This is a genomic window from Azotosporobacter soli (genome assembly GCF_030542965.1).
Classification (GTDB): domain Bacteria; phylum Bacillota; class Negativicutes; order SG130; family SG130; genus Azotosporobacter; species Azotosporobacter soli.
Genome location: NZ_JAUAOA010000004.1, coordinates 115,343 through 173,013, shown reverse-complemented (window position 1 = coordinate 173,013; position 57,671 = coordinate 115,343). Strand labels below are relative to the sequence as shown.

54 protein-coding genes and 2 pseudogenes (2 of these 56 running past the window's edge) are annotated in these 57,671 nt (G+C 51.4%); 7 read left to right on the top strand and 49 right to left on the bottom strand.

What is annotated here, in order from left to right; translation table 11 throughout:
- The 3 genes in view from QTL79_RS06340 to QTL79_RS06330 are tightly spaced (at most 31 nt apart) and all read right to left on the bottom strand, a layout consistent with a single transcriptional unit that may run on beyond the window.
- Positions 1-954, bottom strand: the 5' portion of a protein-coding gene (locus QTL79_RS06340) for a threonine aldolase family protein (protein WP_346354124.1). Its footprint begins 69 nt before the window's first position; the window shows 954 of its 1,023 coding nt (coding positions 1-954); the start codon lies at positions 952-954; the stop codon falls past the left edge of the window.
- Between the two features lie 29 nt (positions 955-983).
- Entirely contained in the window at positions 984-1,550 is a 567-nt protein-coding gene (gene gmhB / locus QTL79_RS06335) for a D-glycero-beta-D-manno-heptose 1,7-bisphosphate 7-phosphatase (protein WP_346354123.1), read from the bottom strand.
- Between the two features lie 31 nt (positions 1,551-1,581).
- On the bottom strand, positions 1,582-2,478 hold the full coding sequence (locus QTL79_RS06330) for a LysR family transcriptional regulator (RefSeq protein ID WP_346354122.1): 897 nt from the start codon (positions 2,476-2,478) through the stop codon (positions 1,582-1,584).
- A gap of 160 nt (positions 2,479-2,638) precedes the next feature.
- On the opposite strand from QTL79_RS06330, the gene QTL79_RS06325 reads away from it, so the two are divergent.
- Positions 2,639-3,403, top strand: coding sequence for a TSUP family transporter (locus tag QTL79_RS06325; protein ID WP_346354121.1), 765 nt, complete (start codon positions 2,639-2,641; stop codon positions 3,401-3,403).
- 83 nt (positions 3,404-3,486) lie between these two features.
- On the opposite strand, the gene QTL79_RS06320 is transcribed toward QTL79_RS06325, so the two are convergent.
- From QTL79_RS06320 to QTL79_RS06310, 3 genes and pseudogenes are all read right to left on the bottom strand, one after another.
- Positions 3,487-4,602, bottom strand: a complete 1,116-nt coding sequence (locus tag QTL79_RS06320; RefSeq protein ID WP_346354120.1) for a DUF362 domain-containing protein — start codon at positions 4,600-4,602, stop codon at positions 3,487-3,489.
- 190 nt (positions 4,603-4,792) lie between these two features.
- Positions 4,793-5,650 (bottom strand): methyl-accepting chemotaxis protein, encoded by an 858-nt coding sequence (locus QTL79_RS17955; RefSeq protein WP_346354119.1) that lies wholly within the window; start codon positions 5,648-5,650, stop codon positions 4,793-4,795.
- Between the two features lie 155 nt (positions 5,651-5,805).
- Positions 5,806-7,767 (bottom strand): annotated as a pseudogene (locus QTL79_RS06310) (methyl-accepting chemotaxis protein); the annotation flags it as partial.
- A gap of 182 nt (positions 7,768-7,949) precedes the next feature.
- Here QTL79_RS06310 and QTL79_RS06305 point away from each other — a divergent pair.
- Complete coding sequence (locus tag QTL79_RS06305; protein WP_346354117.1) at positions 7,950-9,662, top strand: methyl-accepting chemotaxis protein; 1,713 nt, start codon at positions 7,950-7,952, stop codon at positions 9,660-9,662.
- A gap of 54 nt (positions 9,663-9,716) precedes the next feature.
- Here QTL79_RS06305 and QTL79_RS06300 read toward each other — a convergent pair whose 3' ends face one another.
- The 14 genes from QTL79_RS06300 to QTL79_RS06235 form a co-directional block, all read right to left on the bottom strand.
- The gene (locus QTL79_RS06300) at positions 9,717-11,153 is read right to left on the bottom strand and encodes a sensor domain-containing protein (protein ID WP_346354116.1); all 1,437 of its coding nucleotides are present in this window, start codon (positions 11,151-11,153) and stop codon (positions 9,717-9,719) included.
- Positions 11,154-11,297: 144 nt separating this feature from the next.
- Positions 11,298-12,110 (bottom strand): beta/alpha barrel domain-containing protein, encoded by an 813-nt coding sequence (locus tag QTL79_RS06295; RefSeq protein WP_346354115.1) that lies wholly within the window; start codon positions 12,108-12,110, stop codon positions 11,298-11,300.
- A 1-nt stretch (position 12,111) separates the two neighbouring features.
- The gene (locus QTL79_RS06290) at positions 12,112-13,182 is read right to left on the bottom strand and encodes a homocitrate synthase/isopropylmalate synthase family protein (RefSeq protein ID WP_346354114.1); all 1,071 of its coding nucleotides are present in this window, start codon (positions 13,180-13,182) and stop codon (positions 12,112-12,114) included.
- A 34-nt stretch (positions 13,183-13,216) separates the two neighbouring features.
- Positions 13,217-13,840 (bottom strand): Fe-only nitrogenase accessory AnfO family protein, encoded by a 624-nt coding sequence (locus tag QTL79_RS06285; RefSeq protein ID WP_346354113.1) that lies wholly within the window; start codon positions 13,838-13,840, stop codon positions 13,217-13,219.
- Between the two features lie 20 nt (positions 13,841-13,860).
- Positions 13,861-14,169 carry a 2Fe-2S ferredoxin gene (locus QTL79_RS06280; protein WP_346354112.1) on the bottom strand — a complete coding sequence of 103 codons (309 nt, stop codon included), beginning with the start codon at positions 14,167-14,169 and terminating at the stop codon, positions 13,861-13,863.
- A gap of 10 nt (positions 14,170-14,179) precedes the next feature.
- Entirely contained in the window at positions 14,180-15,445 is a 1,266-nt protein-coding gene (nifB, locus tag QTL79_RS06275; RefSeq protein ID WP_346354111.1) for a nitrogenase cofactor biosynthesis protein NifB, read from the bottom strand.
- Entirely contained in the window at positions 15,438-16,841 is a 1,404-nt protein-coding gene (locus QTL79_RS06270; RefSeq protein WP_346354110.1) for a nitrogenase component 1, read from the bottom strand. The genes nifB and QTL79_RS06270 overlap by 8 nt, the downstream gene beginning before the upstream one ends.
- Complete coding sequence (nifE, locus tag QTL79_RS06265) at positions 16,834-18,201, bottom strand: nitrogenase iron-molybdenum cofactor biosynthesis protein NifE (protein WP_346354109.1); 1,368 nt, start codon at positions 18,199-18,201, stop codon at positions 16,834-16,836. The genes QTL79_RS06270 and nifE overlap by 8 nt, the downstream gene beginning before the upstream one ends.
- A gap of 42 nt (positions 18,202-18,243) precedes the next feature.
- The gene (gene nifK / locus QTL79_RS06260) at positions 18,244-19,632 is read right to left on the bottom strand and encodes a nitrogenase molybdenum-iron protein subunit beta (RefSeq protein ID WP_346354108.1); all 1,389 of its coding nucleotides are present in this window, start codon (positions 19,630-19,632) and stop codon (positions 18,244-18,246) included.
- A 1-nt stretch (position 19,633) separates the two neighbouring features.
- Positions 19,634-21,253 (bottom strand): nitrogenase molybdenum-iron protein alpha chain, encoded by a 1,620-nt coding sequence (nifD, locus tag QTL79_RS06255; RefSeq protein ID WP_346354107.1) that lies wholly within the window; start codon positions 21,251-21,253, stop codon positions 19,634-19,636.
- 34 nt (positions 21,254-21,287) lie between these two features.
- The gene (locus QTL79_RS06250; protein ID WP_346354106.1) at positions 21,288-21,698 is read right to left on the bottom strand and encodes a P-II family nitrogen regulator; all 411 of its coding nucleotides are present in this window, start codon (positions 21,696-21,698) and stop codon (positions 21,288-21,290) included.
- 11 nt (positions 21,699-21,709) lie between these two features.
- A complete protein-coding gene (locus tag QTL79_RS06245) occupies positions 21,710-22,036 on the bottom strand; it encodes a P-II family nitrogen regulator (RefSeq protein ID WP_346354105.1) in 327 nt (108 codons plus the stop codon).
- 34 nt (positions 22,037-22,070) lie between these two features.
- The gene (gene nifH, locus QTL79_RS06240; RefSeq protein ID WP_346354104.1) at positions 22,071-22,892 is read right to left on the bottom strand and encodes a nitrogenase iron protein; all 822 of its coding nucleotides are present in this window, start codon (positions 22,890-22,892) and stop codon (positions 22,071-22,073) included.
- Between the two features lie 462 nt (positions 22,893-23,354).
- Positions 23,355-25,811: an ATP-binding protein gene (locus tag QTL79_RS06235; protein ID WP_346354103.1), complete on the bottom strand. Its 2,457-nt coding sequence runs from the start codon at positions 25,809-25,811 to the stop codon at positions 23,355-23,357.
- 248 nt (positions 25,812-26,059) lie between these two features.
- Here QTL79_RS06235 and QTL79_RS06230 point away from each other — a divergent pair, with 248 nt between their 5' ends.
- Positions 26,060-27,340 carry an ArsB/NhaD family transporter gene (locus tag QTL79_RS06230; protein WP_346354102.1) on the top strand — a complete coding sequence of 427 codons (1,281 nt, stop codon included), beginning with the start codon at positions 26,060-26,062 and terminating at the stop codon, positions 27,338-27,340.
- 63 nt (positions 27,341-27,403) lie between these two features.
- On the opposite strand, the gene QTL79_RS06225 is transcribed toward QTL79_RS06230, so the two are convergent.
- The 20 genes from QTL79_RS06225 to QTL79_RS06130 form a co-directional block, all read right to left on the bottom strand.
- Complete coding sequence (locus tag QTL79_RS06225; protein ID WP_346354101.1) at positions 27,404-28,705, bottom strand: phosphatidylserine decarboxylase; 1,302 nt, start codon at positions 28,703-28,705, stop codon at positions 27,404-27,406.
- A 103-nt stretch (positions 28,706-28,808) separates the two neighbouring features.
- The gene (locus tag QTL79_RS06220; protein ID WP_346354100.1) at positions 28,809-29,315 is read right to left on the bottom strand and encodes a nitroreductase family protein; all 507 of its coding nucleotides are present in this window, start codon (positions 29,313-29,315) and stop codon (positions 28,809-28,811) included.
- A gap of 20 nt (positions 29,316-29,335) precedes the next feature.
- Positions 29,336-33,304 carry a Pls/PosA family non-ribosomal peptide synthetase gene (locus QTL79_RS06215; protein ID WP_346354099.1) on the bottom strand — a complete coding sequence of 1,323 codons (3,969 nt, stop codon included), beginning with the start codon at positions 33,302-33,304 and terminating at the stop codon, positions 29,336-29,338.
- A gap of 283 nt (positions 33,305-33,587) precedes the next feature.
- Positions 33,588-33,938 (bottom strand): hypothetical protein, encoded by a 351-nt coding sequence (locus QTL79_RS06210; protein WP_346354098.1) that lies wholly within the window; start codon positions 33,936-33,938, stop codon positions 33,588-33,590.
- A 35-nt stretch (positions 33,939-33,973) separates the two neighbouring features.
- The gene (locus QTL79_RS06205; RefSeq protein WP_346354097.1) at positions 33,974-34,327 is read right to left on the bottom strand and encodes a hypothetical protein; all 354 of its coding nucleotides are present in this window, start codon (positions 34,325-34,327) and stop codon (positions 33,974-33,976) included.
- Positions 34,328-34,414: 87 nt separating this feature from the next.
- Positions 34,415-34,765, bottom strand: coding sequence for a hypothetical protein (locus tag QTL79_RS06200; protein ID WP_346354096.1), 351 nt, complete (start codon positions 34,763-34,765; stop codon positions 34,415-34,417).
- A 168-nt stretch (positions 34,766-34,933) separates the two neighbouring features.
- Positions 34,934-35,152: a hypothetical protein gene (locus tag QTL79_RS06195; protein WP_346354095.1), complete on the bottom strand. Its 219-nt coding sequence runs from the start codon at positions 35,150-35,152 to the stop codon at positions 34,934-34,936.
- 109 nt (positions 35,153-35,261) lie between these two features.
- Entirely contained in the window at positions 35,262-35,615 is a 354-nt protein-coding gene (locus QTL79_RS06190; protein ID WP_346354094.1) for a hypothetical protein, read from the bottom strand.
- Positions 35,616-35,711: 96 nt separating this feature from the next.
- Positions 35,712-36,062, bottom strand: a complete 351-nt coding sequence (locus QTL79_RS06185; protein WP_346354093.1) for a hypothetical protein — start codon at positions 36,060-36,062, stop codon at positions 35,712-35,714.
- Between the two features lie 87 nt (positions 36,063-36,149).
- A complete protein-coding gene (locus QTL79_RS06180; RefSeq protein ID WP_346354092.1) occupies positions 36,150-36,500 on the bottom strand; it encodes a hypothetical protein in 351 nt (116 codons plus the stop codon).
- A 6-nt stretch (positions 36,501-36,506) separates the two neighbouring features.
- Positions 36,507-37,904: a hypothetical protein gene (locus tag QTL79_RS06175; RefSeq protein ID WP_346354091.1), complete on the bottom strand. Its 1,398-nt coding sequence runs from the start codon at positions 37,902-37,904 to the stop codon at positions 36,507-36,509.
- A gap of 385 nt (positions 37,905-38,289) precedes the next feature.
- The gene (locus tag QTL79_RS06170; RefSeq protein ID WP_346354090.1) at positions 38,290-38,730 is read right to left on the bottom strand and encodes a nuclear transport factor 2 family protein; all 441 of its coding nucleotides are present in this window, start codon (positions 38,728-38,730) and stop codon (positions 38,290-38,292) included.
- A gap of 213 nt (positions 38,731-38,943) precedes the next feature.
- Positions 38,944-39,657, bottom strand: coding sequence for a flagellar filament capping protein FliD (locus QTL79_RS06165; RefSeq protein ID WP_346354089.1), 714 nt, complete (start codon positions 39,655-39,657; stop codon positions 38,944-38,946).
- 160 nt (positions 39,658-39,817) lie between these two features.
- Positions 39,818-39,970 carry a hypothetical protein gene (locus tag QTL79_RS06160; RefSeq protein WP_346354088.1) on the bottom strand — a complete coding sequence of 51 codons (153 nt, stop codon included), beginning with the start codon at positions 39,968-39,970 and terminating at the stop codon, positions 39,818-39,820.
- 3 nt (positions 39,971-39,973) lie between these two features.
- Complete coding sequence (locus QTL79_RS06155; protein WP_346354087.1) at positions 39,974-40,597, bottom strand: hypothetical protein; 624 nt, start codon at positions 40,595-40,597, stop codon at positions 39,974-39,976.
- Complete coding sequence (locus QTL79_RS06150; RefSeq protein ID WP_346354086.1) at positions 40,594-41,010, bottom strand: hypothetical protein; 417 nt, start codon at positions 41,008-41,010, stop codon at positions 40,594-40,596. Before QTL79_RS06150 ends, QTL79_RS06155 begins: the two co-directional genes overlap by 4 nt.
- Complete coding sequence (locus tag QTL79_RS06145) at positions 41,011-42,093, bottom strand: tetratricopeptide repeat protein (protein WP_346354085.1); 1,083 nt, start codon at positions 42,091-42,093, stop codon at positions 41,011-41,013.
- 220 nt (positions 42,094-42,313) lie between these two features.
- On the bottom strand, positions 42,314-43,540 hold the full coding sequence (locus QTL79_RS06140) for a (Fe-S)-binding protein (protein WP_346354084.1): 1,227 nt from the start codon (positions 43,538-43,540) through the stop codon (positions 42,314-42,316).
- A gap of 13 nt (positions 43,541-43,553) precedes the next feature.
- The gene (locus tag QTL79_RS06135; protein WP_346354083.1) at positions 43,554-44,942 is read right to left on the bottom strand and encodes an FAD-binding oxidoreductase; all 1,389 of its coding nucleotides are present in this window, start codon (positions 44,940-44,942) and stop codon (positions 43,554-43,556) included.
- Between the two features lie 565 nt (positions 44,943-45,507).
- Positions 45,508-46,404 carry a LysR family transcriptional regulator gene (locus tag QTL79_RS06130; protein WP_346354082.1) on the bottom strand — a complete coding sequence of 299 codons (897 nt, stop codon included), beginning with the start codon at positions 46,402-46,404 and terminating at the stop codon, positions 45,508-45,510.
- 158 nt (positions 46,405-46,562) lie between these two features.
- Between QTL79_RS06130 and QTL79_RS06125 the strand changes: the two genes are divergently transcribed.
- The 4 genes from QTL79_RS06125 (at position 46,563) to QTL79_RS06110 (ending at position 49,617) form a co-directional block, all read left to right on the top strand.
- Complete coding sequence (locus tag QTL79_RS06125; RefSeq protein WP_346354081.1) at positions 46,563-47,006, top strand: MarR family winged helix-turn-helix transcriptional regulator; 444 nt, start codon at positions 46,563-46,565, stop codon at positions 47,004-47,006.
- Positions 47,003-48,433: a DHA2 family efflux MFS transporter permease subunit gene (locus tag QTL79_RS06120; protein ID WP_346354080.1), complete on the top strand. Its 1,431-nt coding sequence runs from the start codon at positions 47,003-47,005 to the stop codon at positions 48,431-48,433. The genes QTL79_RS06125 and QTL79_RS06120 overlap by 4 nt, the downstream gene beginning before the upstream one ends.
- Before the next feature lie 129 nt (positions 48,434-48,562).
- Positions 48,563-49,327: a DUF2310 family Zn-ribbon-containing protein gene (locus tag QTL79_RS06115; RefSeq protein WP_346354079.1), complete on the top strand. Its 765-nt coding sequence runs from the start codon at positions 48,563-48,565 to the stop codon at positions 49,325-49,327.
- A gap of 119 nt (positions 49,328-49,446) precedes the next feature.
- Positions 49,447-49,617 (top strand): hypothetical protein, encoded by a 171-nt coding sequence (locus QTL79_RS06110; RefSeq protein WP_346354078.1) that lies wholly within the window; start codon positions 49,447-49,449, stop codon positions 49,615-49,617.
- 29 nt (positions 49,618-49,646) lie between these two features.
- On the opposite strand, the gene QTL79_RS06105 is transcribed toward QTL79_RS06110, so the two are convergent.
- The 9 genes and pseudogenes from QTL79_RS06105 to QTL79_RS06065 all read right to left on the bottom strand — a co-directional run.
- Positions 49,647-50,006 carry a DUF805 domain-containing protein gene (locus QTL79_RS06105; protein WP_346354077.1) on the bottom strand — a complete coding sequence of 120 codons (360 nt, stop codon included), beginning with the start codon at positions 50,004-50,006 and terminating at the stop codon, positions 49,647-49,649.
- Between the two features lie 157 nt (positions 50,007-50,163).
- Positions 50,164-50,487: pseudogene (locus tag QTL79_RS17910) on the bottom strand (methyl-accepting chemotaxis protein); the annotation flags it as partial.
- Between the two features lie 764 nt (positions 50,488-51,251).
- A complete protein-coding gene (locus tag QTL79_RS06095; protein WP_346354139.1) occupies positions 51,252-52,115 on the bottom strand; it encodes a ketose-bisphosphate aldolase in 864 nt (287 codons plus the stop codon).
- Between the two features lie 14 nt (positions 52,116-52,129).
- Positions 52,130-52,981 (bottom strand): class II fructose-bisphosphate aldolase, encoded by an 852-nt coding sequence (locus tag QTL79_RS06090; protein WP_346354075.1) that lies wholly within the window; start codon positions 52,979-52,981, stop codon positions 52,130-52,132.
- A 17-nt stretch (positions 52,982-52,998) separates the two neighbouring features.
- The gene (locus QTL79_RS06085; protein WP_346354074.1) at positions 52,999-54,078 is read right to left on the bottom strand and encodes a PTS fructose transporter subunit IIC; all 1,080 of its coding nucleotides are present in this window, start codon (positions 54,076-54,078) and stop codon (positions 52,999-53,001) included.
- A gap of 27 nt (positions 54,079-54,105) precedes the next feature.
- Positions 54,106-54,417: a PTS fructose transporter subunit IIB gene (locus QTL79_RS06080; RefSeq protein ID WP_346354073.1), complete on the bottom strand. Its 312-nt coding sequence runs from the start codon at positions 54,415-54,417 to the stop codon at positions 54,106-54,108.
- A 15-nt stretch (positions 54,418-54,432) separates the two neighbouring features.
- Positions 54,433-54,888: a PTS sugar transporter subunit IIA gene (locus QTL79_RS06075; protein ID WP_346354072.1), complete on the bottom strand. Its 456-nt coding sequence runs from the start codon at positions 54,886-54,888 to the stop codon at positions 54,433-54,435.
- Positions 54,889-54,913: 25 nt separating this feature from the next.
- Positions 54,914-56,701: a BglG family transcription antiterminator gene (locus tag QTL79_RS06070; RefSeq protein WP_346354071.1), complete on the bottom strand. Its 1,788-nt coding sequence runs from the start codon at positions 56,699-56,701 to the stop codon at positions 54,914-54,916.
- Positions 56,702-56,894: 193 nt separating this feature from the next.
- Positions 56,895-57,671, bottom strand: the 3' portion of a protein-coding gene (locus QTL79_RS06065; RefSeq protein ID WP_346354070.1) for an autotransporter outer membrane beta-barrel domain-containing protein. 1,221 nt of this gene lie beyond the right edge of the window; only the last 777 of its 1,998 coding nucleotides appear in the window; its start codon lies beyond the right edge, outside the window — the gene reads right to left on this strand; the stop codon is at positions 56,895-56,897.

Below are 57,671 nucleotides of genomic sequence, written 5' to 3'. Positions count from 1 at the left end.
GCGAATCGCCGAATGGCGCTCATCGATTTTTTCCCAGCGATAAAACGCATAGTTCTTCTCTAGTTTTTCGATCAAGGCATCGGGCAGAATCGGAAAGAGCTGGTTGGACGGCGAATCCACGAGAAAACGATGGCCCGCACTGCTGAGCGCATCTTGCAAAAGTTGCGCCATGCGGTTCGCATGCCTTGCCAAATCAAAATAGAGTTCATCGCGAAACAATTCGCGAAACTGGATGCCAAGCAAACGGCCTTTGGCAAGTAGTGCGCCGCGCTGTTTGAGATGAAAGCGAAAATCGCGTTTCAGTTCATTGTTGACAATGACAAGCGCTTCACCAAGCAGCGCGCCCCCTTTGGTGCCGCCAATGTAAAACGAATCGGTCAGCTGCGCCAGATCCGGCAGCGTCAGGTCGTTTCCGTCCGCGCAGAGTGCAGAGCCCAACCGTGCGCCGTCGAGATATAAAAACAGTTGCTTGGCCCGGCAATAGCGACTTAGTTCTGCCAATTCGCTTTTCGTATAAATGGTGCCGATTTCCGTCGGATTCGAAATGTAGACAAGACGCGGTTTTACCATATGCTCATCGCTGTGCAAGGCGACAACCTTTGCAATATCTGCGGCGCGGAGCTTGCCGTCCGCGCTGTCAACTGCAATGATTTTGTGCCCGGTCGCTTCAATCGCGCCGGTTTCATGCACTAAAATGTGTCCTGTATGAGCGGCAATAGCCGCTTCGTGCGGCCGTAAAAAAGCAGCCAGCGCCGTAAGGTTGGTTTGCGTGCCGCCCGACAAGAGATGGATATCGGCCGCTTGGCAATGGAGCCGTTCTTTCAGCAGCGCTATCGCTTCCAGCGTATACGGATCATTGCCGTACCCTTCGCCCTGTTCCAGATTTGTCGCCAGGAGCGCCTGCAGAATGCGCGGATGCGCACCCTCGCTATAGTCATTTTTAAAACTGTACATTTTCCAGACCCCATTTCTTTTTTTATTTTCTACGCCAATATATATTTCGTCACCGCTTCATACAAATTCGCAGCTTTAGGAATATCCTGCGCGACAAGCGCTTCTTCCTGCGCGCCATGCCCGGTTCGGACGAAAATCGGTTTTACTCCGGCAGCCCGCCCCGCTTCTACGTCGCTGTTATGATCGCCTACCATATAGGATGCGCCAAGGTCGATTTGCCGTTCCTGCGCCGCTTTCAGCAAGAGACCCGGCGCAGGCTTACGGCAGTCGCACTCTTTTTTGTATTCGCCCTGTCCCAGTTTGGCATGATGCGGACAATAATAGAAACCGTCAATCCGAACGCCCTGCTCGTTCAATTTAGCCGCTAGCCACTGATGCAGCGCATCCACTTGCGCTTCACTGAAATGCCCCAGCGCAATTCCCGCCTGATTGGATATGACATATACTTTATATCCGGCCTGATTCAAGAGCCGAATCGCCTCGATCGAACCGGGTTCAAATTCAAATTCTTCCGGCCGGTAAAAATATCCTTTGTCAAGATTGATCGTGCCGTCCCGGTCGAGAAACACGGCTGGATTTTTCTTGTTATGAATCATCTTCAACCTCCTGTGACCTGCTTGATAGAGCCTATTTTCTCAGATAAGTGAACTGTTTTACCAGTTCGGCCAGCAACTCATCCAGGAGAGCCAGCACTTCCTTCGTCCTGGACTTGGCAAATTTATGCGTCAGCTTATAACAAATCCGCTCCGGCGGCGGTTCACTCAAATATTGAATGACATATTCCTGCGTCGCGGCCTTCGACTGCGCGATCGACAGCGGCACGATCGCCCATTGCTGCGGCGTCTGCAAAAGCGGCAGCACCATCGGCCCGTTACTGACCTGGATGTGCGACGCCTGAAACGGATCCCACCATTTGTCATGCCAGATTGAATAGGCGGGAAACCATTCGTGATACAGTTCGTCCCGTGCCTTTAACTGACGCGGATCAATCAGCGGCTCCGCCGCATGCTCCGCCGCAGCAAGCCGGATCACAACCATCGGCTCGGCAAAAAGAGGCGTCACTTCAATATTCTTCATGATCCGCTCCTGCAGCACGAAGGCAACGTCGATCGTCCGCTCTTCCAGCAACGGATATAACGCCGCGGAATTTTGCGTATGAATGTGCAGGCGCAAATCCGGTTGACGACAGATAATCTGTTGATACAATCCGGGCAGCAAATAGGTGTTTACGCTGTCGACCGCGCCGATCGCCAGAGAGAGGCGATTTTTTGCTTTTAGCGACTGCGTCTCCAGCGCCAATTGCATCCAGCGTTCGGCGACAAGCGTGAATTCTTCCCCGGCCGGCGTGAGCACGATCGATTTGACGCCTTTGCCCCGTTCAACCAACAGCAATTCCAGTTCCTGTTCCAGATTTTTCAAGCGATGGCTGACCGAAGACTGTGAGACATGCAGACTTTCCGCCGCCTTAGTCAGGCTCCTGTGCGCAGCAATAGCCAAAAACGCTTTCATGTCGTCCAGATTCACACCGCTGTCCTCCTTTTAAATATCGAAAAAGCGCATATTATTTATTAATTTAACATATTTTACTTCATATATAAAGTCTGCCTATAATGATAACGGCATCGGTCTTTGCTGACAAACGCGGCACGGCTCTTGCGACTTTTCCATCAGGAGGTCTTTGGATATGGATTCTCTCAGCGGCGAAATGCTTGGTTTTCTCCTCGGCGCGGGTTTTCTCGCGGCCTTTATCGACTCGGTCGTTGGCGGCGGCGGTTTGATCTCTGTGCCCGCTCTTTTGATGACCGGCCTGCCGCCCGGCATCGTGCTGGGTACGAACAAACTCGCCTCGATCTGCTGTTCAAGCACCAGCAGCCTCTCCTTCCTGCGCTCAAAAAAAATCGATCTCGGCCTGATCAAATATCTCTTCCCGCTCTCCTTACTCGGCTCGATCCTTGGCACACACACGGTTCAGTTGATTCCGCCGGAATTTTTAAAGCCGCTGGTCATCGTCATGCTGGTTCTCGTCGCCATTTACACGCTGCTGAAAAAAGACTGGGGCGATCGCTCCACCTACCGGGGCATCGACAAACGCGTCCGCTTCCTGGGCGGACTTGCCGCGTTCACGCTTGGTTTCTATGACGGTTTTTTCGGTCCGGGCGCTGGTTCGTTCCTGCTCTTCGTCTTTCTCCTGCTGGGCTTTGATTTCGTCGTCGCCGCCGGTAACGCGAAGGCGCTGAACTTTGCCAGTAATATCGGTTCTCTGGCGACTTTCATGTTCTTTTCCTCCGTCAACTACACCTATGGACTCATGATGGGCTTGGCGATGATCGCCGGTGCGCTGGTCGGTTCGCGTTTTGCGATTGCCAAAGGAGCCGCCTACGTCAAGCCGCTCTTCGTCTCGATCACCGCATTGCTGATCGGCAAACAGCTTTGGGACGTACTGCATTGACGCCCTCGCTGTTAAAGAAAACCAGCCCTCTTCGCCTATCCCGGCATAAGAGGGCTGGTTTTTAGCCGTCCTGCGGCATTCGTTTACACTTCGATCAGTTCGTATTTCTTTGTCCCGATGCCGAGTTTTTCCGCATGCTCGAGACAGCTGATCCAATTCGTTTCCGGATGCGTGTTGTGGAAATGATCCTTTGCGCCGTCTTTAGCGACTGCCAGTTGCTCGGTCAAATAGCTTCCGGCATTGACCGGAGCCTTGTTCGCCATGTCGGCGCAGGCCATGTCGAGCGCGACCGGATCGAACGAGGCGAACATGCCGACGTCGGGAATGATTGCCACGTCATTTTCCGCATGGCAGTCGCAGTTCGGCGATACGTCGATGACCAGGCTAATATGAAAATGCGGCCGGTCGTGCAATACCGCATGCGTATATTCGGCAATCTTCTTATTCAGGACATCGTTCGATTCATCCCAGGCCGGCAAAATCGCATTAAAACGGCAGATGCCGATGCAGCGACCGCAGCCGACGCATTTTTCTTTATCAATCGCAGCCGACGCTTCGCCGAGCGCGATCGCATCCTGCGCACAGATTTTGATGCACTCACCGCATTTTACGCAAACCTTGCTGATGACGCGAGGCTTGCCGTCGCAGTGCATTTCCATCTTTCCGGCGCGCGAGCCGCAACCCATGCCGATGTTCTTCAACGCGCCGCCGAAGCCGGTCAGTTCATGTCCTTTGAAATGATTAAGACTGATGACGATGTCCGCGTCCATCACCGCGCGGCCGATTTTGGCTTCCTTGACATATTCGCCGTTCGGTACCGGCACATAGGCTTCATCAGTCCCTTTCAAGCCGTCGCCGATAATGACCTGACAACCGGTCGTCAAAGGATTGTAGCCATTTTCATACGCCGCGTCGAGATGCTCGATCGCATCTTTGCGTCGTCCGACGTAGAGCGTGTTGCAGTCGGTGAGAAACACCTTGCCGCCCAGACCTTTCACCAGATCCGCGACCACCTTCGCATAGTTCGGGCGCAGATACGCAAGATTGCCTGGTTCGCCGAAATGCAGCTTGATCGCGACAAATTTGTTTTTAAAATCGATTTCCTTGATGCCTGCTTTTTTGATCAAGCGCTCCAATTTTTGCAGCAGGTTCAAATTGGCCTTAGCCCGCATATTGGTAAAATAGACGAGTGATTTCATCCCTTACTCCTCCTCATGCTGATGGCAGCATTGCATTTTTAAAAGATTGCGCGCGCTGCGCATCCGACTTCTTTATTAATTCACGCGCAGCAGCGATACTCCTGCCTGCCGGAGAGAAAAAAGCAGGGCCAGCGTGTCCGACCGACACATCCGCCCTGCACGCCGCGCAAACAATCAACTGACAGACTTGCTATTTATAGCGGGCCACATAGTCTTGCAGCAGTTTTGCATTTTCATTGATCCGTTCGATGTTACTCGATATCTCCTGCGTCGTCGCAGCCTGCTCCTGGCTGATCGCGCCGTTGGTCTCAATCGACTTGCTGATCTCAGCGACCGCCTTGCTCATCTCCTGCGACGTGTCCTGGATCTTTTTCACGGCTTCCTGCGACTGATCGGCCAGTTTTCTCACCTCTTCGGCAACCACCGCGAAACCTCTGCCGTGCTCACCCGCTCGAGCCGCTTCGATGGCAGCGTTCAAACCCAGAAGATTCGTCTGCGCCGCGATGTTCTTTATGAATTCGAGGACTTGCGCGGTATGGCGGTTCTTCTCGGTCAGTTCCTGCGCGATCTTGATGGCCTGCTGTCCTGCGGCCGCGAGCGCGCTCGCGCTTTGCGCAATCTGCTCGACGTTTTCGGAAACCTGCAGCGTAGAAGCCGCCAAAGTTTCGACATTATCGACCAGTTCCAGGCTGTGCTTCAGATCGATTCCAGAGCTCAGCGTGCCGATGATTTCCCGGTTCACGCCGTATATCGGCGTAAAGATCGTCTTTATCGTCCGTCCATAGACTTCAGGCGGAATATCGGCATACGTGTCCTTGCCGGTGCGGATGCATTCCTCGATCGTGTCAATTTCCTTGATCGGCTTTCCTGCCGGCAAATCCAGTTCAAACTCTCGGGCACGGTAATAGCTCAAATAGAATTCCAAGTCGGTCAAGCCGACCGCCATATCCTCACGTACGATTCTGTTCAAATAGGGTAGGACCAGCTTAAATGCCTCAAGAATAGCTTCATTCGTTTCGATCTTATCTCCACCCGCCAATTTCGACACCCCCTTCGCTTGCTCGTATCGAGAATATTTCGACAACTATATTGAAATCCCTTTGCCATAATTTACTATTTTTCTTCCCGTTCCATGAATTTCACGAGTTGCGAGACTTTCGTCAATTCATTCTGCGTGGCTTGATGCGAGGCATCCAGTTCGTCAATGCGTCCGACCAGCGAGGAAATGACGTCCACCGCGCCAACAATGCCGGTGACGACGCTCGTCAGTCCGGTATTGAACGTTTCCATATCCTTTTGAAATTTTTGCGTGAAATCACCGCTGACGCTGAGCTTCGTCGCGATTTCATTCACACTCGCGAACAGGTTGTTGATCGAATCATTCGTCTTGTTCAAGCTGTCCTGCGTGTTTTGCGCCAGTTTGCGCACCTCTTCGGCAACGACCGCAAAGCCGCGCCCCTGCTCGCCCGCACGCGCCGCTTCGATCGCAGCGTTGAGCGCCAGCAGATTCGTCTGCGCCGCGATGTTCATGATCAGCGCCAGGACATTTTTGATCTCTTTTGTGCTCTCGGTCAGCGCCGCAATGCTCGGTGCGATTTGGCTGTTGCTCGCAATCAGCTCATTTACGCCGCTCATGTTTTGGCTCAGCGCCTGCAGCAGGTTATTCGTATCGCCGCCAACATTGCGCACCTGATCGCCGATCTTATTGACATTTTCCAGTATCGTTGAAAGGTTGCTGCTGTTGGCATCTAACAGTTCAATCGCTTTGCCGCGCAATTTGTTCAAAATCTTAATCTGCGTCAGCTCACGCGCCAGAAAATATTTTTCGAAATTCCCATAGTGAATCGGCAGATTATCAAGGTATTCATCGCAAAACTCCGCGTCGCCCTCGACACGAAAAAAGAAAATCGCCGTCAATGTTTCATTGATATTGGAACCAAGCAATTCGCCAAAACTCGAATAACCGGCCACCGCGCCATCCGGAAACCCTTTGACGCTCTCGAGCGTTTCCGCATTGTAAAGACGCCGTAGAATGCAGTCATTCAAGATGCCGCCGAGTGGTTTCGGCTTGCCGCGGCTGAACGCCTGCCAGTCGCGGTCGATCGTGTCGGCCAGTGGAGCGCGCCGCACGAGATGCAGACGTTCTCCCATCGCCAAGTCGCAAAAGAAATAGACGCGGTCACTGGCCTCATCGATCTTCGCGATCGAGCGCACCAACATTTCACCGCCGATTTCGATCGCGAAACTGTAAGCTTCCAGCGTTTTCGTCAACTGCGCAATCGTTTGCGCTTGGAAGCGCTTTTTTAGTACGGAGAGAAAACTGATGCTGTTGTAATTTTCATCAAAGACTTTGCTCACGTAGCGCAGCGCCGAATTTGAATCCGATACGACAAACTCACCGCTATCTCTTGTGAATGATTGCGTCTTGAAAATGCCGTACCGATAGCCGGGCTGCAGCTTCAGCAGACAAAGCACCGCGCAGTTCTGCCTGACCGCGTCGCCGTCAAAAATATACGTGTTCGAAAAATCGAGGCTGCCGCCGGCCGAACCGCCGACGAACATACAGGGGAACTTCTTGCTCGCATAGACCGCCTGCATAAAGAACGTTTCCGAATTGGACAGTCCGTCAATATACGCAAGCGCAACCGTATTGTAGCTGTTGATGCTGAAACGAAGCGAAACCTTCTCCAACTCGCGCTTTATCTGCGCGACCCGGTCATCGACGCTCTTTTCAACGACGCCTCTTTTTAGATCCTCATTCGCCAACGGCACCGCGACGATCTGGCACGCTTTCAGCATTCGGTTGGAATACGATTGCAGCAGCACTTTCCGGCGTGCCTCGGGCGCGGGTTTGTAAAGGCAGGCATGCTCAGCGCCGTTGCATAATTCACCGGCTGTCGAGAGCATCAAAAATGCGGTTTCTTTTGGCAGACACTGTTTGATCGTCGTCGCCAGCTGGGAAAAATCGTTGTCCGGCGAGGCAAAAGCGATCAGCAGCGCCGCTCCATCCGCCACCGCACAAACACTGGCGATGCTGGCTGCACTGAGCTCCGCAAACGACAAATATGCCGTCTGCATATCCTTTTCCGTCTCGCTCGCCGCAAAGCACGGCGCCTCTCCCGCTTCCCGTTTTGCGTCCGTTTGCGTCTTGTCGAACCATTTCATTACGAACAACAGCTCCCTTCCATTCCGCCTCTTTTTTATCATTTTATCATTTATCGCGTTTATTTCAATTAAATACGCTTATACAATTCAGAAAATTCATTTGCCAACGCGATTTTAGGCGGCGTATAATGAACTTACAAAGTCATCCTATCTCACTCTTTTTGCTAAAGGAGGGGCTATTCATGGCTATCTTGCATAACCAAAGAGTCTCGACAAAAATCACAGTGATCTTGAGCGTCATGCTGCTTTTCACCCTGTTGGTCGGAACGGTCGGCTTTTTCGCCTCCGCGACGATCGCCCGCAAATCGGCCCAGATGTATGAAGAACGCTTGCTGCCGATTCAAATGATGGATGAGGTTCGTTTGCTCAGCAAAGACACGGAAACAACGCTACTGCAGCTGATCCAAACGACCGATGCGGCACGCCGCCAGACCTTGCTCGCGAACATCGACAGCAACACTAAGGCGATCAACGTGCTGCAGGAAAAATACCAGGCTACTGAACTGGATGCCGTGGAAAAACAGAACTGGGATGAACTGCAAAAAAATCTGGGCGAATACCGTCAGGTCCGCAGCGCGATCATCAAGCTAGCTAATGAAAACAAAGCTGCCGAAGCATTTGACCTCTACGTAAAAAGCAAACCGATCTTTGAAAAATCATTGACGCCGCGTAAAAACATTTCCGATTACAATGTACAGCAGGCTAATGCGTTGTATCTGGAAAGCAACGCAGTCTCCGATAAAGCGCGCCTTTTGATTGCTATAGCTACAGCCGCCGCCTTACTCCTTTCCGCTTTGCTCGGTTTTCTCCTCAACAAAGCGATCTGCTTCCCGCTTTCGCGCATGCTGGCTGCCGTGCGGACGATCGCCAGCGGCAATCTGACCGAAGTGCCGCGCACCTTTGTCTCCAGGGACGAACTAGGGCAACTGGCCGATGAGATTGTCAAGATGCGGCAGGACTTGCGCCAGCTTGTCATGCGCCTCTTCGCTTCGAGCCAGCAGATCACCACTGCGGCCACCAGCTTAAAAGCCACCGCGGAACAGTCTTCCAGCGCCGCGAGCCAGGTCGCTGACGCGGTGACTGATGTCGCCGCCGGAAGCGCACAGCAGGTAAAAGGCGTCACCAATACCGCCGCAACAATTGAGACGATGTCTGCCGGAATCGAGGAGGCGGCCGCCACCACCGGCAATGTCGCTTCTTCTATCGAAAAAACTTCCGACTCCACGCAGACCGGCTTGAGCGCAATCAACAAATCGGTCGAACAGATGTCGCATATTGAAAAAACGGTTTCCTCCTCCGCCGAAGTCGTCAGCCAGCTGGGCGAACGCTCGAAAGACATCGGGCAGATCGTGGAAACGATCTCCAACATCGCCGGTCAGACCAATCTGCTGGCTCTGAACGCCGCAATCGAGGCAGCGCGCGCCGGTGAACAAGGGCGCGGCTTCGCGGTCGTCGCTGACGAGGTGCGCAAGCTCGCGGAACAGTCGAACGACGCGGCGAAAAAAATCGCCGAAATGATCGATGAGATTCAAAAAGACACCGACAACGCGGTCCGCGCGATGCACAGCGGACGCAACGAAGTCAAAGTCGGCACCGAAGTCGTTGCCGAAGCCGGGCAATCGTTCCGAGACATTACAGCGTCGATTAATCTGGTTTCACAGCAAGTAAAGGAAATTTCGCTGACCATGCATCATTTAGCCGAAAACAGCCAGCGGATCGTGGCCGATTCGCAGTCGATCGACGGCGTCACGCGCAATATCGCACTGCAGACCGAGACGATCTCGGCCGCCGCCGAAGAGCAGGCCGCCTCGATGGAAGAAATCTCCGCAGCCAGCCGCGATTTGGCGAACCTCGCGCAGGAACTCGAGGGCATGGCGAGTCAGTTTAAAGTCTAGCAAACAAAAGAAAAACTCCGTGTCTTTCTCTATGAAAGACGCGGAGTTTTTTGCTTATTGCGAAACCAGGCAATAACCGCCTCTGGCCGTTTTCTTGCACCGATACATCGCCTTGTCAGCCCTGCGGATCAATTCGGCGGCAGAGCGTCCGTCAGCAGGAAAGAGACTGACGCCCATGCTGGCCGTGACCGTGACCGTACGGCCCTTCACTTCGACCACGCAGCGGCAGGCTTTCTTCAGTTGCTGCAGCAGCGTCGTAAGGATGCTTCGGTCACCGGCCTCGTTCAATACGACGACGAATTCATCACCGCCCATACGGGCGGCCAGATCCGATTCTCCGATATAATTGCCCATCTTCAAGGCAACCTGTTTCAGCACGTTGTCGCCGGCGTCATGGCCAAACCAGTCGTTGACCTGCTTGAAACCGTCGAGATCGATAAAGACGACAGCCAATACGTTCGGCAATGCCCGTTTCTCCGTTTGAGCGATCAGTTCAGTCAAATGCCGCTCGAGCATGCGGCGGTTCGGCAGCCCGGTCAGCACATCATGATAGGCCTGGTATTCGAGCTGATCTTCAAATTTCTTGCGATCGCTCACATCTCTCGCCACCGCTAAGATCCTCTCGCGTGAAGCGATCACAGCCTGGCGGATGCTGAATTCCAGCCAGACCGTCTTGCCTGGCAGCTTCCATTCCAGCATATAACGTTTCAACTTCGGATCGGCGCGCAGTTGCTGCACCACATGAAGCAACGTGTTCGTCAGTTCGGCGGCGATATCAGGCAGACAGTCTTTTTTTTCACACTGATAATCAAATAGTTCTAGCACATTCTGATTAATGTCGACTAGGTCGCCGGTTTGCGCGTCCATAACAAAGATCAAATCACTGACCGAGTCAAAAATGCCGCGGTAATTCATTTCCGAGTCGCGCAGCGCCGCTGCGACGCGCTTCTTCTCTTCCAACTCATTTTGCAATGCCTGATAGAGCTTGGCATTGTCGAGCGCAAGCGACGCCAAAGCGGCAAAGCGCTCCATGACATCTTCTTCGGCTTGGCTGAAACTTTCCTTTTGCACTTCAAAACCCACGCCAATCAGACCGATGACCTTCTCGTCCGACGTCAACGGCAGACAGATGATCGACTTTATCGAATAGCGATTTATCATACGGTCATGCGCACGGCCGGCCCAATGCTGATAGTCGACCACGCTCAGCGGCTTGCCGCTGCGCCAAACGGCACTCGAAGCCGAAGGCTCGTCTTTCTTGCGCCGTACGCCCTGATAGCTTTGGTAGATGCCAAGCCCAACCTTCACCACCATTGCGTCCTCTTCCGGCTCCAAGATATAGATGAAACCATGCGGCGTCTTAAGGATTTCGCAGGCTCGCGTGATGATCGTCTCCAAAAGTTCCTTTGTATCGAGCCGATTCATCAAGGCCAATGCGGTTTCATGCAATGCCTCCCCATACCTCTGTTGTTGGCTCTGTTCCGTTGCCATGCGCCTTCGCCCTCCGTTAACACCTATACATATAACAGTCTTGTTTCGCTAAAGTCCAATCATTTCCTGCTTTATGCTTCACCTCTTACGCGCAAAATAGCCTTGGCAAATGTACGCCAGGGCTATTTTCTCCGCATTTTTTCTTCAGAGACAACGTTTTGCCGCATCGCCAACCGTGCCAATCAAAGCTTTCAACGTAGCCGTTTTTAGTGAAAGCTCGCAGTCCGCCAAGCTCGACGCCATGACCAGTTCTTCCAGCGCAGCATTCCCCGCCCGCTCCCCCAAGCCCGAGACTGTCGTGCTGGCAAAGGCCACGCCGGCTTGCGCCGCCGCCAAGGTGTTGGCCGTCGCCAAGCCAAAATCATTATGTGCGTGAAACTCGATCGGCAACGGACAATTCGGTACGATTTCGCATAAACGCAGGTAGGTTGTTAACGGATCCAACCTGCCAATCGTATCGGCATAGCGGATTCGTTTCGCGCCGAGTTTCGCCGCCAATTCGGCCACCTGCAAAAAGTCCTGCGCTTCGGCGCGCGAAGCATCTTCCGCTCCGACCGATACGTCGCAGCCAAAACTCCTCGCCAACATGATCGAACGCTGCAATTGCTCAAGAACCCAGTTTCTCTCTTTGCCGAACTTATGCCGGATATGAAGCTCCGATATCGGCACGGAAATATGCAAGAACGAGCAGCCACAGGATATGGAATCTAAGATATCCTGTTTTACCGCACGATTCCAGGCAATAATCGTAGCCCGCAACGATGCGGCGAGAAGCAGTCGCATCGCATCCTGCTCCTCTTCGCCCATCGCCGGAGTTCCTGCTTCGATCCAGGCAATACCGGCTTGGTCGAGCGCCTTGGCAATCGCCAGTTTTTCCGTCGCGTTAAAGACAATACCCGCGGCTTGCTCGCCGTCGCGCAATGTCGTATCGACAATTTCCAGCCGCCGTCTACTCACTTTACACCACCTGCCGATTGCTCTCACAGTATAACTGCAAAAGCTGTTCCTCCGTCAGAGCTCTTTTTTGCAGTACCGCTAAGCGCCTTACTTTTTGCAATAAATTTTTTCCGGCCTCCGAAGCCAGGCTGATGCCAAAGCCGGCCAAACAATTTTTCAGCGAAGCGGTTCCCGAATGCTTGCCGATTACCAGTCTCCGCACTGCACCGACGTCCTTTGGAGAAAAGGCTTCATACAACGATGGATTTTTTATCACGCCATCCACATGCAGCCCCGATTCATGCGCAAAAACATGTTTGCCGACAATCGCCTTATTCACCGGCAATGCCGCATCAAAACAAGCTGCGATTCCTTCACACGCGTCGACAAATTTTTCCGTGCCTGTGGTTTCTTCGCCCAACAATATCTTGCTGCCCATAACCACTTCTTCCAATGGCGCATAGCCATTTCTCGTCAAATTTCCGGCCGTTGCGGCAATATGCCTAATGCCGACGCGAATCGCGCTCAAGGCATTGGCCGTTGCCAAGCCATAAGCGTTATGTCCATGAAATTCCATTTCCATCGGCAACTTCGTCTGCAAAAACGCAAGTTGTTCCAATGCAGCAAGAGGCTCTAAGCGACTTTCTTCGTCGCCGTATGCAAAGCCACGAATCGAAAAACAGTGTAATTCTTTTGCCAGTGCAACAACTTCCCTTGTAGAAATTGCCGACGCATTCTCTAGAAGCAGATCCGCTTCTAGGCTAAGGCCCTCAGCCGCTCGCAAGGCTTCTTTAAGGCCCTCCATGTCTGCCATTTCGTCATGACGGTACGACAAGAGAATTTTCTTAAACCCCAGCTGCTGCGCAGCAAAAACTTGAGCAGGATCGGCCGTCACTTTTCCCCGCAGCTGCGGATACGAAGTTAGCTCCGGCCATTTGAGGCCACAGTGCTTCCAATCTTCGATCCACACATCCATAACGCCGATCGGCAGCTTTAATAAATTATCTAGCAGCAGTTCCAGTTTAAGCCCTTTCAAGCCCTGCTGCAGGCCCAAACCAAGGGTTTGATCGATCCATTGTATTGCTGTTGCCATCCCTATCCTCCCCCTCCTCATTGCAGATTATCTTCTAGCCTTGCGCCTTGCGGATCTGAAGCGTCATTTCACTGTTGCCGCTTTTTTTCAGCTCGCCGGACAATTTACCGCTAAGCATTTCCTCTTCCAGCCACGGCGGCACATGGCTGCAAACAACCTCCAACTGCTGAAAACTTCCTTTGCGTAAAAACGGTTGCAAAATTTGCTTGGAGGTAATGCCGCTGTTCAGCGCTTGAATTTCTTTAATCGAAACAGAAAAACATCCGTCCGCGATTTCTTTCGGGGCTGGTATTTCCACAGCAGACTTTATCGTCTCCTGCCGCCTGGCCTGTTCTTCTTCGGCCGCAACATAAGGAAGAAACTCCATGGGACTGCCGCTAAATTCCCAGATATTGCAACCGGCTTTTTCCAGTTCAAAGTACGGCATACCGTTGATTTTTTCTCCGACGACCACTTTGCAGTCCGCCAAAAAGCCGACGGCCTCGGCCATTGCCCAACGCATCTGTTTTATCCCCTGCAATGTATCGAGCCCAAAGGGAATCTGTCGCACAATGCGCCAATTTCCGTTCTGCTTAGCATAGACGGCCAGTCGTCCCGGTTCGTACAATGTCGCGCTCAGACCTGCTTTATTAATAAACACTCCCACTTCCGACGCCATTGCCCCTCCTCCTTTCTTTTTTACAGCATCAATTCCTTTACCGGCTCTCCGCCTTCGATGTGTTGCTCAATAATTCTTTCCACATCGTCTGGCGTAACCGAACCGTACCAGATATTGTCCGGATATATCACGACAATCGGCCCTTTTTCGCAGATGCCGAAGCATCCGGTATTGGAGACGAAAACTTCGCCGCCTAGCTCACATTCTTCAATTTCCTCCATAAAACGGCTCACAATTTCCACGCCTGCTTTAGCATGACAATAGCCCTTTTGCTGTCCATTGATTCGCGAACTGGTGCAAACAAAAATATGACGTTTCGGTTTTTCCATCTTCTTCCCCCTATGCCGATTCTGTTTTTCCCTGCCGCAACCGTTCCACCGCAAGGCGCAGTCCGTCCTCCACCGTATAACACGCCTCCACGCTGAGCAGTCCCTTGCCGCGCAACTTTTGTTGCGCCTGTTCGCCGATGCGCATCGTGAGTACGGCATCGCAATCGCCGATTGCATCAATTACAGCCTGTCGCTTCGCTTCTTCCGCATCGCATTCGGCCATGCCGCGGCAATATTTTTCAACCGGACGGCTTTTCAGCAAGCGGATAAAATCCCCATCCGTCTGATAGATCAAAAATTCTCCGGCATGACCGAAATGCAGATCCACCAGCTTACCGTGCTTTGACGTTACCGCAATCTGATATAGCTCTCTTTTGCCCGCCGTTGTTGCAACCGGCATCGCTTTAGTCAGACTGTGTTTGGAGAACTCCTGCGCGCGATCTTCTTCCAGCAAACCGATTGCATCTGCACGGCACTGTTTGCAGTGTCTCATTTGCTGCAGATCGAGCTGGCATTTATCACGCATCTTTTCGAGATCTTTCATGCTCGTTTGCAGAAATGCTTCATAGACGCTGCCGGGAGCCGGAATCAGCGGCATGATGTTGCTGATAAACGCGCCAAGCTCTTTCACTTTCTTCACGACTGCCGGGATATGCCAGTCATTAATGTCTTTGATCATTACGATATTCACTTTGACCATCACCTGATGCCGGGCCAAATATTCAATTCCGGCCAATTGGTTGCGGATCAGTATCTTTGAGCCTTCCAGCCCGCTGTAGTTTTGCCCCTGATAATGGACGAAGCGGTAAATGCGTGCGCCAATTTCCGCTTCGAGGCAGTTTACGGTGACCGTTACATGCCGAACGCCCAATTTCACGATTTCCGCCGCCAATTCCGGCAAACGCAGACCATTCGTCGACAAACAGATCATCACATCCGGATCAAGTTCCTTAATCGCAGCAATGCTTTCTTTCGTCTCTTCCCAATTGGCCAGCGCATCGCCCGGCCCGGCAATGCCGACAACGCTGAGATTTGCTATTTTTTCCTTCACCCGTGCAAATTTTTCCTTGGCCTCTTGCGGCGTCAGCACTTCGCTGGTCACGCCCGGACGGCTTTCGTTTACGCAATCATATTTGCGGTTGCAGTAATTGCAGCCGATATTGCAGCGCGGCGCAACCGGCAAATGCATGCGGGCATATTTGTGATGCGCGTCTTTTGAATAGCAAGGATGTTCGCAGGTTCTATTTCTCTTCACCGTTTCCTCTGCATCAGTCACACTGATCACCTCGCCTTTCCTCAGTCGCTTCTTGATAAAAGGTTTCATACAACGAACGGCGGTAGTTTTTCTGCCTTTTTTCCAGCAAGGTATTGGTTATCCTGTCGAGAAAAACGGCGGTTCCCCGATAGCCTACAGACAGCAAGCGTTGACCACCCACCCGGTCGTGAATGGGAAAGCCAAGTCGGATTAACGGAATGCCCTGTCTCTCTTCGAGATAGCGTCCGTCGGAATGACCAATTGCAATTACGGCTTCGGCCTCTTTTGCCGTCTGACGGATCGCGGCAAAATCCGTTTCATTCAAAATCGTGCATTCGTCCGGACTTGCTGCCAATTCGCTGCGTAACAAAGCATCGAGTCGCGTTGTTTTGCTGCCGGTAGCTATAACAACCGGGAAAAGACCGTTTTCCAGACAGGTTTTTGCTACGGCATAAACGATTTCCGGTTCGCCGAAAATCACACTGCGTTTTTGAAAATTGTATTTATGCGAATCAATCATGCCGTCAAGCAAACGCCCCCGCTCCTGTTGCAATTCCAGCGGCACGCGCTGCGCGGCCGCCTGTTGCTGCAGACACTCCAAAAACAAATCGGTGTTTTTAAGCCCGATCGGCAGTGGTATGTTGTAGAGAGGTACGCCAAACGCATCCGCCAGATACTGGCCCGGCGAATACTTATCTTCGACCGTCATTCCCATTTGAATCGTGGCGACGCTGCCGCTCATCGCTTTGATATCGGCGAGCGGCGTTCCGCCTTGCGCAAGTTTCGTATAGCGCGGCAGAAACGGCCTGTCCAACGTGTCGGAGATGTCCGGATACAAAATATAATCGACCTGCAACAATTGCAAGATACGTTTGATTTCCCGGATGTCGGCCGGACTGAGATTGGGCAGGATGATATTGACTTTACTGTGCCGCTCAACCGGTTCAGCCAGTTGCTCAACGATCCGGCGCAGCGTGAAAAAATAGCCTTCCGCATGGCTGCCGCCGTAACCCGGCGTTGCCGCACTGACAAGCAGCGGACTGGCCGCGTCCTGTTGCGCTGAATAACTATCGGCAATCCGCTCCACATCTTCGCCAATCGTTTCCGCCAAACAAGTGTTTAATATGCCGATCAGTTTCGGCTCGTAGACTTTCCGGACATTATCAATTGCCTGTTTCAAGTTGCTTTCGCCGCCGTAGATCGTACCTTTTTCATTTAACGAGGAAGAGGCAACATCCACCGGTTCGTTAAAATGTTCGGCAATGTGGCGACGCATATAGGTGCTGCAGCCTTGTGAGCCGTGCAGGATGACCATGCTGCTTTCAATGCCTTTCAGCGCTAAAATCCCGCCCATCGGCATGCACATGTTGCAGGGATTTTCATTTACATTGCGGCAATGTTTTAATTCATCATTCACTGCAGCCACCTCCCTGCTCTTTTACATAGCTCCAGACCGGCGAACAGACCGTTGCATAGACCTCGGCGGCAAAGTTCACCGCACCGGCAAAACCGCTCAGCGGATGTTTGCGATCATGGTTGTGGTCAATAAAGGCCACGCCCAGTTTGTAGGCCAAAGGCCGTTCCTTCACGCCGCCGACCAAGAGATGTGCGCCCTGCTCAACCATGAATCGTTCCAGCTCGGCCGGATTGGCATCATCGAGAATGACCGTGCCGTCAGCCACCAGACGATTGATCGCATCATATTCCTCCTGCCGCCCGGTCTGCGTGCCAATCATCACCACTTCGATGCCGATTTCACGAAACTGCTTGATCAGAGAAATGGCTTTGAAACCGCCGCCAACGTAAACCGCCGCTTTTTTCCCCAACAACTTTTGCCGGTAATAATCGATGGCCGCCTTAGCTTTTCCTTCTTCACGTTGAATCAGCGCTTCGGCTTTTTGCGCTGCTGTTTCATCCTGCAGCGCTTTGGCAATGCTGCGCAGCGAAGCCGCCGTGTCTTCGAGACCGAGAAACGAAACCTGGAGATAGGGTATGCCGTACTTTTCCTGCATTTTCCCCGCCAAATAATGCATTGATCCGGCGCATTGCATAATGTTTAGCGTCGCCTGGCGGGCCGTCTTCAGACGCCGGTAGGTGGCATCGCCGGTAAAAGCCACGTTAATCGACACGCCCATTTCCCGCAGATAATTGGCAATGATCCACGCCTCGCCAGCCAGGTTGAATTCGCCCAGATAATTGATGCAGTTTTTTTCTTTTAGCGCAGCGCCTTTTCCCTCCGCCGCTGCAATCAACTGCAAAAGCGCATCGCAAGCTGCACGGTAACCGGCTGATTTGTTGCCCGCAAAACCGCTCGACTGCACCGGAATCACCTTGATGCCGTGCCGTTTTTCCGCTGCTTTGCAAACCGCCGTCAAGTCATCGCCGATCACGCCGACAATGCAGGTGGCATAGACGAAGACCAGCTCCGGCTTGTACTTTTCCACCAATTCATCGAGCGACGCAGCCAATTTTTTTTCGCCGCCGAAAATGACATCCTGTTCCTTCAAATCCGTGGAAAAGCTGTTGCGGTACATTTCGGATTCGCTGCTCAGACTGCCGCGAATATCCCAGGTATAGCTGGCGCAGCCAACCGGTCCATGCACCAGATGAATCGCATCGGTGATCGGATTCAGCACCACCCGTGCGCCGCAATATACGCAGGCGCGTTGGCTGACGCAGCCGGCAATGCTGTCGGCGTCGCATTTCAAACTTTGTTTTTGTTTCCCCTTTGTCGCAATGAATTCGCTTCGTTCGCCGATCATGCGTTCATCCAACATATACAAGCCTCTCCCTTCCGGCCTTCCTCTTCACCACTTTTTTTACATGACCAATTCAAAATCTTCGTCGGCCGCATCACGATCAGCCCGGTCCAGCAGCGCATTGGCTATCATTTCTATCAAACGCATCGCGCCCTTGTAACCGACGATTGGCAGATAGGAGTGCACGCTGCGATCCAGAATTGGAAAGCCAACCCGGACAAACGGAAGATCTTCCGCCCGCGCGATGTATTTGCCGTAGGTATTGCCGATCAACAAATCCACCGGTTCGTTCTTGATCCATTGATGCAAGGTAAAGAGATCGCCGCCGGCTTTTACATTGGCCTCTATCGCCCCCGGCGCCAACAGTTCCCTGATATCGTCTTCAAAGCTTCCCACTGCGGAACCGATCGCCCCGCCCGGCGTTCCGGTCAGCACATGTACCGGCAGCATGCCGAGGCCAAGCACGAATTCCGTCAAGCCGGTAACAACGTCGGAATCGCCGAAGATCGCCACTTTTTTTCCATGAAAGTGAAAGTGCGTGTCGGTCATGATGTCCACCAGTTGCCCGCGTTCTTCCTCCAGACTACGCGGCACTTCCTGCGCAAAATTACTGCGCAGCGCCATCAAAAGCGCATCGGTTGCCTTGATGCCGATCGGCGTCTTAAGAGCCATGGCCGGCACCTTGCATTTTTTCTTCAGCGCTTCGGCCGCATCGCTGGAAGCAAAACGCCCCAAGGCTAACGTAAGTTTTGAATTTCCGGTATCGGCCAATTGCCAAAGCCGCGTGCCGCCATCCGGATACATATTGAATTCTCCTGTCATCGGCGAATCAACCACGCCGGACGTGTCAGGAAAGAGAATCGAATCGATGCCCATTTCTTTTACCAGCCGTTTGATCTCACGCATGTCGCCGGGATTGACGAAGCCCGGAATGATGTTGACCTGCTCTTTCTTAACGCCGCCTGCCGCTTCGGAGAAATAGTTGACCATCGCTTTGACCATGTTGGAAAAGCCGGTGACGTGCGAGCCTTGGTAACTGGGCGTGTTGGCGTGAAATACGACTTTTCCTTCCGGCACTTCGGCGTCTTTGATGATCGTCGGGATATCATCGCCGATTGTTTCCGACAAACAGGTGGTATGTACGGCCATGACGTCCGGATTGTATATGGAAAATACGTTTTTGATCGCGGTTTTCAAATTGGCCGCGCCGCCGAATACGGAAGCGCCTTCGGTGAAACTACTGGTCGAAGCCATAACCGGATCGCGAAAATGACGGGTCAGGTGCATCCGATGGTAGGAACAGCAGCCTTGGGAACCATGGCTGTGCGGCAGGCACTTGTGAATACCGAGCGCCGCATACATCGCACCGATCGGTTGGCAGGTTTTTGCCGGGTTAATCACGCCTCCGCTGAGGCGTTCTTTGATTTCTTTCGGTGTGCAATCCAACATTTTAGGCCACTCCTTCCTCTGTCAATTCACCGTTCAGCAACGGTTGGCTCCGCCAAGGCGGCGTAATGAAATTCCAGGTCGGCGAAGCAAAGCCCATGCTGATATCGCGGGCAAAATTCACTGCGCCGTTAAATCCGGCATACGGGCCGCTGTAATCATACGAATGCAGTTGTTTCGCCTGAATGCCCATTTTTTGCACGACATATTTGTCCTTGATGCCAGATGCGAAGATATCCGGCTTCAACAGTTTGATGAAATGTTCGGTTTCATAATGGTTCAGATCGTCAACCATCACCGTGCCCTCGCTCATTTCGAGTTGCATGCCGCAGTAGTGGTTCAGCGGAATTCGCTCTTTTAGTTCGGCCATTTTTTCCGGCGACAATTTAAGCTTAAAGCGCCTTTCGTCCGGTTTGACCTGCAAATCGGGAATATTCTTGCTGTCGGCATCTGGCTTGATCGTCGGAATGACCTGACGGCCCTCATAATCATCGCGATGCGCGAATTCATAACCGGCCAGCACGGTATCAATGCCCAGTTCCTTGAACAGGTTTTGATAATGATGCCCGCGCGAACCGCCGACAAAGCAGAATGCAGTCTTTCCTTCGCAGATTTTGCGGTATTGCTCCATGACCGGTTCGACTTTGGCCAATTCACGCGCAATCACTTCTTCCGTCTTGCGCGTTAGTTCCGCATCACCGAAATACACGGCCATATCGCGCAACGAATCGACAGTGCCCTGCACACCGATAAAGTTAACCTTGAGCCAAGGCGTGCCGTATTTCGTTTCCAGCATCTCAGCGATGTAGTTGATGGAGCGATGGCACTGCACCAGATTCAGTTCGGCGACATGCGCTTTCTTTAATTCTTCATACGATCCGTCGCCGGTCATTACCGAGACAATATGATAACCGATGTCTTTCAAGATGCGTTCAATTTCCCAACTGTCGCCGCCAATGTTGTACTCGCCCAGGATGTTTATCGCATAAGGCGCTGGCGCACTCTCTTCCTCCGATACGCCGATGACCTTGTCCATCAAAATATTGTTGGCGATATGATGACCGGCGGACTGGCTTACCCCTTTATAGCCTTCGCAGCTGAAGGCCAGTACCTGAATGCCGTGTCGCTCTTCGGCGGCACGCGCGACCGCGTTAATGTCGTCGCCAATCAGCCCGACCGGACAGGTGGCCGATATCGTCACCGCGTTCGGTTTAAAATTTTCCACCACTTCATCGATCATCGCCGCCAGCTTTTTTTCACCGCCAAAGACGATATCGCTTTCCTGCATATCGGTGGAAAAACAGTAATTCAGAAAGTTTTTCGCCGGATCTTCTGATCTTGCTTTATTGCGCCTTGTGCCCCATGCGTAGTAGCTGCAGCCGATCGGTCCGTGGACGATATGCGCCATATCTTTCAGCGGGCCCAGCACCACGCCTTTACAGCCGGCATAGGCGCAGCCCCGGTTGCTGATAATGCCGGGAATCGTCCGCGTGTTCGCTTCGATCGTCTGCGCATCCAGTGCCGTATTTTTTACGACGATATGTTTTTTCCGGTTCTTTACCACTTTAGAAGGCAATTGATCCAGCATCGCCTCAATCTGTTGCTCTGTCACCGTTTTCTTCATGCTTTACGCCCCCTTTGCATTTACCTGCGCCTTGTCAAAGCGCCTCTTTGCCGATTTCTCCGGTGCGAACTCTGGCGACGTCGCAAATCGGCATGATAAATATTTTTCCGTCGCCCACCTTATTTTCGGTTCGGTTCGCCTGCATCAGCGCTTCCACGATGCGCGGCACATCTTCATCATTGGCCACCACATTGAAGAGCCGTCTCGAATAAAGGCGCGCGCCGTCCAAAAAGCCGTCGATCAGTTTTTCCGCTTCTTTGACGTCTTCCGCATCCACCATCGACATGAGTTCAATCTTCCGGTCGGCAATCAGCGATTTGTCTTTGACCAATTTACCCCGGCCCAGTACCTTTGTCGCTGTAAAGCCGGTCGCCCCGGCTTCGACCAGCGCTTTTTTCGTCGCGTTCGTCTTGTTCATCCGTACAATGGCCATGATTTCTTTCATGCCAATCCCTCCTATATCCCGGTCGCGCCGGTCGAGATCGTGTACGCCTCTTCAATCGGACTGACAAAAATCTTGCCGTCGCCATAGACGCCCTTTTCGCCGGTCTTAGCCGTCCGCAAAATGATATCGACAATATCCTGACGGTATTCGTCGCGAATGGCCATCACAATCATGACTTTGGGGATTTCGTCATAAATGATGCTGCCGATCTTAATCCCTTTTTGCTTGCCACGCCCGACCACATCAATCACCGTAGCCGCATTAAAACCGCCTTTGGTCAATTCCGCCAGCACCTCATCCTTTTTTTCCGGTCTGACGATTGCTCTGACTAATAACATGGCTTCATCACCTTTCTCTTTTTATTTTTCTTTCTTACAGTTCCATCATTCCATAGTCCATCATCAGTTGCTCCAGACGGTCTTGCACCATTGGTTTTGGAATGACGAACATGTCGTTATTGTCGATATTCGAAGCGAGTTTGCGATACTCATCGGCTTGTCCGGCGGTCGGATCGTAGTTGATCACGGTCTTCTTGTTGATTTCCGCGCGCTGCACCAGATTGTCGCGCGGCACGAAATGAATTAATTGTGAACCGAGTTCCTCGGCAAACGCTTTTAGCAGCTCATATTCGCCATCCACCTTGCGGCTGTTGCAAATGATTCCGCCTAAACGAACCTTGCCGGATTGAGCATATTTTTGAATTCCTTTAGAAATATTGTTTGCGGCATATAACGCCATCAGTTCGCCGGAAGCAACAATGTAAATCTCCTCGGCCTTGCCTTCGCGGATCGGCATCGCAAAGCCGCCGCAGACAACGTCGCCCAAGACGTCGTAAAAAACATAATCCAGTTCCTCGGTGTATGCCCCCAACGACTCCAACATGTTGATCGAGGTAATAATGCCGCGCCCGGCGCAGCCCACGCCCGGTTCCGGCCCGCCCGATTCGACGCACATCGTGCCTTTGAAGCCTGGCTTCAGAATGTCATCGAGATCAATGTCATCGCCTTCATCACGCAATGTATCGAGCACTGTTTTTTGACACAGTCCGTTAAGCAACAAACGTGTTGAGTCTGCCTTCGGATCGCAGCCGACCACCATAATTTGCTTGCCTGCTTCCGCTAACGCCGCCACCGTATTTTGCGTGGTTGTGGATTTTCCAATTCCGCCTTTACCGTAAATCGCAACTTGTCTCATATAAAAAACCTCACTCTCATTTGCTTTTTATTTATCGCTTGAAAACAGTTTGCTTTGTGCCTTATAATGAACAATGGGTATGCTGAATAAACCCTGGCGACCACTGGGGAACATGACGCAGCCTGCGCTCCATGAGTATTTGCGGTACTCATGGAGCATTTTTCTTTTTAGCAGCACTTGTTTTTTTCGCTGCAACCACCTCCTTTAGGCAAAAAGCTTATAAACGCGCATTACGTTTATAAGCTTCATTGCTCATAAGCGGCTTCGGAGATTCTTCTCTCAAAAGACAAAAAGCTTACAGGCGCATCATGCATCTGTAAGCTTCATCGCTTTTTGCCGACTTATTTATTTTGTTGTTACTCTATCATAGTTTTTCCAGCTTGACAATAGTGTGCATCATATTCGCAATTTTCATTCTTTCTCTACTGGAGCATTTTAAAAAAACTCTCATGCGACACCGTTTCAGAGCGGCATCCGGATATGAAATTTCGTCCCTCTGCCCGGTTCACTCTCGCATCGAATGCTGCCTCCGAGTTGCTGGGTAATAATATTGTAGACAACATACAATCCCAAGCCGGTTCCGCCTACCCCACGCTTCGTCGTGAAGAAAGGGTCAAAAATCCGTTCCTGCACATGTTTCGCCATGCCTTTGCCGTCATCGGCATAATCGAGCACCAGACACTCGTCTTCTTTATAGACCCTGATCGTCATCTTTCCCTCATCCGACTCATCATAGGCGTGTAGAATCGAATTCATCAGCAGATTCGTGATGATCTGCGAAAAAGCGCCGGGAAAGGTATCGACTTCGAGCTCCTCGTCACATTCGGTCACGATGCGATGTTTCGTCCGTTTATAATGCGGCTGAATGCTGAGCAACACTTCCTCGAGATATTCCTTTACCTTAAAGACGCGTTTTGTCTCACTCACCTGATCAGCCGACACCTGTTTGAAACTTTTCACCAATCGGGCGGCGCGTTCCAAATTGACCTGAATGATTCTCGCGCCTTCCAGGCAGTCTTCCATGTATTCGACAAATTGCCGCGTGCCCAGTTTTTGCAGCTGATAGGCCTCGCGCAGCTCCTTCGAAATCACGGTCAGATGCGACGCCGCCGTCACGCTACTGCCGATCGGCGTGTTGATCTCATGCGCCACTCCAGCCACCAGACCGCCAAGCGCCGCCATTTTTTCCGAACGCACCAGCTGATCCTGCGTTCGGCGCAGCTCCGCCAGCGCATTCGACAGCTCTTCATTGCTGGCGACCAGTTCTTCATTCAGCGCGGTCAGTTCCTGCGTCCGCAGCTCCACCTTCACTTCCAGTTCATTGTGCGCCTCCTGCAACTCTTGCTGCGCCTTTTTCAGCTCGCTGATATCTTTCCAGGCGAAGATCGAACAGCGTTCGCCGTTGATTTCAATCGCTTCGGCCGACCATAGTCCAAGACGGTTCATGCCGTCTTTCGTCCGCCACTCGACTTCGCGGTTGCGCACCGCCTTCCCTTCGTTCAGGTCACGATACACCGCCGCAATTTTCGCCTTATTTTCCTCCGTATCCGGCATCATTCCGATTTCCATCGTCGTATGTTCGAGAACTTCTTGCGCTTGATAGCCGAAAATTTCATAAAACGCCTCGTTCACTTCGACGATCTTCCGGTCGGTCAGGCGCGTGATGCCGATGACATCCGCATAATAACGAAAGGCCTTGGAAAACTTGGTCTCCGATGCGGCGAGCGCCACACGGTCGCGCTCGCGTTCCAGATTCCGCAGCTCCAGCGTTTCCGCCATCTCATTGTATGCCTTGGCCAATTGCCCCAGTTCCTTCAAGCGGCTTATCTTCAAGCGCTTCGATAAGTCGCCCCGGGCAATTTCATCCGTTCCTTCAATCAAATCGTTGATCGGCTGCACAACGCGCCGGGAAACAAAGAGGTAGACGCCACTAAACGCCAACAGCAAAATGACCGTGGCAATTACGGCATTGCGCCGCGTCACGTCATAAACCAGCGCCAGTGCAACGCCTCTGTCCTGTACGGTGATGACCGCCCAACGGCTCGGCACCTCCGGAATCTCGACCGGATAGTACGCGCCGATCATTTGCCGGCCTTCAAGATCGCGAAATTCGAGCGTTCCTGCTTCGCCCGACAAGGCCTTCCATGCCATTTCATGCAGCGCATCGGGAATCGCGATGGCAACCACTTCCGTTTTTTGCTCGCCGCCTTCGGCGAGTGACACGACATTGCCGCGCTCGTCTTTGACAACTACACTCTTGCTGCGCGTTTGATAATTGTAGCGTTCTTGAAACTGCACACGCTCGGGGTGAGCGAGCACTACGCCATTACCGTCCAAAACGCAGGCATAACTGCCCGGTCGTTCGTTGAAACGTTCCACTAAATCCTGCACATAATCCAGTTTCAGGTCGCCGCCCATAATCGCAGCATAATTTCCCCGTTTGTCAAAAATCGGCGAAAAAATCGCTGCGACAGCCACATCACCAGAGAGTGTATAACCCGAATACGTCCAAGGCGCCGCCCGCTCCCGCATTTCGCTAAACCATTCCCGGTTGCGTCGACTGGCATTCGGCCCGTACGCACGCGCCAGCTGCATGCCATCGCTAACCGCGGTCGAATACAAATTGTTGAAAAACGGAAAGCGCGCCGCCGTCGAAACAAAGAGCTGCCGTTGTTTTTCCGGCGCCATTTCGCGGACTTCGCCGTTTTTCGCCAAGCCATCAATGATATTGTATGCGTTATGGAAAAAACCGTATACGTTCTTCGCCAGCGCTTCGGCGAACATCAGGTTGTCTTCTTTGCTGTGGCGCTCGAACGAAGAGGACACCATATACATGTTCACCGCACCGGAGACAAGAAACGATATGGAAACGAGCAAAAAAACGATCATCAAGAGCTGACTTTTTATTGAGCGCAGCATCCCGTTTCCCCCTCGTCGCATTATTCCAACTATTTCAACTCTAATTTTAACCTACCCGCCCCAAAAATACCATCCGTTTCAAGCGAAACTCCCGCTTCGAAGAATAAACTCCTGCTTCTTTGGCATTTGACGTCCATAGTCCCAATCCGCTATACTGGAAAAAGAAACATAGCACACGTATTTTTTTCGGAGGAGCCTGTCACCAAGGGCTTCTTCTCTTTATTTTCAGCTGAAAAGGAGTGTTTCATGTGCACGATATCGCTTTCTACGCCTCGATTCTGATTTTCACGCTTACCTACGTTCTGATCATCTGGGAAAAGTTCCATCGCATGGTGGTCGCGATGACGGGCGGCATCGTGATGATGCTGCTCGGTTTTTTAAGCCAGGAGACCGCGCTAAAAGACGACATCGATTTCAACACGCTGGGCTTACTGATCGGCATGATGATTCTCGTCACCATCACCCGCCGCAGCGGCGTATTCGAGGCAGTCGCGATCTGGTCGGCGCATGTAACCAAAGGGCATCCGTTCCGTCTGCTCGCCTTGCTCTCCGGCATCACAGCCTCCGCCTCCGCTTTACTCGACAATGTGACCACGGTCTTATTGATTGTACCGGTAACACTTACGTTGACCGATAAACTGCAAATCAACCCGCTGCCGTTTTTGATTTCCGAAATACTCGCTTCCAACATCGGCGGCACGGCCACTTTGATCGGCGACCCGCCCAATATCATGATTGGCAGCGCCGCCGGTTTAAGTTTTAATGCATTCGCCTATCATCTTGCGCCGATATGCATTTTGATTTTGCTTGTCACCATCGCGCTCTTGCTTTTCTTTTACAGAAAGGATCTCCAGGTCGAAGAAGAAGATCGACTTAGCGTCTTACAATTAAATTATCAAGATGCGATTCACGATCAGGCGCTACTGAAGAAATCGCTCTTCGTTCTTGCCCTTACCATTCTCGGTTTCACACTGCACGGCTTTTTTCATTTAGAATCCGCGACCGTCGCCTTGGCGGGCGCAATGCTTTTGTTGCTCATCAGTAAGGCAGAGCCGGAAGAGATTCTGCTGCATATCGAATGGCCGACGATCTTCTTCTTCACCGGACTCTTCGTCTTGGTCGGCGGCCTGAAAGCGACCGGCGTGATCAAGGCGATCGCGTACTGGGCTCTTGCCCTGACGCAGGGACAGGTGATGGAGACTTCGCTTTTGGTGCTCTGGCTCTCCGCCATCGCCTCGGCTTTCATCGACAACATCCCTTTTGTCGCAACGATGATCCCAATGCTGCAGGAAATGGGACAGCTGTCCGGCATGAATCTCGAACCGGTCTGGTGGTCACTCGCGCTGGGCGCCTGCCTGGGCGGAAACGGCACATTGATCGGCGCGTCCGCCAACGTCGTCGTCGCCGGAATCGCCGAAAAGAACGGCATCGCAATTACTTTCCGCGGTTTTTTCAAACTCGCGTTTCCGCTGATGCTCGTATCGATCGTACTCAGCCACATCTACGTCTACTTTCGCTATTTTTTCTAAACACAAAACAAAGACCGCCCGGCAGTTCATTTTCGCCGGGCGGTCTTTCGTTTTATTTCTTACCTATCGGACACCTTTCTGCAGCAGTCCATACGCCTCGCCCATGTAAATATGCTTATAGGAATTCGCGTCAAGCGCAGGCGCCGTCAGCGTAAAGTTGGCCTGCGGCTGGAACAGCATCACGATGTCGGAACCGCCGAAGAGGAAATAACCAAGTGGATCGCCTTTTTTGACCTTCGCGCCGACTTTCACGCTTGTTTCAAAATTAACCGAAGAGACTTGCGACATGCCGATCGGCAGCACCGCGACCAAGCCGTATTTCTCCGTCTCGATGATCACGCAGGCACGCGTCTCGATCGCCTGCCAGCCGGGGATTTGATCCTCCAGCACGTACTTGCGCAATTGTTTATCCCAGACGATGATGCCGCCCACCGCATCGTCGGCGAGGATCGCGCGCACTTCTTTGATCGTGCCGCTCACCGGGAAATGGTAACGATGATAATCATTCACGTCCAGGAATGTATGCGTCAGCACGCCATTGGCAAATTTTCCGGCATAGGCGCTGTCCTTGCCGATAAGATCGATTACGGAATTAAAGTTGGCCGATTTTAACTGTACGCCCGGCTGTTGTACAAAGCGGGAGTCCTTGTCAATTTTCCAGACGCCCTGCGGCGCGGAATCCGCCGGAGAAACGACGACCGCTTCATTCGCTGCGGCGGCAATCGGCCGCGCAGCCGGCGAACTCAGATAACGGGCGAAAAATTCATTGAAGGTTGTCCATTTTTCCGGACTTTCATACCAGCCATTGTTCATGCCGAACCGCTCATCGGCGCAGGATTTTCGGTAAAACTCTTCGTTCCAAGAATTCTTGGTGCTCAGATAGTCTCCCCAATGCTTCGTGAAAACAACCAGCCACGAACGATACGGTTCGACATATTGCAGCGAATTGTGGTAGTAGCCTTTGCCGCTGAGTTCGGCCAGCGGTTGGTCATTGATAAAATAAAAGTAATCCAGGCTTTGATCGATGCTCTCGTACAATTTGGGATACCGCTCCGCCGCAGGCAGAATGTTGAACGGCATAGCCGTTGTCGCCCAATCGATATAGGCGTAATACTCTTCCAGCGATTGGGCCGGATTCGTTTCCCGATCAGGATTGATCTGCTTCGCCTGATCGATCGATTGCAGCAGCATGCGCTTAACGTCCGCATTGTGCTCAACAATCGTCATCAGCATCTCGGTATCCGGCGCATGTTGCCTGCTAAGTTCCGCCGCAGCGACGGTACTGCTGCCGGAGAAAAAAGCGCCATTGAGTACGGCCAGTGCAATCAGCAAGCGGGCAAGGATAATCCAGCGTTTTTCGAACATATAGCGTCCCCCTTTTCATTTTCCATATTTTAGGTTTTTTCGACGCTATCTGCCGCATTCCCTGTCAGCGGCGCTAATAATATCGGATACTCTGCTTGCCCCTTTAATACTGTTCGTAATGAATCCTCGTCGCGTCAAAGCGATCGACAAATTGATTATCCGGTGAATAACCGACAGCCAGCATGGCAAAGGGCGTCACGCCTTGCGGCAACTGAAACAGGTCTTTAATAAACTGCATCCGCTCTTCTTCCGGCGCAACGCCCATCCAGACCGCCCCCAGGCCGAGTTCCACCGCTTCAAGCAGCAGATTTTGCGTCGCGGCAGCCAAATCCTGCTGCCAATACGCCGGATATTTTAGCGCCGCTTCTTTTGACAACACAAGTATGCCTAGTGCGGCCTTCGCCATCGGCAACGCATAGGGATGCGCCTTCGCCAGTTTTTGCAGCATCTCCTTATTTTCAACAACGAGAAATTCCCAAGCTTGCTGATTGCCCGCCGACGGCGCCTGCATCGCGGCCCGCAGCAACTGCTCAATCTTTTCCCGCTCCACCGGACGTTCCTCATACTTTCTCACGCTTCGTCTGCTTCGTATCGCTTCCGATATTTTCATGCGTCCACGTCCTTTTTTATTTAAATCCGTTGTCCCGGCACGCCCTGCCAGGTCGTGTTTGCAGGCAGCATCTCGCCTTTCATGATCAGACTCAGATCCGATACTTCGCAGCCGTCGCCCAGTTCGGTATCGTAGAGTACCGTCGCCGAAGCGCCGACCGTGCAGCGATCGCCGAGCGTGATCTTGCCGATCTTCATGATCCGGTCTTCGAAAAGATGCGTCTGCAGATTCGCATCCTCATTGAGCGCCACATCGTCGCCGATTTCCACCATGTCGAATTCCGTGATCCAGCTGGTCTGGATATAGCTGCGCCGTCCCACCTTCACGCCGAGACAGCGCAGCACCCACGCCGCATAGGGCGTGCCGCATAAGACCCGGTAGAAGAACTGCACGACCAGGTCTTCATACAAACCTGTGAGCAGTTCCGCCAGCCAGACATGAAGGCTCCAGAGCGGATGCACGCCGGGTTTGTAGCGGCCCACCAACAGCTGCTTCAGCAGCGCAAACAGCAGGATGCAGGCGATGCCCGCGCTGATATAAATGAGAGGCATCAGCGCGAGCAGGACTTCGATGCGGCTCGCGCCAAAATCGCTGAACACCAGTTGGATCACAATGCAGGCCAGGCTGATAAAGATCGTCATCGGCAAGAGGATCTTGCAAAAATCGATCAGCCGCCGTTGCCAGATCAGTTTGGCCGACGGCGTAAAGGTCTGCGCGTCGCCGAATTCTTCGACCTTCTGCCGTTTCGGCAAAAAGATCGGCGGCGAACCAAGCCATGACGTGCCATCCGAAACCGGCGTCTGCACGCTCACCGTCGACAGCACGCCGATCAGGCAATGGCTGCCGATCTGCGCTCCGGCCGGTATGACCGCGCTGTTGCCGATAAAGCTATGATCGCCGATTCGCGTCTTTTTCAGATACAGTTTCCCGCCGTCAATCACCGCGCCGCTGACGCTGGCATCGTCGGCAAAGAAGCAGCCGTCGCCCGCTTCCAGCATATCCGGCATGATGTCGCGCACATAAGACACCTCACTGCCTTTACCGAGCCGCAAACCGAGCGTTTTCAGCCAAGCGGCGGTATAGATCGTCCCGAAGAGGCCGCTGAGCATCGATTCGACATGCCGGAACAATTGGCTGAACAGCCAGTAACGAAAATAGAAGGAACTGTTGAGCGGATAGCAGCCTTCCTTCATATCAAAGCACAGGATCTTTTTGCTGAGTGAAGTCAACAGCAGCAAAATCAGAATATAGCTCAGCGCCAAAAACGGCGCACACAAGAGCCAGGCTCCGATGCTGTCGGGCACTTCGATCATCGTCTCAATAAAGAGCAGGCCGGGGAAAAAGAGACTTTCCATCAGCGTCGGCAAAAGCAGCGCACTCAGTGCAAAGAGCGCGACCAGTCCGCCCGACCATTCGACCGTTTCGTTTTTGATCAAATGGCAGGGGGAGGAAAATGCAGCCGGCGAACCGTTCCAAAGTTCATGCGATGGGATGTTGACGCCTTCCGGCAGCAGCGAGATATCGCCGAGCGCCGCACCGTCGCCCATCACATTATTGCCCGCCAGCACCGCGCGGTTACCGACCAGACATTTCTCGCCGATTGCAATCGGCGCAAGATACAGCCGTCCGCCCGTCACCCAGGCGCCGCTCACGCTGCTGCCCGCGCAAAGCGTCGCGCCGCTGCCGACACGCAGCAGATCAAACGTCATCAAACTGGCTGAGCCCATGTATACGCCGCTGCCGATCTCAGCACCCAAGAGGCGGTAGAACCACGGCAAAACCGGACTGCCTTCGAAAAAATTCAGCGGCAGGATCTCGACCAGTTTGCAGACCAGCCAGTAACGGAAATAATACGAACCCCAGAGCGGGTAGCTGCCCGCCTTCAGCCTGCCGATCAACAGCCATTTGGCCGCCAGCACGAAGATAAAGAGCAGCGGCAGTACGATCGCATAGCTGGCGATCGCCCAGCCGACAGCCTGTGCCACTTCGAAACCTTGGTTCGACAGATAGGCGAAGACGAAGAACACGCCCAGCCATTGCCAAAAATGCAGCAGCGACAATCCGGCAATCGCCAGGCCTTGCGCCAGCGCGCAGGCAAGGTAGGAAGACGTCGTTGCATGGTAGAAATCACGTTTGACGTCGGACGGCTGCGGCGCAGCGGACGTTTCGATGTTTCTCGCCAAGCCCTCTATCGTCGGATATTTATAAATGTCGCCGACCGCGACGCTCTTGAAGCGGTCCAGCTTGCGCAGCTTGGAGACCGCACCGGCCGCCAGCAAAGAATGGCCGCTGAGATCGTAGAAGAAATCATCGGTCACCGATATTTCGCTCAGCTTGAAGACTTCCTTCCAGACCGCCGTGATCTCCTCTTCGAGCGGCGTACGCGGCGCAATGATCTCGCGCTGCTCGTCGACGAAAGGCTGCAATGCGGTCGGCAGCTGCTTGCGGTTGATCTTGCCGCTGATCGACGTCGGCAGCGACGCCACTTCATCGAGCCAGGACGGGATCATGTACGGCGGCAGCTTTTTTTTCAGCGTCTCGCGCAGCGCTTTGTAGTCGATCGTTTCCCCTTCGCGCAAGACGACGTAGGCCGCGAGCTGCTGTCCTGTCTGGTGCAGCGCGACCGCCGCCGAAAGAATCGCCGGGTCCTGCATCAGAAGCGATTCGATCTCCGACAGTTCGATGCGGAAACCGCGCAGCTTGACCTGATCGTCGCCGCGTCCATGATACTCGATCTCGCCGTCCTCTGTATAACAGACCAGATCGCCGGTGCGGTAGAAGCAGTCCGGTTCGCCAGTGATCTTATGCGTAAAGACGAAACGCTTCGCGTCAAGATCGTCCATGTTCAGATAACCGCGCGACACGCTCGGCCCGGCGATCAACAGCTCTCCTTCCGCGCCGATGTCGACCAACTCCAGTTTTTCGTCGACGATGTAGGTGCGATAATTCGGCAGCGCTTTGCCGATCGTCACCGGCTTATCGGCTTTCAGTTCGCCGACGGTCGCGACGATCGTCGCTTCGGTCGGCCCGTACGAATTATAAATCGTGCGCTGCGGGCCAGCCCAGCGTTTCACCAGATCGTGCGGACACGCCTCGCCGCCAAGGATCAAAAGACGCACCGTGTCCATATCGCTTTCGACCATCGAGAGCAAGGTCGGCGAGCAAGAAAGCACCGTGACCTGATGCTGCGTCATCATTTCGCCGAACAGCGCACCCGCCTGCATAATTTCCTTCGTTCCGACGATCAGCGTGCCGCCGTTGGCAAACGCCATCCATATTTCTTCCAGCGACGCGTCAAACGCGACCGAAGCGCACTGCAAAATGCGATCGTCGCCCTTGATGCCGTAGGTAACGGTCGCGCCGCGCACATAGTTGCAGATGTTGCGGTGGTCAATGATGCAGCCTTTCGGCTTGCCGGTCGTTCCTGACGTATAGATGATGTAGCAGGAGGAAAAAAGCGCGCTCCGGTTCAGGCCAATTTCTTCCGGCGTCAAGCGAGCCGGGCTTTCCTGCTCAATCTGCGGCGCATCGCGATCCACCAAGACTGGCTGCACGCCGCCTTCACCCGGCACGATCCCTTTCGCCTGCCAGATCTCGCTCGAACTGATGCAGAAACGCGCGCCCGAATCGGCGATGATGTATTCCACCCGTTCGCCCGGAAACGACAAATCGATCGGCACATACGCCGCGCCCGCTTTCATGATGCCCAGCATCGCAATGTACAGGTTTTCCGTCTTGTCGAGCATTAAGATCACATGCTCGCCGCTCTTTAGACCACTGCGGCGCAGATAAGCGGCCAACCGGTTGCTGCGTTCCTCCAGCTCGCGGTACGTGAGCTTGGTCGTGCGGCATTCCAGCGCCATTTTCTCCGGCTGCTGATCCGCGTTCTTTTCAAACATCTCATGCAGAAACTCATCGCGGCAATACTCTTCGCGAAACGGACTGCCGCTCAGTTCATGCAATAATCGATGACGCTGCTGTTCATCCATATTTCCCACCCCTTCGCCTCAAACGAAATCTTTTAACGGCGCCTTGCGCACACGGCTTGGTAAATTTCATGTATCAGTTCCTTCGCGTCGCCGCAGCCGAATCCCTGCCCATGCGAGCCACGCTTTTACATTTATTCGCTTTGCAAAGCATTCAAAGCGCAAACAAGCTCCCGGACAAATGCCCGGAAGCTTGTTTTACTTAGATACGCGACCTATTTTATTTTAAACCGTTCACTTATTCAAGATAAGCTTATCGTCCCTTTGCCGCAACATTGGCTATGCATCAATGAAAAGGCTTGGAATCAAAATTGAATACCGCTCCAGCGATCGATATTAATAACGCGTAAATTCCTGTTAATAATATTGCAGAAAATCCATATTTGATACCGTTGTAATAATGGAAGTAGATCGGAATCTCGCCTCCCCCCTTTTTTTTTCGTTCTTTTGCAACTGCATACACTATATTACCTCCGCCCCATCCAAGTCCGACTGCATTGTTTTTTAAAGGGATCCAGTACTGCCATGTTGGGGTTCCCGATTGCGCCACTGAAATGACATATCCAAACATATAAAACACCAGCATATATTTCCACCGTTCAAGAAAAACCAACAGCATCTTTTCAATAATAAACATCTAGCACCTATCGTTCCTTTTTATCTTTCTCGCTGTTACCAAAGAAACGGAGTGGCATCAAACTGAAATATGGCTCCTATAATTCCAATCGTCATTCGATAGATTAGCAACAACAGGATTGCACTGCTGCCATATTTTATTCCATTCCAGCTGTATAGATAAATCGGAATCTTTCCCCTTCCATTTTTCTTCATTTCTTGATCCTGTTTATAAAATGCATTTCCAATTGCCCAGCCAAATAAAATACCCAATCCTTTTATTGGGATAAGATACACCGCTCTCGGAACCCCCGTTTGTGCCAGAGAAATCATATACCCGAGCATATATGCCCCTAAAAAGTACTTCCAACGTTCATGAAAGAGCAACACAAGTTTTTCAAAAATAAACATCTATCCTCACTCCGCCTGCTCTTGCTTTATTTTAGCCCTTAGCGCAATAAACGGCTTAACCGTTTACACCGCAATATTGGCTCTGCATCAATGAAAAGGCTTGGAATCAAAATTGAATACCACTCCAACGATCGATATTAACAACGCGTAAATTCCTGTTAACAATATCATAGAAATTCCATATTTAATGCCATTGTAGTAATGAAAGTAGATTGGACTCCTCCCGCCGCCTCTTTTTTTGCGTTCTTGTGCAACTAGATAGGATCCATTTCCCATCCCCCAACCAATTGCAACGGCATTGTTTTTTAGCGGAATCCAATACTGCCAGCTCGGAACCCCCGTCTGTGCCACTGAAATAACATATCCCACCATATAAAACACCAACAAATGTTTCCAACGCTCACGAAAAAACAATGCCACCTTTTCAAGAATAATCATTTAGCATCACTCCAGCTTTCTCGCTCTCTCGCGCTACAGCATTACCCAACGCAATGCTCTTCGCAGCTTATCAATAAAAAGGCTTGGCATCAAAGTTGAATATCGTGCTAGCGATCGATATCAATAGTGCATAGATTCCTGTTAATAACAATGCCAAAATGGTACATTTCACACTGTCATAGCAATGGACATAGATTGGAATTTTCCTTCCCCCTCTTTTTTCGCGCTCTTTTTTGAACCATATACCCCATTGCCCACTCCCAAGCCAAGTGCAACCGCATTGACTTTTAGCGGAATCCAGTACTGCCAGGTCGGTGTCCCCGACTGCGCCACTGAAATAACATATCCCACCATATAAAACACCAGCAGGTATTTCCAGCGCTCCATAAAAAACAATACTATTTTTTTAAATAAACATTTAAGTTTGATCGTCCTTTACTTTCCTTCTTGTCAAAATAACCTGCTTACTCTTTTGCACTGCAACTTTACTCATATATCAATGGAAAGGCGTGACGTCAATCTCAAATACCGCTCCAACAATCAGCCTCACTAAAGCGTAGAGCCCTGTTAATACCAACCCAGAAATGCCATATTTCACGCCATCATAGTAATGGATATGCATTGGAATATTCCAACTCGCTCCCCTTTTTTCAATATCTTTTACCCCCTTATACAAACAATTACCTACTATCCAACCAATTGCTACCGCATTACTTTTAAGAGGAATCCAATACTGCCATGTTGGAATCCCCGTCTGTGCCAGTGAAATACTATATCCCACCATATAAAACACGAGCAGATATTTCCACCGCTCATGAAAAAACAACAGCATCTTTTCAAGAATAAACATCCACTACTTATCTCTCCCTTTCAAGATTTGCGACTGCATTCTACGCTTAAAATGACCTATGCATTCCAAGATTTTTTCACTATGTTGTTTTTATAGTCAGAGAAATGGATATGGATCAAAAAAGAGAAACGACCCTAAAAAAAACACCACTACGCTGTACAGACCCATTAAAAAAAGTCCAGAAACTCCATATTTCATTCCATTGTAATAATGAAAGTAGATTGGGATCCTCCCTCCGCCTCTTTTTTTGCGTTCTTGTGCAACTAGATATACTACATTCCCCCCTCCCCAGCCAATTAAAACCGCATTGCTTTTTAACGGAATCCAATACTGCCAGGTCGGAGCCCCCGTCTGTGCCAGCGAAATACCATATCCCACCATATAAAGCAGCAACAGATATTTCCACCGCTCATGAAAAAACAACATCATCTTTTCAATAATAGACATTTAGCATCACTCCGCCTGCTCTTGCTTTGTTTTCGGCCTTAGCAAAATAAACGGCTCAACCGTTTACGCCGCAACACTGGCTATGCATCAATGAAAAGGCTTGGAATCAAAATTGAATACCACTCCAGCGATCGATATTAACAACGCGTAAATTCCTGTTAACAATATCATAGAAATTCCATATTTTACTCCTCCATAGTAATGAAGATGCATTGGAATTTTTCCGCCCCCTCTTTTCTTTTTCTCGCTTATCACTTCATATACGCCATTACCCATACCCCAACCAATTGCAACGGCATTGGTTTTTAACGGGATCCAATACTGCCAGGTCGGAGCACCCGTCTGCGCTAGCGAAATACCATATCCCACCATATAAAACACGAGCAGATATTTCCAACGCTCAAGAAAAAAGAGCACTATTTTTTCAAAAATAAACATCTAGCATCACTCCGTTTTATCATCTTTTGCCTTCGCCTTGCTTGGCACCGATTGAGTGGCGTTGGTTCCGTCAATGCCAAAATTAAACGTCCGTGTCGCGATGTTTCCTAAGTCGATATTCACCGCTTTGATCGCCAAGCCGCCCGTCGTCCACTGGCTATAATTTATGTTCTTCAGCGTCGCGGAAAAATCCGCCTGCGTATCCGCGCCTTTTAAAGCCGCTGCATAGCCTAGTGCAGAGCGCTCGACGGCAACCGCGTTTTGCGCTAAATTGCGGACTCCCGCTGCTAGCGAATATCCGCCGACGCCCAGTTGCGTGCAATTATACAGGTTCGCCCCGTTATAAAAACTATCCGGCGTAGACGCCGGTCCATACGCAATATATGCGTTTTTCACAAAATTAGCGGTATCACCCTCAAAATTCCCTTCCACTCCATTTTTCATCCGGCTAATGCCGCCTGTAAAATTACTGCCACCATCAGCCATTAAGTATCCGCCGACAGCCAAGCTCAGCGGGGCTGCTGCTCCCATCGAAGCCACTGCAGTGGAACTTGCTACTCCAGAGCCTAAACCAATTTCTGTTATTCCTCCAGTCGCCTGCACGGCCCCCAAGCCGACTTCACCCCATTCAATGTTCTCCGGGTGGTTCACCAGATTATCCAGCGCTTTGTTTTCATGGATATAATTCTCTGTTTTCTCTACCCCTTCCTCATATGCGGTTGCGAGAGAGGTTTCGAGATTGTTTAGCGGTTGCGCAACGTAGTTTTCATAACCGGTGCGGAGGCTTTCCTCCGCACCGGCAAACGCCGGTTTTACCGTGTTCTGATAGCAGTCGCTGACGAATGCTCCGACAGCCTCGAGCGGCTGCGCGACATAGTTCGTATACGCCGTTTGTAGCGGTTGCGCAATATGCTCTTCGCCCCAGCTCAACACGCTTCCGGCTATCGTTCCATCGTTTTCTTCCTCACTCGTGTTTAGCGCATTGGAATCGAGTCCGCTATAATAATCGCTGATATCGCCATTGTAATCATAAGCAGCGACTGCTGCGCCTGGCTCCGCCTCAGCCGCAGCGTTATAGCCGCTCAGCGTGCAAGGTTCTCCCCCCACAACGCCTTGGCCTCCCGTTTCACTATCGGACTCGCTTTCGCCCGCTTGCGCAGCGCCATACGAACTGCCCGCATTGCTGTTCGAACTTTCCTCGCCTTCGCCGCCGCCCGTTCCTTCACTCCCATAACCAGCGCCGTTGCTCTCACCATTGTCGTTATTCTGACCGGCAGGACTGCCGGAGTAAGAACTTCCAAATCCCTGTCCCGACTGTTCTCCGCCCGTGTTGCTGTTCGAGCTTTCGCTTCCTCCGTAACCGCCGCCCGAATTCCCATCCGAACCATCACCGCCATAACTCATGCACGCCGCCTCCTAAACTTGTAGTCATTCCAATCTAAATGCTACCACCTTTTCCCAATGCATCAAGTTTGGCTAATTTTTAAAACTTATTTAGCCATTTTACAAATTTAGGCAAAACAAAAAAAGCCAGCAAAGCGCTGACCTTGAATGGAAGATTTTTTTACGACGGGCGTTTCGGCAAACAGACGCATTAACTAGACGCCAACTCTCCCTCTACAATATGCAATTAACCATTTTTCAAGCGAGAGTATTCGCCTCTTTCCGCTTCAATAAATGCAGCAATCATTGCCCGGTAGGTTGGCTTCAACAACATTTTCGTTTGCGCCTACATCGGCAGCGCGCTCACCTTACCTATGACTTAAACTCTCACAAATTTGCAACGTCTTTATGCTTCCAATTCGTCGAATGAAAGAAACTGTGCCGAATCGGCCACCTGCCACACTCCTCTTATGCGACCATCTTTATTTATTCCCCAGGTATGCGCAAAACGTACGAATCTAAAAGAATTTTCTTCTTCCTGCCTTTCAAATTTATAAAAGCCAAGCACGACAACAACATCGCCGCCATCAATAAACGTTTCCGGAACAGCGCTAAAACTTCTAAAGCGATTGCGAAGTTTTGCATAAAAAGACCCCAATATTTCAGCCATGCCCTTATAGACTCCGCCGTCAGGAAACCCCGGCGATACATTCCATACCGGATCATCAGTCAACACCCTGGCAATCGTTTCCCGATCCTTTTCTCTTAACGCCTTGTAAAGCGCTTTTACCTGCTTCACATTCTGCGTATCTTTTTCATCATGTTCTAGAAAAGCACTAATCTCCATGCGAAAATCACTCCTGTATCACTTTTTCTTACTTAGCATGCCGCTAAAAGTTATCTTCATCTATCCAGACTTTTCGGGTTTTCACAGCCAAATCCCTGCCCGTTCGTACCGCTTTAGATTTTTCCAAATTATGAAGCGTTCGATGCAAACGAGGAAGCAGTACTTTCTTTATACAAAAAAATTCCGGTAAGAACCCTTACCAGAATTTCCTCACTAGGCAAGAATATTTAAAAAGTTGCCGATTGGATTCGTTTGCAGCCAAGCCAAGCCTTGTTTCAACATCGTTTGGTATTCTTCCTCATCATTTGCTGCCGTCTGCTCTTGCTCATCCGCCGCCGTGTTCTGCTGGATCGCGGCATCTTTCGCCAGTAATCCGCTCAGACCGTTCTCCGTGACGGCTTCTGATACTTTTTGACTGCCGCTGATCAGCCCTTTCTCACCACTCAGTGCCGTCAGCGTTGCCGAACGATCTTTTTCTAAAGCGCTCTGGAGTTGCGTGCTATCCAGCTTCAATTGTCCAGATTCATCCAGACGAATGCCGCGCTGCGCCAATTCCGGTGCGGCAGTTTCCGCGACTGCCTGCAGGTTCTGTCGCAGACGGCTCTGCTCTGTAAGACTTTGTACTGTACTGTTGTATTGCTGGGTAAACTTCTCTGTCAGTTGCACGATCTCAGCTGTTCCCGTTGCCGCGTTATCCTTTGCCGCCGTTTGGAAATTCTGAGCCGCATTCTGTAAAAAATTCACCTGGTTCCATATTTTTTCGGCATCACTAATCACTGCACCGAGCGAACTGGCGGCATAAGGTGCAGCAAAAGAAGTGCCGGGAAGCGGCAAGATGGCATACGGCTCCGCAGATGCGTAAATCGGCGTCGAACGGTAATTGCTGTAGTAGTAGAGTGCACCTTTCGAAACGACATTACTGATCATCGCAAACACCTTCTTCGATCCGTAGCGGCTCATCATTTGCCTTAAGCATAAGCCTGTCAAACGTTATACGCAATGGTGTTTTCAGACCTTTTTAGCACGCAAGAAAACTTACGGACGATTGCTGCGAAGATAGCCTCCTCTTTTTACCTTTTGCGCGTTATTACTTCTCATTGCTCTTCTTATCGCGCAAATATCCCTCCCTTTTTCCTTGGCACAAAACAGCTACGTGCTGATCAACGCCGATAACGAAAAATGCTTTTGCTGTTAACATTTCAATTGTTCCTGCTGCAAGAAGAAGCTTCGCTTTTTCCATGCATCACTTTTTCTTCTTTTTCCAAACGCTTTGTTTGCGCAGTTTGCCGATTCCCATATATTCCGACTTGCGAATCTCTTTCTGGCAAGTCACGCATTCATAGTAATATCTAATTTGATATATGTCACCATATGACGAATATCCACTCTGCGTAATCCAATCCTTCCCCTGATAGCTTTTCTTCTTTTTCAAAAGCAACGTCGTTTGACAATACGGACATTGTCGCGTCCAGAATATGGAACGAATTCGCTCGACAAAGCTTTGATCGTAATTCCACGCCCTTGCCTGCAATGCTGGATTGCCCTGCCGCATCCAGCGAAAGAAAATCACAAAAATCGCCATACATAAGCCGATAAAGACAACCACCATCATTTTTTGTTTGAAGAGAAACATATCATTATCCCGCCAAAATGCATATACAACGATCCCCGCATAAAGCAGCACTACCGCCGCAAAGAATTGGCCGATGTATTTATCCACCCATTCCCAAGTCTTAGTCGCAGTTTTCTCATCCTCGACATCACTTTTGATCGGCTTCTCGTAACTTGCGCTTCCGAAGAGAAACATCTGTAAGAAAAAGCCCAGCACGTCTGGCAAATATTTCTTTGCAGCCTCTTTTACGTTCATGCTTGGGTATACTCTCCTATTTCCTTGGCCTGACTTTTATCAAAAGCAAGTCGCATTAGTGCTAAAACATTTAAAAGAGGTAGCGCCGTCAGAATGGCATATAGCCAAAAGTTCTTGCCTAATTTTTTCGCTAGCAAACCGATCGAGTTCCCAAATAAAAGCAGGAAGGTTACGCTAACAATCCCTTTTATATATACGCCGATTGCCGCAGCTATAATCCCGCTGCCGCCAAACATTATCAATATATAAAATGCAGGTTCTGAATTGACATGCCTAAGCAATAAATAGTAATTGTAAAAAGGAATGAGAAATTTTCCAAGTCCCTCTTTCCGTGAAAATTTACAATGTATCTTATAAAACAGATACGATATTCCAATGTGAACAGTTACTAGCGTAATCAACAAACTATCCATTCATATCCACTCTTTATAGCTATCCCAATTGCCATTCACGCGGTCATTTACTTTTTCTTTAATTGCCTCTGGCAGCTTTGACTCTTGCGCAACTTTTTGGTAGAGCACTAACGCTTCTGCCTGGTTTCCTTTGAGTTCGAAAAGTTGTGCAAGATTAAAATTCGCTTCAACCATATCTCCTCTCAGGGCTTTCACTTTTTCAAAATCACCGATAGCCTCATCATACTGTTTCAGTTTCGCGTAGGCATTGCCGCGTGCACTATAAGAAGTCGCCACTTCCGGTTGCAGTTGTATCGCTTTGTTCGCATCCGCCATCGCAGCCTTCGCCTCATTGGACGCTATATACGAATAAGCTCGTTCATTATAATAGAATGCTTTTTTCGGCTTCAGTTCGATTGCCTTTGAAATGGCCGCAATGGCTTGGGGATAGTTTTTCAGTTCCGCACTCGCATAGGCAATTTCATAGAAGGAAGTTGCGTTTTTCGCATCCAACTCTGTCGCCTTAGTGAAAGCGCTAATCGCCTCGGTATAATTCTTATTCTCTTTCGCCTGATATCCTTTTTCCTGCCATTCTGCAGTCGTTGGCGCTTTTAGCTTTAGCGAATAAGCAATTCCCTTCATTTCTTCATCCAGCTGATCGTTTTTCGTCATGCAGAATATTTCTGCAGGCGATTGATTCAGCCAGAAAGAAATGCGCAATATTTTCACAGTAGTACCATCTTTTAGCGTAGAAGAAAAACTGCTAAACAAAGCAGGTTGATTGGCAATCTTATCTTTTTTTACAAAATCCACTGTGGCTTTGGGAAATCGATCCATCAGCATACGATTAATTTCTTTTATGATGAAATCATTTTCTTCATTGGTCCGGCTCAAAGGAAACGGCGGATAAACCGCCACCATAACGCTTTCGTATGTCGCTTTAGAAACTTTAATTCTTCCGTCTTTCTCCGATACCTGCCATGCATCAGGAACTTCAATCGAGTATCCTGCATTCTTATCTTCCACACTTCTTGCCTCTACTGTTGTCCCAAAGAGAAACAGCACTGCCAAAAACATCACTAAAGACCATTTTTTATATCGCATCGTTTTTCCCCCATCATCCCGAATTTTCTCTGTTTATTGTATATCGCTAAAAAGTATCCATCAATATTATTAAACTAATTTAAATTTCGGCAGTAACGCCTCTTCTCATATGGCTTTAACCAACTCCTTTTGCTTTTCGTGCGAAAAGTAAAAAACCAGCTACAACATCAACTGTCATAACTGGCTTCCCTTCCCCGCGCACATTCTTCACATCTTCGCTTCAAATCACCTGACTAATATGCATGACTTTGAATTTTCCGTTGCTGCGGGCGGAGGCTTTTTGCAGTTGCACGAGACAGGTCGGGCATTCGGAGACGACGATGTCCGCGCCGGCTTGTTCGATGTTGCTGCGTTTTTTTTCGAGGACTTTCGCCGCGATTTCGGGGTAGTCGAGATGAAACGAACCTGCGCCGCCGCAGCAGCGGTCGGAGCCTTTCATCTCGACGAAGCGGCCTGTCGCCTGCAGCAGTTCGCGCGGCTGTTTTTTTATGCCCTGACCGCGTCCTAAGTGGCATGGTTCATGGAACGTAATCACTGCGTCGCCGCCCTTGCGCGGCGTATAGCCGGCTTGGACGAGGTATTCGCTGAGTCCCATGACTTTTGCGCTAAAGGCGGCCGCGCGTTCGCGCCAGACGGGGTCGTCCGCAAAGTAAGCGGCGATATGCTTCAGCGTCCCGCTGCAGCTAGCGCAGTCGCTGACGATCCGATCGGCCGCTTCGAAGAGGGCGATGTTCTGTTTGGCCAGCTCCAGGAATTCCGTCCGCTGGCCGTGCGCAAGATGCGGCAGGCCGCAGCAGTGGTTGTCGACGACTTGCGGCGTCGTCACTGTGCGCAGCGCAGCAAGACTTGCCGCCACTGCGTCGGGAAACAGCATCTGCATGCCGCAGCCGGTAAAGTAGGCGACCTTGCTCTCTTGCGACACGTTTTGTTTCGTCAGCGGCGCAGCCGAGCCCAGCGCGGCAGGCCCGGCAAAAGACGCCAGGTATTGGCGGCGCGTGAATTCGCTCGGTATGACGCCGTTCGGCAAGAGCGCATTCGCGCCGATCTTGCGCAGCACGTTGCAGGTTCCGGCTGACAGTTTCACCAGCGTCCTGTTTTTCATCAGCAGGCCGAGCGCCTTATATTTCGCGCCGGGTCCGCCGTTTTTGTCGGCAAAGTATTGACGCAGCGCGATCATCGCGTCATCGGTCTTCACCTTGTTCGGGCAATTGTCGACGCAGCTGCGGCAGAGCAGGCAAAAATTGACCATGCCAAGCACTTCATCGCTTGGCTGAACGACGCCGTGCACCAAGGCGCGCGCCAGATTGTTCTTGCCGCGCGCGCTGGAAGACTCGATGTCTTTTTCACCGAACAGCGGGCATACGGTCAGGCAGCTGCCGCAGCGGTCGCACTGGCTGACGATGGCGTTCACTTCCGTAAAGCATGCGTTTGTATCTGCCTTTTTCATATTGAACTCCTCGCTACCAAATTTTATTAGGATTCATGATCCCTTTTGGGTCAAAGGCCTGCTTGACGAGTTGCAGCGCGTTGACGCCGCTTGCGCCCAGCGCCTTTTCGATGTGCGGCCGTTTGGTTATGCCGATGCCGTGTTCGCCGGAGAGCGTACCGCCGACATCGATCGCGACCGCGAAGATTTCGTTGATCGCTTCGTGCACTTTGGCTTCTTCGCCCGGTTTTGAGAGGTCGCAAAGCACGGACGGATGCACGTTGCCATCGCCTGCATGCCCGTAGACCGCAATAGTCAGGTCGTACTTTTCCGCGATTTTGCGAATCCGGCGGATCGTTTCGGGAAACGCGTTGCGCGGCACGGAAATGTCTTCGCCGAACCGGTTCGGCGCGGCTGCGCCGATGGCGGAGCTAAGTCCGCGCCGGATCGCCCAGATATCGTCGACTTCCTGCTGCGACGCGGCGACGCGGACTTCCTGCACGCCGCGTTCTGCGGCAATGGCTTTGATCTGCTCCGCCTGTTTAGCAAGATTCGCATCGCTTTCCGCATCGATTTCCAGCACGATGCACGCTTCGATGCGCGGATCGATGTCGAGCTTGCGATGGCGGCTCACCGCCTGCAAGCTGATCTTGTCCATGATTTCCGCCGCCGCAGGTACGACGCCGGTAACAAGCATCTTGTGTATCGTCTCGCAGGCGCTGTCGAGCGAAGGAAACATCAGTTGTATCGTGTTGCGCAGCTTCGGCATCGGGATGAGACGCAGAATCGCCTTGGTGACGATGCCGAGCGTGCCTTCCGAACCGGTAAAAAGCTGCGTCAGGTTATAGCCGGTCACGTTTTTGATCGCTTTGCCGCCGGTGTTGATGACGCTGCCGTCCGGCAGGACGACTTCGAGCCCCATCACGTAATTGCTCGTCACGCCGTATTTGACCGCGCGCATGCCGCCCGCATTCTCCGCAATGTTGCCGCCGATCGTCGAGTATTTCCAGCTTGCCGGATCGGGTGGAAAGAACAGGCCTTTGGCCGCACAGTGATCATAGACGTCAATCGTACGCACGCCCGCTTCGACTGTGACCATCATGTTGCCTTCGTCCAGTTCGATGATCCTGGTCATGCGATGCAGCGCAAGCGAAATGCCGCCGTTGTCGGGGATGCTGCCGCCGGTGCGACCGCTCGCCGTGCCGCGCGGCGTGACCGGCACGCCGTATTCGTGCGCAATCGCCATGATGCCGGAAACTTCCTCCGTGCTGCGCGGCATGACGACCAGATCGGGAATATGCTGCTCCGCCAACGGTACGAATGAGGAGTCATAAGAATAGCCAAAGCATTCGTCTTTCGAGTCCAGTGCATTCTCCGCGCCCACGATCGCACGGATCTTTTTTTTGATTTCCTCGCTTATCATTCGCTCTACCTCCAACGTCTGCGCAAAAGAAGCGCATTCACATTGTTATTTTATTCCCATATCTACACAGTATCACCTTGCTCCGGCAAAGCAAAATACATTCTAACAATGAGTTGATAGCCTGCGCCTATCATGTCGCCAGACCGAAGTAATAGAATAAAAAAAACGATTACAGAATGAGCTTTGCAAATCTCTATGATTTTCCTCAGCCGTTCCTTCAAATTCCCCGCGGAAGTAGTTTTTCCGAGACGTTAAGAGCGAGGAAACCAGCCAGGGAGCAACAACCAAAAGCACTGGAACAAGCAGCAGGACGCTGCTTGCAGATATTGCGCCATGGATGGCGTCATATATCTGGTATTCCCGTGGTTGCAGGTTGGTGCGACCATGGCTGGTCCGAAGAACGATCAGTTCCGGTAAAACTATTTTCGCGGAAAAGACTAAAAGTATTAATAAATCGCATGACTATCAAATTTATTTTGCTAAGGCAAATTCTTAAAACACTTATAACCCAAGTATGAAGGAAGGGACATCGCAAAATAGCGTTTCCTATTTTGCGATGTCCCTTTTATGAATGCTTTACCTGCGTCAGTTTATACTGTTCCTTAATGAATTTAATAAACGCGAGCGAAGCGTTGGAGAGACAGCGCTCTTTTTTCCACGCCAGACCGATATCAAAGCGAATTGGTTCCTGCAGCGGCACGACCGCGATCTGCGGATCGTCGCGCACGACCATCTTCATCAAGAGCGAGATACCCGATCCGTTGGCGATCAGACTCTTCATCGTCTTGATTTGGTTGGTGGAAAGGATCGTGTTCGGCCTGAAGTGCTGGCGCTGACAGCGACTGGCGACGATTTGGTGCTGGAACGATTTTTCTTTCAGCAAAACGAACGGTTCGCTCTTCAATTGCTCAAATCGCACCGCTTTTTCGGCGCAAAGCGGATGCCCCGGCTGCACGCAGAGCACGAACTCTTCCTGCGTGATCACCAGCGTGTTCAGCGTTTCCGAGCTTTCCGGCAGAATGATGATCGCCAGATCGAGTTCTTCTTTCTCCAGCTTGTCGCCCGCATCAAGCGAGGAGGTTTCTTCGAACGCGATCAGTTGCAAGCCCGGATAGAGCTGTTTAAAGCAGGAAAAGATATCCGGGAAGAGATACGATTCGATCATCGGCGGCACGCCGACCTTGACCGTGCCTTTGCGGCAGGACTTGAAGTCTTTCGCTTCCTGAACCGCTGCGCGGCAGTCTTCAAGAATTTTTTGCATGCGGGGCAGAAACGCTTCGCCTTCCGCCGTAAGGACGGCCTTCTTCTTGCTCCGATCAAACAGCTGCACCGCGATCTCTTCTTCGAGCTTGCGAATGGCCTGCGTGATTGACGGCTGCGAAATGTGTAATTGTTCTGCGGCACGCGTAAAACTTTGCAGTTTGCCCACCATGCAGAAATATTCGATCTGTCGTAATTCCATGCTCCACCGAGCCTCCCCTGTCCGCATCCCCATTTCTTTCCTTCAATTATAACACTGCACCTAATAAAAAAATCGCCGCGCCGTTATCGCTTGCGAAAACATTTTTAGTTATATATAATAATTACTATAAGTAACTAATTTAAAGAAAGAGGCATCCCATGTCTACATCTGATCTGGTCATCCCGATTTTAGAATCCCTCTGGCTGGCAAAAAAGGCAACCGAATTGCTGCCCGAACTGCCTAGCGGCATGAAGCCAAGCCATATTCGCGTCTTGCATGCCATCCATCAGCAGCTTGCGCAAAACGGCAGCGTCCGCGTCAGCGACGTCAGCAGCGCGCTGCAAATCACCAAACCCAGCATCACAAAGCTGATCAACGAGCTGGCCGACTTGGCAATGCTAAAGAAGGTCACGGACGCTGCCGACAAGCGGATCGTATTGCTCGAACTTACGCCGCCAGGCCAGGACTGCGTCCAGCAATACGTGCTCGATTACCATGCCAAACTGGCGACGCTCTTCTCCCGGCTTGAGCGCGAAAAATATCTCTCGATGATCGACACGGTCGCTTTCATCCATCAAGCGATGCAGGAGGTGTCCGCTTGAACCGGCCTGCACTTGCGGTCGGCGAAGAAGCCGCCGTGCATAAAACCACGCTTATCGTTATCGTCTCGCTTGCTCTGGTCACGTTTATCGGCATCCTTTCCGAAACCGCATTGAACATCGCGTATGCGCTGCTGATCGATGAGCTTGGCGTTTCGGCCGCCGTCATTCAATGGCTGACTACCGGCTATCTGCTGACGCTTTCGACGCTGATCCCGCTTTCGCCGCTCTTGGTAAAAAAGGTTCGCACGAAACGCTTATTCCAAGCGGCGATCTTTCTCTTTGCCTTCGGCACAATGCTCTGCGGCTTCGCGACGACGTTCTGGCTGCTGCTCGCAGGGCGGATCATCCAGGCGGTCGGCACGAGCATCTCGCTGCCGCTTTTGATGAACATTATCTTAGCGCAGATTCCGCTCAGCCATCGCGGACGCGTCATGGGACTCGCCGGACTTGTCGCCAGTTTCGCCCCGGCGCTCGGCCCCACATTCGGCGGCGTGATGATCGAGTGGCTGAACTGGCACTGGATTTTCTTCAGTGTGCTGCCGCTGCTTGCGCTTTCTTTTCTTTGCGGCAGCCGCTATATCAAGGACATCCGCTCTGAAGAAAGCATTTCGATCGATGCGCTTTCCATTTTCCTTTCCACGCTCGCCTTTGTCGGACTCGTTTACGGCGTGAGCATTTCCGCCGAGCTTGGCTGGAAGGACGCTGCCGTACTCAGCTGTCTCGTTAGCGGCGCTTTAAGTCTGGCCGCATTTGTCGTCCGCCAGTTGCGTCTCGATAAACCACTGATTCATGTTCGCGTATTTTCGCATGCCATGTTCAGCATCGGCGCGGCCATCGTGATGATCAGCATGATGACGGTATTGGCTGCCGGTTTCGTCCTGCCGCTTTACGTGCAAAAAGCCCTGGGCTTTTCGAGCATTGCAGCGGCCTTGGTCATGTTGCCCGGCGCTATGATCAACGGCATCATGTCGCCGTTTACCGGCCGTTTTTACGACAAACACGGCGCAAGACTCTTGCTGCTGACCGGTTTTTTTCTGCTCAGTCTGACGCTGGCCGTTTTTTCCTTCACGCAAGCCAATCTGAACGAGACAACCGTCGTTTACGCGCTCTTCATGTTCGGCGCTTCGATGCTCTTAATGCCTGCGCAGACGAACGGTCTCAACCAGCTGCCGCCGAAGTACAACGCCGACGGCGTCGCAATCATGGCCACTTTGCAGCAGGTCGCCGGGGCGCTCGGTACGGCGCTGGCCTCAAGTCTCCTGACCATGAACAGCGCCAATTTTCTTACGCTCTATCGCGACGTTACGCCTGCGCTGCAAGCGCAAGCAATCGCCTTCGGCACGCAGCAGAATTTCCGCTTCTTTCTCCTTCTGGGCATCGTCGGCTTCGCGCTCTCGTTGTGGACGCGCAAAAAACGGACGGTTTGATTCGATTTATTTTCCCTAAAGTATTTTTTACTTTTTAGCAATAAAAGATTGTGTAGATTGCAGCACTTTCGAAGCGATTTAGCGCAATCTGCATATACGCAGAGAAATAAAAAGGAAAAGGTATCGCATATGGTTGTAGTCGAAATTGATTTTCATGCCGCTCAACCACATACAAAGAAAGAACATTTAGTGGAAGCCATCGAGTGCCTACTTCATGCATTGCGCATGGGAGGGAAAATTATCGGTCAGGAGTATCCGCTTGCAAGCGTTCCTACTGGCTATCGTACTTATTTATGTGCGCCGGAGGAAACTGCATTGGCGCAAGCTCCCACTATTTACGAAAAAAATTTCTCTGCCGCACTAAAGAATTTGGGCATTGAGTGGTCATGGAAAATAATCGGACATGATTCTTCAAGCGCACCGCTTTGCAATTGCCAAAAAGTGCATGCTTATTTTCTTTATACCAACTATCTTTCACTGGAATCACCGCTTCGTTGTGGCGATTGCTTCGGTTCAATCCCCTTATATAAGATACCGACAACAAAAGATGACGAATATGTTGACGTCATGACCTGGGAAAGCGATTATCGAGCATGTGATACCTTGCAAATGAATTGTTCGACTGGTGAACGCTTTGCTCTAAAAGAACTGTCTCAAGCCAACAGCAGCTTAAGCAAACGCGGCATCGATATTTGCCGACGTATTACAACTCTGACCACTGTACCAACCTATTACTATCTCCTACGATCTTCTGGCCGAAGTAAAAAAGCCGAACTACAGCGCAAATGCCCCTGCTGTAATGAAAATTGGTTGCTTAAAGAACCTCTTCACGGCCTGTTTGATTTCCAATGCAACTCTTGTCGCCTTCTTTCTAATGTGACTTGGTCGCTTTAAAAGTCTTGAATTTGCTAAAAGCAGCAGTAACGGCAAGCAGGAACATCCGCTTGCAGCGCGAATTCTTATATACATAAAACAGCACTATAATTCGTGCCAGAATGAAGGGATGATAACGCTTGCAACATATGATGGATGGATTTGTCCAAAAGGTCATGCATAGCATGGCTTGGCATACGGGAGCGAAACTGACGAACCTGTTGTTCGTACCGATCGTAATCGCGTTGGTCGGCTACGGCATTTACCGCTTCGTGCAAACGAAACGGCAACAAAAAAAACTTGCAGATTGATGCTGCAAGTTTTTTTGTTGCCGTTTTCTTTACGCTGTCTGATTCTGCGGATTTTGCCCGTATTGATTATCGCCTTCCTGACTTTTAAACGTCATCAATCCTAAATAGACAAACACGCCCAGAATCGGAATGAACAACGTCAGCATCCACCAGGCGCTGCGTCCGGTGTCATGCAGGCGACGGAAAGAAACTCCAAGACTCGGCAAAAGCGTCGCAACCATGTAAATCAGGCCTAACAAGCCTTCGCCGCCCATGCCTAAAAGACGATCCAACAGCGACAAGCAGATATTAATGATAAAACTGACTAAGGTAAAATACCAAAACTCTTCCCGTCCGGCACGACCATTAAATACGGCATACTTTTTCAAAACTTCTATATACCAACGCACAGGGACTCGCCTCCTTCTTTCGATTGCTTCCCTTTCATTATATAAGAAATTGGCGCGGCTAATTTTAAACAATCTATAAACTTTTAAAGCAAAAGCAGCTGCAATAAAACAGAAATCCTGTTTTGTTGCAGCTGCTTTTCATTTCTCTTTTATATTTTTAACGGACGCGATTGACGACGGTTTCCAGTCGATGCGCGATGCCGTTAATGCTTTCCAGCGTAAACATCATTTCCTGCGTGGCCGCCGCCTGTTCCTGACTGACCGCTCCGGTCGTTTCAATCGCCTTGCCCATTTCCGCGACCACCGTATTCATTTCGTTCAAAGTCTTTTGAATGTTTTTCGCCGCTTCCTGCGACTGTTCCGCCAGTTTGCGCACTTCTTCCGCGACGACTGCGAAACCGCGTCCGTGTTCGCCTGCGCGGGCCGCTTCGATCGCGGCGTTTAGCCCCAAAAGATTAGTCTGCGCCGCAATGGTTCGGATGAACTCCATCAAATCCGTCGTTCTTTTTGTCCGGTCACTCATCTCCTGCGCCAGACGGATGCTGCTCTGGCCTGAGTCGGCCAGTTCCGCCGCACTTTTCGCCATTTGCTCCACGCTTTCGGTAACGCGTCCGGTGTTCGAGGCCAAATTTTCCACGATTTCAATCATATCCATCGTGTTCTGCGCATCGATCCCCGAGCTGATCGTACCGACCACCTTGCCGTTTTCGATCACCGGCACGAACATGGTTTTTATCACGCGGCCGTATACTTCTTTCGGTACATCGGCATAGACCGTCTTGCCGGTTCGGATGCATTCTTCGATTCGCGCAATTCCTTTAATCGGCTTGCCGGGCGGCAATTCGACGCCAAAGCCCTGCGCCGACTGCGAACCAAGATATTCGTTTAAATCCGTTAAGCCTACCGCCATATCATCGCGCACAATCTTGTTAAAATAGGGCAATGCAGTTTTTAGAGCCTCCAGTAAAGGGCTTTTTTCGTCGCCAGTTTCCACTACTCAACACCTCTTTCCCATTTTTCGCACTACCGTCACTACGCTTAGCAGCTTCGTTATATTCAGCTAAAATATAACATATAATATTTTTATACGCAATGACGCACTTTCGTACGCAATACTGTCCAGAGATTTCTTCAAATCACATGCGAAAAAACAAAAGACCCGGCACAGCACTTGAAGGAGAGTTGCCTCCGCCAAGCGCTGGCCCGGGTAATGAGAGAGGGCTTTTTTAGTGCCGCGCGGTTTTCTTACAGGTAATGTCTGGCTTGGCCGACGTCGTTGAACAGTTCCAGTTTTTGCTCGATGACTTCTTTCATCGCTTCGATGCAGGGCGGATAGATCGCGTTCGGTTCGCGCAGCGACGTATCTTGCAATACTTCACGGCATTTTTGGTAAAACGCTTCTTTGATGTCGCTTGAGATATTGATCTTGGAGATGCCGAGCTTGACCGATTCGGCAATTTCGCTGTCGGTGTTCGCCGAGCCGCCGTGCAGGACGAGCGGAATGTCGACGCAGCTTCTGATTTCCTTCAATAAATCAAGGCGCAGCTTTGGCTTCATGTTTTTTGGGTAAATGCCGTGCGAAGTGCCGATTGCAATCGCCAGGGTATCGACGCCGGTTCGTGAAACAAATTCTTTGACGGTCGCCGGATCGGTATAAATGATTTGCTCGCTGCCGCTTTCGCCACCGTTTCCGGTGCTGCCGATCGTGCCGAGTTCGGCTTCGACCGAGACGTTTACCGCATGCGCCATTTCGATGACCTTTTGCGTGATCGCGACATTTTCCTCAAACGGCAGCAGCGACGCGTCGATCATAACCGACGTGAAGCCGCATTTAATCGCTCTCACGACTTGCGCAAAGTCGCCGCCATGATCGAGATGAATCGCAACTGGAACATTGCTCTTGCTTGCTTCTTCCCGTACACCGGCAATGAAGCTGTCTTCGAGAAACGATAATTCATCCGGGTGAATCGCGATAATAACCGGCGCTTTTTTTTCGTTGCACGCTTCCATCACCCCTTTGAAAATCATGCTGCTGCTCACATTGAACGCAGGCACCGCGAATTGATTTTTCTGCGCCACTGACAATAATTCTTTCATGTTTACTAACATATTCATCGATCTCCTCAATTTTTATTATTGGAACCCGCTAAGCGAATGTAATGCCGCACAACTTCACGGCTCTCTTTTTCCACGCGACTGACCAGCTCGTAATAGTTTAGCTCGCCCTCTTGTTGCAGATATTGTTTCGCCGCGCTCAGATTGGCATTCATGAAATCGCAGCCGACGTTGATCTTATTGATCCCGTGCTTGACCGCCTTTACAATGTTGGCTTCGCCCGAACCCGAGCCGCCGTGCAGAACGAGCGGCATCTTGGTTTGCTTTTTTATGTATTGCAGCCGTTCAAAGTCAAAAGCGGGGATCATGCCGGGCGGATAGTTGCCGTGCGACGAGCCGATTGAAATCGCCAAAGCGTCAACGCCGGTTTGCCTGGCGAACGCAACCGCTTCCTCGGGATCGCTGTACATGGAACCGTCAGTAAACTCCGCCTGCTCGGTGCTGCCGATGCAGCCGATTTCTCCTTCTACGCTGACGCCTTTGGGAAACGCGTAGTCGACGATTTCTTTCGTCATTGCAATGTTGCCGGCCAGGCCGAAGCGCGAAGCATCGACCATGACCGAAGAAAATCCGTCATCGATCGCTTTTTTCAGCAGCAATACGTCCTGTCCGTGATCAAAGTTGAGCGCGACCTTTACCGCCGTACGCTCGGCCAGCGTCTTGACGAGCGGAGCAATCAAACGGCTGTCGCAATGCTCGACCAAATGATCCTGGTAGAGATTGATGATAATCGGCGCGTTTTCCTCTTCGGCGGCGCGAATCACGCTGCGCGCCGTCTCCAGATTAAAGCAGTTGATCGCCATGACCGCATAAAATCCGTCGTTCGCTTTGTCCAACATATCCTTCATCGAAACATACATAGCGTCTACTCTCCTACCTATTTTATGCTGATGCTCGACAGATCCAGCTCGTCCTCCTCTGCCTCGACCGCTTCGGCATTTTCGTCAACGTCTTTCTTCAGCGCGACGAGCAGCAATGCGGTGATCAGACTGCCCGCGCCGAGCGAGATCAAAAAGCCGAGCGGATTTTGCATCGCCGGAACGATGAACATGCCGCCGGACGGTACCGGCGATCCGACGTCGAGCAGCATGATCAGCATGCCGCCGATCGCCGCGCCGAACGAGCAGGAAAAGATCACGCGAAACGGATCCACCGCGGCAATCGGGATGACGCCTTCGGTAATCATGCAAATCCCCATCGGAAAGGCAATCTTTATATTGTCCGCTTCGCTCTTGCTGTAACGCGCCTTTCTGATCAGCCAGGAGAGCGCTACGCCAAACGGCGGGATCATCGATGCGCAAATCTTGATCGCTTCCGGCCCGTATATTTTCTCGACTAACAAGCCGTCGGCAAACAGCGAGGCCACTTTGTTGACGGGCCCGCCGAAATCGAACGCCGCCATTGCGCCCATGATCAAACCGAATACCGCTTTTGAACCGCCCTGCATATTGACCAGCATGTCGCGCAGTTCAAACGATGCGGCTGCAATCGGCCGTCCGATCACAAAGAACATGATAAAGCCGACAATCAGCGAGGCCAGCAGCGGGATGATCATCATCGGCATCAGGCCCTGCGCCCAAAGCGGTACTTTTATGTTTTTCTTGAGAAAGTTAACGCACCAGCCGGACATATAACCGCCCAGCATGCCGCCGAGGAACCCGGCGCCCATCGCATTGGCGATCATGCCCATTAACAAGCCCGGCGCAATCCCCGGCCGGTCGGCAATCGAATAGGCGATCGCGGCCGACATGATCGCCGGAATCAGCCCCATGCCATACACGCCGAGCGTTACGGCCGCTTCCCAGATGTTGTACTGGCTTTTATAATCCGAAATCAAGGCCGGATTGCCGCCGGCTATATTGCCGATCGCAATCAGTAAGCCGGATGCAACCACGAGCGGGATCATATAGGAGATGCCGGTCAACGCATGCCGTTTTAATTCCAACTCTTTCAACATAAAAAACAACCTCCACTTTCCTCATTTTTACCCGTTCAGATCGGCTTGGATTTTGTTCAGTAAGGCTTTCGGCGATTTGATCGCGATGTGCGTAGGCACTTCTACGATCCGTTTTCCTTGAAACCGTTCCCTGCCGCCCACTTTGATGTCCGCGGCGATGATCACGACGTCGGCTGCGGCAATCGCAGCGGCGGGCAGCTCGTCTTCGGTGCCGATCGTGCCCTGTGTTTCAATATGGATGGTATGGTTTAACTCCTTTCCCGCTTTGAGCAGCTTTTCTTTGGCGATGTAGGTGTGGGCGATCCCGGACGTGCAGGCTGCGATTCCGACAATGTTCATATTGCTCACTCCTTCTTATTTATTTCCGCTGAAGATAGCGATGATTTCACTGGTTTGCGTACTGCTGAACAACCGTTCCACCACCTGTTCGTCGGCCAGTTTTCCGGCGAATTCGCCGAGCAGCTTCACATGCACCGTGGTGCTGTCCACATCGCGCACCGCAAACAAGATGATGCATTGAATCGGTTCGTCATCCAAAGACTCCCATAGTATCGGCGCTTTTGTCCGTCCGATCGCCAGCGACGTTTTTATGACGCTGTTCGATTTACCGTGCGGAATGGCAATGCCGCCGCCGATTCCGGTCATCCCTTCCGCTTCTCTTAAATAGACGTCTTGCACGAAACCTTCCTTTGAAGATAATGCGCCCGATGCCATCAGCATATCCGCCAACGCGTCTATCGCTTCCGCTTTATCCGCCACATCCAGTTCCAGGTTAATGCGACTTTCATCAATCACCATCGACAAATCCATATCTGAGCCCTCCGCTTGTTGTAGTTTATCCCTGTTTTGTCTTCAGCAAAAAAGAATAGCATTTTCGCAGCAGCGCTGCGGACAATTCCTGCTCGTCAGCGAGCATAAGAACCATTTTCTTTTTCCCGGCGGCCATCTCTTGCAAGACGGTCACGCTCTCTTCTTTTTTCCCGCTTTGTTTCCGGTATACGCAAACCTCCAGCTTGTTCCACGCAATGCGTTCGACAAGCCCCGCCTGCGCAGGCTCTGCGTGCTGCTCTTTTGTCCATTGGAGTTCTTTTTCCTCCGGCATTTCCCGTTCCAACTTTCCCTCTTCCGTCACCGCTTGATGGCCGTTGACCAGCAATTCTTTAATCCGGCCTACATCCGTCTTATTGAAGAGTGCGCTGACATAAGCCACCGGTTTATTGATCGGCTTGGCCAGTTTTACCGTGGACAGCACCAGATCAATCTGCGTCAGATCCTTTTTTCGTTCCAATTCTTTCGCTGAAATGATGTCGACAATGTTCCACTCGGGAAACTGATTGGTTACCCGCTTCGCCAACAGATGCGAAGTGCCGACGCCGGTCGAGCAAATGATCATCACATTTTTCCGCTGAATCGCCTCTTCGATCGCCGATTGAAAATAGACCGCGATATAACTGATCTCGTCTTCACTGATGCGCGGCAGTTGGTAGCGCATTCTGATTTTAAGGATCACCAGCTTCAGCAGCAGCACGATCGCGGGAAACTCTTCTTTTATTTCCGCCAGCAACGGATTTTTAATTTCGATATTGTACTCGATCCGGTTCAGCATCGGTTTCAGATGCAGGATTAAGTTGTTGAACAAGAGCGGCGTAAAGAGAAATTGAAGCTGCGAAATTTGTTCCGCCAGTGCAATCATTTCCGTTGCCATTTGCTGCAGCAGGTCATCGACCGCATTGTTTTTTCCGCCGTACGTCTCTTGCGCAATTACGCCGCCTGACGACATCAGATAGCGGTAAATATAAAACACTTCCTCTTCGTTGATCGGAATCGCAAACGTATCGCTTAGGCATTTGGCCACTTCTTGTGAAACGCGATAAAACGACGTGTCCAGCATTTTTTCCGCTTTGCTTTGCGCATAAATGGTTTTTCCCTGTTTGGTGCGCCGGATTAAAATCAACAAGTGCGTGATCAGATTAATATAGTAGGGTTCCGTTATTTGATACTGCAACAGCGCTTCCGCTTTTTCGACGATTTCCTTCACCTGATTGACGTTGAATTCGCCGAAGTGTTCTTCCAATTCCAAAATCGTTTCCTTATCGATGCGTGAGGTTTCCACTTGCTTCGCACAGATCAGCTCGTTCAGCCGCTCGACCATCGCTTTGCGGATGTCGCTTTCCGCACCGACCAAATAAGTACCCTGCATGCTTTTTTTCAATTGCAAATTGTACTTTGCCAGTTTTTCTTCGATCACCTTGAAATCATTTACGATCGAAGTCTTGCTGACGAAATACTTGTCCGCCAGATACTGGATCGACAATTTTTCTTTCGTGCCTTCAAACAGTTCAAACAGTATTTTCAGCCGCCTGTTTTCCACCGATAAATCCGGCAGCGAGTTGCTCTCGGCGACGATATCGCCGATATGATCGCGCCCCGCCGGAAGAATCCGAATCCCCCGCCCTGCCGTTTTTTCCAGCAGCACGCCGCTTTTTTCCATGCCCGCCAAATCATTGCGTATCGTTTTGACCGAACATTGCAGCACCGCCGCAACTTTTTTAACAGGTGCAAAATCCTCCGTCTGCAACAAATATTTCAAAATTTGTTTCTGCCGCTGCTGTAGCTCCTTCATTTGGATTTCCTCCTGCCTTTGCTTACATTCGAATTGTAGCATTATTGAATCAATTCAAAAATGACAAAACATTGCCACAATGCCATTCCCATTTTAGTATACTCATGCAAAAAAGAAAAACGGCAACCTTCCCTGCTCCGGTCAGAAGCGGAAAGGTTGCCGTGCATGACTTACTTTCTAATCCAATTTTCCTTTAAAAACTTTTACGGATCCCGGCGTTCACCTGCCAAGGCATATTGGTGATGCCGCCGCTGGTTCGGCTGAGTTCGAGATAACTATTCAAGCCGTTGCCGTGCGAAATCGTCCAGCCGAGATCCATTTCCAGCCAGGTGTCTTTCAGATTTTGTCCCAGCGTAACGCCGGGCAGACCGCCGCTTGTCATGGAAACGGAAGAGGAGGCGCTGAATTCTCTGGCCAACGACGCTTTGACGTAAAAGCTGCTTTTCTCCACCATCCGGCCGATCGCCAAGCCCAAACGACCGACGACCGAGTTGGCCGCCCGATTATAAGCGCTCGTTCCGTCGCTGGTCGTATAGCTGGCCGAACTTGTCCGGCCCAGATTGATTTCCGCCTGCGGTTCGAGATACCAGCCGCTGGCCAATTTTTTGCGCAAACCGTATTCCGCCGAGAGACTGCTGCCCCAATTGCTGTAGTTGCCATTGACTTGCGTCGCCGACGCATTGTTCAGATAGGAGTCAAAATTGTTGCGCAGGCGGCCTTGTTTGGCGATCAGATCGAGGTACTGCCCGTTGTTGCCCAGCCAGCTCGCGTATGCGCCAAGCGTCAGGCTGCTGCTGCTGCCGCTGCCGCGTTCCAGCGTGTTGCTGCCTTGCAGATAGCCGAGCGCATAGCCGGTAAACCAGACGCCGTTCTTCCCTTCGTGCCGCGTGTCATAGCCGCCCTGCATCGCGGTGTAGGTTTGTTTCAGCTGACTGCCTGGCGTTTCCTGCGCGCCGCGATAGATCCGAAG

What these genes read in the sequence shown, in the direction of transcription:
- QTL79_RS06280 (WP_346354112.1), bottom strand. Translation starts at nt 14,169, where the DNA reads ATGGAAAAACCGAAACGTCATATTTTTGTTTGCACCAGTTCGCGAATC.
- QTL79_RS06150 (WP_346354086.1), bottom strand. Translation starts at nt 41,010, where the DNA reads ATGGATAGTTTGTTGATTACGCTAGTAACTGTTCACATTGGAATATCG.
- QTL79_RS06200 (WP_346354096.1), bottom strand. Translation starts at nt 34,765, where the DNA reads ATGATTATTCTTGAAAAGGTGGCATTGTTTTTTCGTGAGCGTTGGAAA.
- QTL79_RS06300 (WP_346354116.1), bottom strand. Translation starts at nt 11,153, where the DNA reads ATGGCAACGGAACAGAGCCAACAACAGAGGTATGGGGAGGCATTGCAT.
- QTL79_RS06090 (WP_346354075.1), bottom strand. Translation starts at nt 52,981, where the DNA reads ATGTATGTTTCGATGAAGGATATGTTGGACAAAGCGAACGACGGATTT.
- QTL79_RS06285 (WP_346354113.1), bottom strand. Translation starts at nt 13,840, where the DNA reads ATGGCGTCGGAAGTGGGAGTGTTTATTAATAAAGCAGGTCTGAGCGCG.
- QTL79_RS06225 (WP_346354101.1), bottom strand. Translation starts at nt 28,705, where the DNA reads ATGTTCGAAAAACGCTGGATTATCCTTGCCCGCTTGCTGATTGCACTG.
- QTL79_RS06180 (WP_346354092.1), bottom strand. Translation starts at nt 36,500, where the DNA reads ATGTTTATTTTTGAAAAAATAGTGCTCTTTTTTCTTGAGCGTTGGAAA.
- QTL79_RS06160 (WP_346354088.1), bottom strand. Translation starts at nt 39,970, where the DNA reads ATGGAAAAAGCGAAGCTTCTTCTTGCAGCAGGAACAATTGAAATGTTA.
- QTL79_RS06135 (WP_346354083.1), bottom strand. Translation starts at nt 44,942, where the DNA reads ATGATAAGCGAGGAAATCAAAAAAAAGATCCGTGCGATCGTGGGCGCG.
- QTL79_RS06215 (WP_346354099.1), bottom strand. Translation starts at nt 33,304, where the DNA reads ATGGATGAACAGCAGCGTCATCGATTATTGCATGAACTGAGCGGCAGT.
- nifH (WP_346354104.1), bottom strand. Translation starts at nt 22,892, where the DNA reads ATGAGACAAGTTGCGATTTACGGTAAAGGCGGAATTGGAAAATCCACA.
- QTL79_RS06185 (WP_346354093.1), bottom strand. Translation starts at nt 36,062, where the DNA reads ATGTCTATTATTGAAAAGATGATGTTGTTTTTTCATGAGCGGTGGAAA.
- QTL79_RS06235 (WP_346354103.1), bottom strand. Translation starts at nt 25,811, where the DNA reads ATGCTGCGCTCAATAAAAAGTCAGCTCTTGATGATCGTTTTTTTGCTC.
- QTL79_RS06195 (WP_346354095.1), bottom strand. Translation starts at nt 35,152, where the DNA reads ATGGAGCGCTGGAAATACCTGCTGGTGTTTTATATGGTGGGATATGTT.
- QTL79_RS06220 (WP_346354100.1), bottom strand. Translation starts at nt 29,315, where the DNA reads ATGAAAATATCGGAAGCGATACGAAGCAGACGAAGCGTGAGAAAGTAT.
- QTL79_RS06305 (WP_346354117.1), top strand. Translation starts at nt 7,950, where the DNA reads ATGGCTATCTTGCATAACCAAAGAGTCTCGACAAAAATCACAGTGATC.
- QTL79_RS06290 (WP_346354114.1), bottom strand. Translation starts at nt 13,182, where the DNA reads ATGGCAACAGCAATACAATGGATCGATCAAACCCTTGGTTTGGGCCTG.
- QTL79_RS06175 (WP_346354091.1), bottom strand. Translation starts at nt 37,904, where the DNA reads ATGAGTTATGGCGGTGATGGTTCGGATGGGAATTCGGGCGGCGGTTAC.
- QTL79_RS06070 (WP_346354071.1), bottom strand. Translation starts at nt 56,701, where the DNA reads ATGAAGGAGCTACAGCAGCGGCAGAAACAAATTTTGAAATATTTGTTG.
- QTL79_RS06320 (WP_346354120.1), bottom strand. Translation starts at nt 4,602, where the DNA reads ATGAAATCACTCGTCTATTTTACCAATATGCGGGCTAAGGCCAATTTG.
- nifD (WP_346354107.1), bottom strand. Translation starts at nt 21,253, where the DNA reads ATGAAGAAAACGGTGACAGAGCAACAGATTGAGGCGATGCTGGATCAA.
- QTL79_RS06130 (WP_346354082.1), bottom strand. Translation starts at nt 46,404, where the DNA reads ATGGAATTACGACAGATCGAATATTTCTGCATGGTGGGCAAACTGCAA.
- QTL79_RS06125 (WP_346354081.1), top strand. Translation starts at nt 46,563, where the DNA reads ATGTCTACATCTGATCTGGTCATCCCGATTTTAGAATCCCTCTGGCTG.
- nifK (WP_346354108.1), bottom strand. Translation starts at nt 19,632, where the DNA reads ATGTTGGATTGCACACCGAAAGAAATCAAAGAACGCCTCAGCGGAGGC.
- QTL79_RS06095 (WP_346354139.1), bottom strand. Translation starts at nt 52,115, where the DNA reads ATGTTAGTAAACATGAAAGAATTATTGTCAGTGGCGCAGAAAAATCAA.
- QTL79_RS06205 (WP_346354097.1), bottom strand. Translation starts at nt 34,327, where the DNA reads ATGTTTATTTTTGAAAAACTTGTGTTGCTCTTTCATGAACGTTGGAAG.
- nifE (WP_346354109.1), bottom strand. Translation starts at nt 18,201, where the DNA reads ATGTTGGATGAACGCATGATCGGCGAACGAAGCGAATTCATTGCGACA.
- QTL79_RS06170 (WP_346354090.1), bottom strand. Translation starts at nt 38,730, where the DNA reads ATGGAGATTAGTGCTTTTCTAGAACATGATGAAAAAGATACGCAGAAT.
- QTL79_RS06075 (WP_346354072.1), bottom strand. Translation starts at nt 54,888, where the DNA reads ATGGATTTGTCGATGGTGATTGATGAAAGTCGCATTAACCTGGAACTG.
- QTL79_RS06115 (WP_346354079.1), top strand. Translation starts at nt 48,563, where the DNA reads ATGGTTGTAGTCGAAATTGATTTTCATGCCGCTCAACCACATACAAAG.
- QTL79_RS06250 (WP_346354106.1), bottom strand. Translation starts at nt 21,698, where the DNA reads ATGAAAGAAATCATGGCCATTGTACGGATGAACAAGACGAACGCGACG.
- QTL79_RS06085 (WP_346354074.1), bottom strand. Translation starts at nt 54,078, where the DNA reads ATGTTGAAAGAGTTGGAATTAAAACGGCATGCGTTGACCGGCATCTCC.
- gmhB (WP_346354123.1), bottom strand. Translation starts at nt 1,550, where the DNA reads ATGATTCATAACAAGAAAAATCCAGCCGTGTTTCTCGACCGGGACGGC.
- QTL79_RS06155 (WP_346354087.1), bottom strand. Translation starts at nt 40,597, where the DNA reads ATGAACGTAAAAGAGGCTGCAAAGAAATATTTGCCAGACGTGCTGGGC.
- QTL79_RS06210 (WP_346354098.1), bottom strand. Translation starts at nt 33,938, where the DNA reads ATGTTTATTATTGAAAAGATGCTGTTGGTTTTTCTTGAACGGTGGAAA.
- QTL79_RS06190 (WP_346354094.1), bottom strand. Translation starts at nt 35,615, where the DNA reads ATGTTTATTCTTGAAAAGATGCTGTTGTTTTTTCATGAGCGGTGGAAA.
- QTL79_RS06080 (WP_346354073.1), bottom strand. Translation starts at nt 54,417, where the DNA reads ATGAACATTGTCGGAATCGCAGCCTGCACGTCCGGGATCGCCCACACC.
- QTL79_RS06140 (WP_346354084.1), bottom strand. Translation starts at nt 43,540, where the DNA reads ATGAAAAAGGCAGATACAAACGCATGCTTTACGGAAGTGAACGCCATC.
- QTL79_RS06325 (WP_346354121.1), top strand. Translation starts at nt 2,639, where the DNA reads ATGGATTCTCTCAGCGGCGAAATGCTTGGTTTTCTCCTCGGCGCGGGT.
- QTL79_RS06145 (WP_346354085.1), bottom strand. Translation starts at nt 42,093, where the DNA reads ATGCGATATAAAAAATGGTCTTTAGTGATGTTTTTGGCAGTGCTGTTT.
- QTL79_RS06245 (WP_346354105.1), bottom strand. Translation starts at nt 22,036, where the DNA reads ATGTTATTAGTCAGAGCAATCGTCAGACCGGAAAAAAAGGATGAGGTG.
- QTL79_RS06165 (WP_346354089.1), bottom strand. Translation starts at nt 39,657, where the DNA reads ATGATCAGTAATGTCGTTTCGAAAGGTGCACTCTACTACTACAGCAAT.